This window comes from Mesorhizobium sp. M6A.T.Cr.TU.016.01.1.1 (assembly GCF_003952585.1).
Taxonomy (GTDB): domain Bacteria; phylum Pseudomonadota; class Alphaproteobacteria; order Rhizobiales; family Rhizobiaceae; genus Mesorhizobium; species Mesorhizobium mediterraneum.
Genome location: NZ_CP034452.1, coordinates 5,223,354 through 5,279,515, shown reverse-complemented (window position 1 = coordinate 5,279,515; position 56,162 = coordinate 5,223,354). Strand labels below are relative to the sequence as shown.

General features: G+C 61.7%; 54 protein-coding genes and 3 tRNA genes (2 of these 57 cut by a window edge). 21 read left to right on the top strand and 36 right to left on the bottom strand.

The genetic code is table 11. The features are described from left to right. The 4 genes from EJ075_RS25660 to EJ075_RS25645 form a co-directional block, all read left to right on the top strand. On the top strand, window positions 1–251 hold the 3' portion of the coding sequence (locus EJ075_RS25660) for a cytochrome c oxidase subunit 3 (protein ID WP_126106238.1). The gene continues 454 nt to the left of window position 1, outside the view; the window shows 251 of its 705 coding nt (coding positions 455–705); the start codon falls outside the window, past its left edge; the stop codon is at window positions 249–251. Between the two features lie 13 nt (window positions 252–264). Then, a complete protein-coding gene (locus tag EJ075_RS25655; RefSeq protein ID WP_126106237.1) occupies window positions 265–987 on the top strand; it encodes a heme-copper oxidase subunit III family protein in 723 nt (240 codons plus the stop codon). Window positions 988–1,018: 31 nt separating this feature from the next. Next, complete coding sequence (locus EJ075_RS25650; protein ID WP_126106236.1) at window positions 1,019–1,423, top strand: cytochrome C oxidase subunit IV family protein; 405 nt, start codon at window positions 1,019–1,021, stop codon at window positions 1,421–1,423. A 191-nt stretch (window positions 1,424–1,614) separates the two neighbouring features. Next, window positions 1,615–2,088: an aminoacyl-tRNA deacylase gene (locus tag EJ075_RS25645; protein WP_095485450.1), complete on the top strand. Its 474-nt coding sequence runs from the start codon at window positions 1,615–1,617 to the stop codon at window positions 2,086–2,088. Between the two features lie 44 nt (window positions 2,089–2,132). Here the strand turns inward: EJ075_RS25645 and EJ075_RS25640 are convergent, their stop codons facing one another. The 3 genes from EJ075_RS25640 to EJ075_RS25630 all read right to left on the bottom strand — a co-directional run bounded on the left by EJ075_RS25640 (window position 2,133) and on the right by EJ075_RS25630 (window position 4,774). Then, window positions 2,133–2,951: a DUF2189 domain-containing protein gene (locus EJ075_RS25640; RefSeq protein ID WP_095485451.1), complete on the bottom strand. Its 819-nt coding sequence runs from the start codon at window positions 2,949–2,951 to the stop codon at window positions 2,133–2,135. Window positions 2,952–3,358: 407 nt separating this feature from the next. After that, entirely contained in the window at window positions 3,359–4,306 is a 948-nt protein-coding gene (locus EJ075_RS25635) for a heme o synthase (RefSeq protein WP_126106235.1), read from the bottom strand. Window positions 4,307–4,393: 87 nt separating this feature from the next. After that, window positions 4,394–4,774 (bottom strand): cytochrome c family protein, encoded by a 381-nt coding sequence (locus EJ075_RS25630; protein WP_126106234.1) that lies wholly within the window; start codon window positions 4,772–4,774, stop codon window positions 4,394–4,396. Between the two features lie 284 nt (window positions 4,775–5,058). Between EJ075_RS25630 and EJ075_RS25625 the strand changes: the two genes are divergently transcribed. Next, window positions 5,059–5,973, top strand: a complete 915-nt coding sequence (locus tag EJ075_RS25625) for an alpha/beta hydrolase (RefSeq protein WP_126106233.1) — start codon at window positions 5,059–5,061, stop codon at window positions 5,971–5,973. Next, complete coding sequence (locus EJ075_RS25620) at window positions 5,970–6,296, top strand: hypothetical protein (protein WP_126106232.1); 327 nt, start codon at window positions 5,970–5,972, stop codon at window positions 6,294–6,296. The genes EJ075_RS25625 and EJ075_RS25620 overlap by 4 nt, the downstream gene beginning before the upstream one ends. Before the next feature lie 93 nt (window positions 6,297–6,389). Here EJ075_RS25620 and tig read toward each other — a convergent pair whose 3' ends face one another. Further along, complete coding sequence (gene tig / locus EJ075_RS25615; protein WP_126107459.1) at window positions 6,390–7,862, bottom strand: trigger factor; 1,473 nt, start codon at window positions 7,860–7,862, stop codon at window positions 6,390–6,392. 342 nt (window positions 7,863–8,204) lie between these two features. Between tig and EJ075_RS25610 the strand changes: the two genes are divergently transcribed. Then, window positions 8,205–8,289: transfer RNA gene (locus tag EJ075_RS25610), tRNA-Leu, on the top strand. A gap of 10 nt (window positions 8,290–8,299) precedes the next feature. Here the strand turns inward: EJ075_RS25610 and EJ075_RS25605 are convergent. The 3 genes from EJ075_RS25605 to EJ075_RS25595 are packed head-to-tail and all read right to left on the bottom strand — an operon-like array spanning window position 8,300 to window position 11,480. Further along, complete coding sequence (locus EJ075_RS25605; RefSeq protein ID WP_126106231.1) at window positions 8,300–9,748, bottom strand: aromatic amino acid lyase; 1,449 nt, start codon at window positions 9,746–9,748, stop codon at window positions 8,300–8,302. A 35-nt stretch (window positions 9,749–9,783) separates the two neighbouring features. Continuing rightward, window positions 9,784–10,368 carry a GDYXXLXY domain-containing protein gene (locus EJ075_RS25600; protein ID WP_126106230.1) on the bottom strand — a complete coding sequence of 195 codons (585 nt, stop codon included), beginning with the start codon at window positions 10,366–10,368 and terminating at the stop codon, window positions 9,784–9,786. Further along, window positions 10,365–11,480, bottom strand: a complete 1,116-nt coding sequence (locus tag EJ075_RS25595; protein WP_126106229.1) for a DUF2157 domain-containing protein — start codon at window positions 11,478–11,480, stop codon at window positions 10,365–10,367. The genes EJ075_RS25600 and EJ075_RS25595 overlap by 4 nt, the downstream gene beginning before the upstream one ends. Before the next feature lie 237 nt (window positions 11,481–11,717). Here EJ075_RS25595 and EJ075_RS25590 point away from each other — a divergent pair, with 237 nt between their 5' ends. Both EJ075_RS25590 and EJ075_RS25585 read left to right on the top strand, forming a co-directional pair. Next, complete coding sequence (locus EJ075_RS25590) at window positions 11,718–11,858, top strand: DUF1127 domain-containing protein (protein ID WP_006335194.1); 141 nt, start codon at window positions 11,718–11,720, stop codon at window positions 11,856–11,858. Between the two features lie 54 nt (window positions 11,859–11,912). Then, a complete protein-coding gene (locus EJ075_RS25585) occupies window positions 11,913–12,053 on the top strand; it encodes a DUF1127 domain-containing protein (protein ID WP_095485458.1) in 141 nt (46 codons plus the stop codon). Window positions 12,054–12,409: 356 nt separating this feature from the next. On the opposite strand, the gene EJ075_RS25580 is transcribed toward EJ075_RS25585, so the two are convergent. Next, window positions 12,410–12,988, bottom strand: coding sequence for a hypothetical protein (locus tag EJ075_RS25580; RefSeq protein WP_245458008.1), 579 nt, complete (start codon window positions 12,986–12,988; stop codon window positions 12,410–12,412). 123 nt (window positions 12,989–13,111) lie between these two features. Between EJ075_RS25580 and trmFO the strand changes: the two genes are divergently transcribed. From trmFO to EJ075_RS25565, 3 genes are all read left to right on the top strand, one after another. Beyond that, window positions 13,112–14,521: a methylenetetrahydrofolate--tRNA-(uracil(54)-C(5))-methyltransferase (FADH(2)-oxidizing) TrmFO gene (gene trmFO, locus EJ075_RS25575; protein ID WP_126106228.1), complete on the top strand. Its 1,410-nt coding sequence runs from the start codon at window positions 13,112–13,114 to the stop codon at window positions 14,519–14,521. A 77-nt stretch (window positions 14,522–14,598) separates the two neighbouring features. Then, the gene (locus tag EJ075_RS25570; RefSeq protein ID WP_126106227.1) at window positions 14,599–14,889 is read left to right on the top strand and encodes a type II toxin-antitoxin system ParD family antitoxin; all 291 of its coding nucleotides are present in this window, start codon (window positions 14,599–14,601) and stop codon (window positions 14,887–14,889) included. Continuing rightward, window positions 14,873–15,148: a type II toxin-antitoxin system RelE/ParE family toxin gene (locus EJ075_RS25565; RefSeq protein WP_348627338.1), complete on the top strand. Its 276-nt coding sequence runs from the start codon at window positions 14,873–14,875 to the stop codon at window positions 15,146–15,148. The genes EJ075_RS25570 and EJ075_RS25565 overlap by 17 nt, the downstream gene beginning before the upstream one ends. 92 nt (window positions 15,149–15,240) lie before the next feature. Here the strand turns inward: EJ075_RS25565 and EJ075_RS25560 are convergent, their stop codons facing one another. The 4 genes from EJ075_RS25560 to yajC form a co-directional block, all read right to left on the bottom strand. Next, window positions 15,241–16,092, bottom strand: a complete 852-nt coding sequence (locus EJ075_RS25560; protein ID WP_164547182.1) for a phytoene/squalene synthase family protein — start codon at window positions 16,090–16,092, stop codon at window positions 15,241–15,243. Window position 16,093: 1 nt separating this feature from the next. After that, complete coding sequence (locus EJ075_RS25555; protein ID WP_126106226.1) at window positions 16,094–16,483, bottom strand: Mth938-like domain-containing protein; 390 nt, start codon at window positions 16,481–16,483, stop codon at window positions 16,094–16,096. Between the two features lie 14 nt (window positions 16,484–16,497). Then, window positions 16,498–19,050 carry a protein translocase subunit SecDF gene (secDF, locus tag EJ075_RS25550; protein WP_126106225.1) on the bottom strand — a complete coding sequence of 851 codons (2,553 nt, stop codon included), beginning with the start codon at window positions 19,048–19,050 and terminating at the stop codon, window positions 16,498–16,500. Window positions 19,051–19,405: 355 nt separating this feature from the next. After that, window positions 19,406–19,744, bottom strand: a complete 339-nt coding sequence (yajC, locus tag EJ075_RS25545) for a preprotein translocase subunit YajC (protein ID WP_008876289.1) — start codon at window positions 19,742–19,744, stop codon at window positions 19,406–19,408. 281 nt (window positions 19,745–20,025) lie between these two features. On the opposite strand from yajC, the gene EJ075_RS25540 reads away from it, so the two are divergent. Next, window positions 20,026–20,901: an ATP-binding protein gene (locus tag EJ075_RS25540; protein ID WP_126106224.1), complete on the top strand. Its 876-nt coding sequence runs from the start codon at window positions 20,026–20,028 to the stop codon at window positions 20,899–20,901. Between the two features lie 403 nt (window positions 20,902–21,304). Here the strand turns inward: EJ075_RS25540 and EJ075_RS25535 are convergent, their stop codons facing one another. The 13 genes from EJ075_RS25535 to EJ075_RS25475 form a co-directional block, all read right to left on the bottom strand. Beyond that, window positions 21,305–22,804, bottom strand: coding sequence for a peptidoglycan DD-metalloendopeptidase family protein (locus EJ075_RS25535; protein ID WP_126106223.1), 1,500 nt, complete (start codon window positions 22,802–22,804; stop codon window positions 21,305–21,307). A gap of 269 nt (window positions 22,805–23,073) precedes the next feature. Further along, window positions 23,074–23,739: a protein-L-isoaspartate(D-aspartate) O-methyltransferase gene (locus EJ075_RS25530; protein WP_206437509.1), complete on the bottom strand. Its 666-nt coding sequence runs from the start codon at window positions 23,737–23,739 to the stop codon at window positions 23,074–23,076. Then, window positions 23,736–24,494, bottom strand: coding sequence for a 5'/3'-nucleotidase SurE (surE, locus tag EJ075_RS25525; RefSeq protein WP_126106222.1), 759 nt, complete (start codon window positions 24,492–24,494; stop codon window positions 23,736–23,738). The genes EJ075_RS25530 and surE overlap by 4 nt, the downstream gene beginning before the upstream one ends. After that, on the bottom strand, window positions 24,494–25,798 hold the full coding sequence (gene serS / locus EJ075_RS25520) for a serine--tRNA ligase (protein ID WP_126106221.1): 1,305 nt from the start codon (window positions 25,796–25,798) through the stop codon (window positions 24,494–24,496). The genes surE and serS overlap by 1 nt, the downstream gene beginning before the upstream one ends. A 287-nt stretch (window positions 25,799–26,085) precedes the next feature. Beyond that, window positions 26,086–26,895, bottom strand: a complete 810-nt coding sequence (gene tatC / locus EJ075_RS25515) for a twin-arginine translocase subunit TatC (RefSeq protein ID WP_126107455.1) — start codon at window positions 26,893–26,895, stop codon at window positions 26,086–26,088. A 44-nt stretch (window positions 26,896–26,939) separates the two neighbouring features. Beyond that, complete coding sequence (gene tatB / locus EJ075_RS25510; RefSeq protein WP_126106220.1) at window positions 26,940–27,629, bottom strand: Sec-independent protein translocase protein TatB; 690 nt, start codon at window positions 27,627–27,629, stop codon at window positions 26,940–26,942. Between the two features lie 29 nt (window positions 27,630–27,658). Next, window positions 27,659–27,880, bottom strand: coding sequence for a twin-arginine translocase TatA/TatE family subunit (locus tag EJ075_RS25505; protein WP_013895102.1), 222 nt, complete (start codon window positions 27,878–27,880; stop codon window positions 27,659–27,661). Between the two features lie 178 nt (window positions 27,881–28,058). After that, window positions 28,059–28,838, bottom strand: a complete 780-nt coding sequence (gene scpB, locus EJ075_RS25500) for an SMC-Scp complex subunit ScpB (RefSeq protein WP_126106219.1) — start codon at window positions 28,836–28,838, stop codon at window positions 28,059–28,061. Then, window positions 28,835–29,635 carry a ScpA family protein gene (locus EJ075_RS25495; RefSeq protein WP_126107454.1) on the bottom strand — a complete coding sequence of 267 codons (801 nt, stop codon included), beginning with the start codon at window positions 29,633–29,635 and terminating at the stop codon, window positions 28,835–28,837. Before EJ075_RS25495 ends, scpB begins: the two co-directional genes overlap by 4 nt. Before the next feature lie 127 nt (window positions 29,636–29,762). After that, a complete protein-coding gene (gene nagZ / locus EJ075_RS25490; RefSeq protein ID WP_126106218.1) occupies window positions 29,763–30,782 on the bottom strand; it encodes a beta-N-acetylhexosaminidase in 1,020 nt (339 codons plus the stop codon). A 181-nt stretch (window positions 30,783–30,963) separates the two neighbouring features. Continuing rightward, window positions 30,964–34,617 (bottom strand): SPOR domain-containing protein, encoded by a 3,654-nt coding sequence (locus EJ075_RS25485; protein WP_126106217.1) that lies wholly within the window; start codon window positions 34,615–34,617, stop codon window positions 30,964–30,966. Between the two features lie 103 nt (window positions 34,618–34,720). Then, a complete protein-coding gene (argS, locus tag EJ075_RS25480) occupies window positions 34,721–36,478 on the bottom strand; it encodes an arginine--tRNA ligase (RefSeq protein WP_126106216.1) in 1,758 nt (585 codons plus the stop codon). A gap of 61 nt (window positions 36,479–36,539) precedes the next feature. After that, on the bottom strand, window positions 36,540–37,754 hold the full coding sequence (locus EJ075_RS25475) for a deoxyguanosinetriphosphate triphosphohydrolase (RefSeq protein WP_126107453.1): 1,215 nt from the start codon (window positions 37,752–37,754) through the stop codon (window positions 36,540–36,542). Window positions 37,755–37,827: 73 nt separating this feature from the next. On the opposite strand from EJ075_RS25475, the gene erpA reads away from it, so the two are divergent. The 4 genes from erpA to EJ075_RS25455 all read left to right on the top strand — a co-directional run bounded on the left by erpA (window position 37,828) and on the right by EJ075_RS25455 (window position 39,765). Then, entirely contained in the window at window positions 37,828–38,175 is a 348-nt protein-coding gene (erpA, locus tag EJ075_RS25470) for an iron-sulfur cluster insertion protein ErpA (RefSeq protein WP_126106215.1), read from the top strand. A gap of 2 nt (window positions 38,176–38,177) precedes the next feature. Then, complete coding sequence (locus EJ075_RS25465; protein ID WP_126106214.1) at window positions 38,178–38,570, top strand: VOC family protein; 393 nt, start codon at window positions 38,178–38,180, stop codon at window positions 38,568–38,570. Window positions 38,571–38,577: 7 nt separating this feature from the next. Next, window positions 38,578–39,372: an exodeoxyribonuclease III gene (xth, locus tag EJ075_RS25460; protein WP_126106213.1), complete on the top strand. Its 795-nt coding sequence runs from the start codon at window positions 38,578–38,580 to the stop codon at window positions 39,370–39,372. A gap of 99 nt (window positions 39,373–39,471) precedes the next feature. After that, window positions 39,472–39,765, top strand: a complete 294-nt coding sequence (locus EJ075_RS25455; protein ID WP_126106212.1) for a hypothetical protein — start codon at window positions 39,472–39,474, stop codon at window positions 39,763–39,765. Window positions 39,766–40,018: 253 nt separating this feature from the next. Here the strand turns inward: EJ075_RS25455 and EJ075_RS25445 are convergent, their stop codons facing one another. From EJ075_RS25445 to EJ075_RS25430, 4 genes are all read right to left on the bottom strand, one after another. After that, entirely contained in the window at window positions 40,019–40,855 is an 837-nt protein-coding gene (locus EJ075_RS25445) for a tetratricopeptide repeat protein (protein ID WP_126106211.1), read from the bottom strand. Then, complete coding sequence (gene ilvD / locus EJ075_RS25440; RefSeq protein ID WP_126106210.1) at window positions 40,842–42,566, bottom strand: dihydroxy-acid dehydratase; 1,725 nt, start codon at window positions 42,564–42,566, stop codon at window positions 40,842–40,844. The genes EJ075_RS25445 and ilvD overlap by 14 nt, the downstream gene beginning before the upstream one ends. Window positions 42,567–42,846: 280 nt before the next feature. Continuing rightward, window positions 42,847–44,082 (bottom strand): outer membrane protein transport protein, encoded by a 1,236-nt coding sequence (locus tag EJ075_RS25435; protein WP_126106209.1) that lies wholly within the window; start codon window positions 44,080–44,082, stop codon window positions 42,847–42,849. Between the two features lie 435 nt (window positions 44,083–44,517). Further along, window positions 44,518–47,301 (bottom strand): valine--tRNA ligase, encoded by a 2,784-nt coding sequence (locus EJ075_RS25430; protein WP_126106208.1) that lies wholly within the window; start codon window positions 47,299–47,301, stop codon window positions 44,518–44,520. Window positions 47,302–47,578: 277 nt separating this feature from the next. Here EJ075_RS25430 and EJ075_RS25425 point away from each other — a divergent pair, with 277 nt between their 5' ends. Next, window positions 47,579–48,223: a VOC family protein gene (locus EJ075_RS25425; RefSeq protein WP_126106207.1), complete on the top strand. Its 645-nt coding sequence runs from the start codon at window positions 47,579–47,581 to the stop codon at window positions 48,221–48,223. 60 nt (window positions 48,224–48,283) lie between these two features. Here the strand turns inward: EJ075_RS25425 and EJ075_RS25420 are convergent, their stop codons facing one another. The 5 genes from EJ075_RS25420 to EJ075_RS25400 form a co-directional block, all read right to left on the bottom strand. Next, window positions 48,284–49,159, bottom strand: a complete 876-nt coding sequence (locus EJ075_RS25420) for a PopZ family protein (protein WP_126106206.1) — start codon at window positions 49,157–49,159, stop codon at window positions 48,284–48,286. Window positions 49,160–49,371: 212 nt separating this feature from the next. Beyond that, window positions 49,372–50,769, bottom strand: a complete 1,398-nt coding sequence (locus EJ075_RS25415) for a TolC family outer membrane protein (protein ID WP_126106205.1) — start codon at window positions 50,767–50,769, stop codon at window positions 49,372–49,374. A 184-nt stretch (window positions 50,770–50,953) separates the two neighbouring features. After that, entirely contained in the window at window positions 50,954–51,622 is a 669-nt protein-coding gene (locus tag EJ075_RS25410; RefSeq protein ID WP_126106204.1) for a protein-L-isoaspartate O-methyltransferase, read from the bottom strand. Window positions 51,623–51,730: 108 nt separating this feature from the next. Continuing rightward, window positions 51,731–51,804, bottom strand: a tRNA-Cys gene (locus tag EJ075_RS25405). A gap of 322 nt (window positions 51,805–52,126) precedes the next feature. Then, on the bottom strand, window positions 52,127–52,387 hold the full coding sequence (locus EJ075_RS25400; protein ID WP_029353198.1) for a hypothetical protein: 261 nt from the start codon (window positions 52,385–52,387) through the stop codon (window positions 52,127–52,129). A gap of 221 nt (window positions 52,388–52,608) precedes the next feature. Between EJ075_RS25400 and EJ075_RS25395 the strand changes: the two genes are divergently transcribed. Continuing rightward, a tRNA-Asn gene (locus EJ075_RS25395) sits at window positions 52,609–52,683 on the top strand. A gap of 137 nt (window positions 52,684–52,820) precedes the next feature. Here the strand turns inward: EJ075_RS25395 and EJ075_RS25390 are convergent. Continuing rightward, on the bottom strand, window positions 52,821–53,276 hold the full coding sequence (locus tag EJ075_RS25390) for a BA14K family protein (protein ID WP_126106203.1): 456 nt from the start codon (window positions 53,274–53,276) through the stop codon (window positions 52,821–52,823). A gap of 630 nt (window positions 53,277–53,906) precedes the next feature. Next, window positions 53,907–54,209, bottom strand: coding sequence for a DUF982 domain-containing protein (locus tag EJ075_RS25385; protein WP_126106202.1), 303 nt, complete (start codon window positions 54,207–54,209; stop codon window positions 53,907–53,909). A gap of 450 nt (window positions 54,210–54,659) precedes the next feature. Here EJ075_RS25385 and EJ075_RS25380 point away from each other — a divergent pair, with 450 nt between their 5' ends. Together EJ075_RS25380 and EJ075_RS25375 are read left to right on the top strand one after the other, a co-directional pair. Beyond that, window positions 54,660–55,379, top strand: coding sequence for a DUF1236 domain-containing protein (locus EJ075_RS25380; RefSeq protein WP_095485518.1), 720 nt, complete (start codon window positions 54,660–54,662; stop codon window positions 55,377–55,379). 673 nt (window positions 55,380–56,052) lie between these two features. Further along, window positions 56,053–56,162: the 5' end (the start) of a hypothetical protein gene (locus EJ075_RS25375; protein WP_126106201.1), read on the top strand. 460 nt of this gene lie beyond the right edge of the window; only the first 110 of its 570 coding nucleotides appear in the window; it begins with the start codon at window positions 56,053–56,055; the stop codon falls past the right edge of the window.

Sequence of the window (56,162 nt, the reverse complement as noted above, 5' to 3'; positions counted from 1 at the left end):
CCAATCCGGCCAACAGTTTTTTCTACCTGATAACCGGGATGCATGGCCTGCACATACTGGGAGGGCTGGTCGCCTTGAGCAGAACAACTGCCGGCGCCTGGAACGGAGCCCGGCCGGAGCGGCTTCGCCTCAGCGTCGAACTATGCGCCATGTACTGGCATTTCCTGCTTTTCGTCTGGCTCGCCATCTTCGCGCTTCTGGCCGGCTGGGCCGCGACCTTTATCGAGATTTGCCGACAGTTGCTGACCTAGGAGGGCCGGGCGGATGGCAGAGACGACAGTGACGCATATCGGCCAAACACAGCCGCGGCCGGCGGGCTTGCAAGGCGTCGCCGCCGACTGGTCGTCGGATCAGCGCGCGTTCAAGAACGTGTCCTGGGGCAAGGCCATGATGTGGATCTTCCTACTCAGCGACACCTTCGTCTTCGGCTGCTTCCTGCTCTCCTACATGACCGCGCGCATGTCTACCCGGGTGCCGTGGCCCAATCCGAGCGAGGTTTTTGCCCTTCATATTGGCGGCTCGAATGTTCCGCTGATCCTTATCGCCATCATGACCTTCGTGCTGATCTCGAGCAGCGGAACGATGGCGATGGCGGTGAATTTCGGCTATCGCCGCGACCGCCGCAAAACCGCGATCCTCATGCTTCTGACCGCAGCACTCGGCGCGACCTTCGTCGGCATGCAGGCTTTCGAATGGACCAAGCTGATCAGCGAAGGGGTACGGCCCTGGGGCAACCCGTGGGGGGCGGCGCAGTTCGGGTCATCCTTCTTCATGATCACCGGCTTCCACGGCACCCATGTGACGTTCGGGGTGATCTTCCTGATCATCGTGGCGCGAAAGGTCTGGCGCGGAGATTACGACACTGGACGGCCCGGGTTCTTCACCAGCCGCAGGGGCAGCTATGAGAACGTCGAGATCATGGGGCTCTACTGGCATTTCGTCGACCTGGTCTGGGTGTTCATTTTCGCATTCTTCTATCTTTGGTGAGAGGCAGACATGGCTTTGGTGAGAGGCAGATATGGCTGAAGCAACCGCAAACGGCCTGGGGCAACACACGCTGCACGGAGCTCAAGCGCATGATCCGGCAGCGACTGGCATCGCGCCGGCGGAGGTTCGCCAGGAGCACCCGATCAAGCTCTATCTGGTGGTCTGGGCATGGCTGTTCATCCTCAGCGCCTGCTCCTATCTGGTCGATTATGTCGGCCTCCAGGGCTATCTCAGATGGTCGCTGATCCTGATCTTCATGATGCTCAAGGCCGGGCTGATCGTCGCCGTCTTTATGCACATGGCCTGGGAACGGCTGGCGCTGACATATGCGATCATATTGCCGCCGATACTGGTGCTGGTGTTCGTGGCAATGATGGTCTTCGAATCGGATTACACGCTTCTCACCCGGATGGTGTTTTTTGGGGCCGAGCCCTGACGCGCAATCCGGGCACAGGGTTTGTCGACGGCGTCTCCCCTCAGGAGCTGGAAGCGCTATTTGCGGTCCGCTCCCCTTTGCCTTGAAACAATCGACAGCTGGCCCATTTTCGTTGGTACGGGAAACGACAGAAGCAGAATGATTGCGCTCGTTTCCACATGCGTCGCGAACTCCAGCAAGGGAGGCTCAGGATGACGATCGCAAACAGACTCAAGGACTTTATCGACGGGAAAGGAATTTCCTATGAAACCGTCGAGCACCACCGCACGTCGACAAGCAGGCAGTCGGCAATAGCGGCGCATGTGCCCGGCAGCATAATGGCCAAATCGGTGGTCGTTCACCACGACGGCGGCTATGCGCTGGCCGTGGTCCCCAGCACCCACAGGATCGAGCTCGGCACGTTGCAGGACGTCATGGACCAGCGTATCGGCCTGGCCTCCGAAGACGAGGTGGTTTCGCTCTTCGAGGATTGCGACACCGGCGCCGTCCCGCCGATCGGCGGGGCCTACGATGTGCCGGTGATTCTCGATGAAAGCCTCGGCAAGGCCGACGACATCTATTTCGAGGGCGGCGACCACAGGACGCTGGTGCATGTCAGCGGCAAGGATTTCCGCAACCTGACCAGCGACGCTCGCCAGGCCCGCTTTAGCTACCCGGCTTACTGAAAGCTCTGGCCTGCCGTGCCGGCCGGCACGGCAGGCCAGGATTTTCAGCTCGCCGGCTTGGTGGAAGCCGGCGATTCCACAACTTTGCGATAGACGTGCCAGGTGGCGTGACCGAGGATCGGCAGCACGACCGCCAGCCCGGCGAACACCGGCAGCGAGCCTATGATCAAGGCGACGGCGACAATCAGTCCCCAGACAGCCATTACGATCGGGTTCGCCAGGACCACGCGCACCGAAGTGTGAATGGCTTCATAGGCACCGACGTCGCGGTCGAGCAACAACGGGAACGCGACGACTGTGGTGCACAACACGACCGCGGCGAAGACGAAACCGATAGCGTGCCCAAGGATAACCAGCGTCCAGCCACGTCCGGTGGCGAATATTTCACTGATGAAGCCGGACAGCGATTCCGGCGGGGCCGGGCCGAAGAGGGTCTGGTAAAATGCCTGGGCGGTCAAAAGCCAGGCGATGAAGATCGCAAGCAGCATGATGCCGACCGCTGCGATGGCCGGCAGCGCCGGAGAATTCCTGACCTCGAAAGCGTGGCTCCAGGAGGCGTCCAGCCCGGCCTCGCGTCGCCGGCTGATCTCATAGAGGCCGAGCGCCGCGAATGGACCGATCAGCGCAAAACCTGACACCAGCGGAAACAACAGCGGCAGCGCATTGTTGCCCGATGTCCAGACAGCGAGCACGACGCCGACCAGCGGATAGATCAGGCAGAGGAAAACGATATGCGACGGTTTGACCATGAAATCGTCGACGCCACGCCTGAGCGCGTCGAAAAGGTCGGAAACGCCAATCTTTCGAATTCTGGTGTGTTCCAGCGTCTCGCTGGCGCCTGCAATCACATGAAAACTTGCCATGACCATTCCTCCAGACCAGGTCCGGTAAGGTCGCGGTTCACGGTGCCGTCGTTCAGCGTGACTGGCCACGCAAAACCGCGACCTGCACCATGATCAACATACTCTCTTGCATGGCGTTTGTCGCCCTTTGTCAGAACAGCGCGGCTCCAGTGATCAGGCTAGCTCTAACGGCCTTTCTCCGATATTCTCCAAAGTGGGTTGCAGGGTGAAGGTCATGGATGGAAAGACCGTTCTCATACTCGGCCTTGGCATAGTTATTCTGCTGTTGCTGGGATTCTGTGCAGTTCCAACGTGAGGTTCGAGCAGGTTCAGGCACACCTCGTTCGGCAATCGCCGACTCACTGTCTCAATCTGGCAAGCAATCCGAGAACATCAGGATTCACTTGAGCCACGAGACAGGCATACCGTCAATTTCCGGCTGATATGACGGCACGCAATACGATGGTGTCGGCAAGCAGCACGGCAAAGATCGCGAAAAGATAGAAAATCGAATAGGCAAACAGCGCCTTTGCGCGTTTCATCTCCCACCCTTCAACCCGCCTTTTGTCGACCAGCAGCTTCCACGCATGCCAGATGAAGCCTGCGCCCAATGCGGCCGAAACAATCCCGTAGAATCCGCTCGCGAATCCAAGAGCCCAAGGCAGCACGCCGATTGGTGCCAGGATCAGCGAATAGCCGAAGATCTGTTTTCTGGTCGAAGCCTGGCCGGCCACGTTCGGCATCATGGGGATGCCGGCCGCTGCATAGTCGCCGATCTTGAACAGCGCGAGCGCCCAGAAATGCGGCGGCGTCCAGAGGAAAATGATCAGAAACAGGATGAGGCTTTCAATCCCGACCGCGCCAGTGGCCGCCGCCCACCCGATGACAGGAGGAAGAGCACCCGCGGCGCCGCCTATGACGATATTCTGCGGCGTCGAGCGTTTCAGCCACATCGTATAGACGACGACGTAGAAGAAAATGGTGAAGGCCAGCAGCGCCGCGGCAAGCCATCCCACCAGCACGCCGAGCGTAATGACCGAAAGTACGGAAAGCACCAGACCGAAGCCGAGAGCTTCGCCTGGCGTGACCCGGCCTGATGGGATCGGCCGTTTTGACGTGCGCGACATCAACGCATCAATATCGGCATCGTACCACATGTTGAGAGCCCCGGCCGCTCCTGCCCCAACCGCAATTGCACCGATTGCAATGACGGCAATGACCGGATTCATCACCCCGGGCGCCACCATCAGACCAACGAAAGCGGTAAAAACAGCAAGCGCCATGACGCGTGGTTTCAGAAGCGCGAAGAAATCACTGACCGTCGCTTCAGAGATCTGGATACCGGTATCCTCGAGGCCGCTTTCCCGAGCCGACATTTCAGGCGACCACCGATGGAGGCAGGCAATCTGGCCGGCGCATCGGCCGGCGGAAGAGCCAGGTTACTTCCTGGCGGAAGAACCGGGTCATTTGGAGAATTGCTTCAGATAGGCGATGACGTTGGCAAGATCCTCGTCCTTCTTGAGGCCGGGAAACGCCATCTTCCCGCCTTTGATCATGGCTTTGGGATCGCGAAGATAATTCGTCAGCGTGGCTTCATCCCATTTGACGCCGGATTTGCCGGCCTCGGTCATGGCTTTGGAATATTTGAACCCCGGATGCGTGCCGGCCGTTCGGCCGATAACGCCGCTCAACGACGGACCGACCTTGTTCTGGTCCTTGTCCACGACGTGACAGACCTTGCACTTGGTGAAGACCTTCTCGCCCGCGGCGGCATCTTGTGCCTGGGATTGGCTCGTGATGAACGTCGCAGCGGACACGGCGGCGAAAAACGCGATTGCGCGCATGGCATTTCCTCCCCGATCGCCAAATCTGCCTTGGACGATCTGCGCGTGCCGACACGGCATGCGCCCCTTTGCACGACAGAGCGGAATATCCGCTTCTGGCGTATGGAATTGCGGCATCTACATACCACAGAATCTAGCTGGCAGATAGAAGAAGCCTACCGGCAAGATTGCCGCCGAAGCGATGAGGCAGCTCGATCGGCGCACAGCCGGAACGCATCCCGACCAAAGGCGTTAGACCAGCTACGGGTTCAACGTCAGCAAGATCAAAGATCAAAGAAGCGTCCATGAACGACAGCAGCGTTCTCGAGGTGCGCCACGTCACCCTCACGATCGATGGAGAGACGGTCTTCTACAGAGAGGCAGGCCCTGAAGCCGCGCCGGTGCTGCTGCTTCCGCATGGCTATCCCTGCTCATCCTTCCAATATCGCCGGCTGATGCCGGCGCTCGCCGATCGGTGGCGGACGGTCGCGCCGGACTTCCCCGGCTTTGGCTACAGTGGAACGCCCGATCCGGCGCGGTTCGGTTATGATTTTGACGCCTACGCGACTTTTCTGGAGCGGTTCACCGACGCGCTGGGGCTCGAAAGCTATGCGCTGTGGCTGCACGACTACGGCTCGCAGATCGGCCTGCGCCACGCAATAGCGCATCCATCCCGGATCAGGGCCCTCATCATCCAGAACGGCGACATCTACGCGGATGCGCTTGGCCCCAAATACGAAACGATCCGGCGCTTCTGGCGGGATCCTTCACCAGAGAACCGCGCGCCGCTGGAAGAAGCGGTGAGCGAGGACGGCTTTCGCGCCGAGTTCGTCGGCGAAGTCGATGACGACGTCGCCCGACGTGTGCCGCCCGATATGTGGAAATTGCATTGGCCGCTGATGGATACGCCGGTGCGCCGTGCGCTTTCGGTCGGACTGATGGAGAAGCTCAAGGCTAACCTCGACTGGTTCCCTCGTTACCAGGAATACCTGCGCGAACAGCGGCCGCCGGCAATGATCCTTTGGGGGCCGAAGGACGAATACATGCCCGAGCCGGCAGCGCGCGCCTATCTGCGCGATCTCCCCGAGGCCGAACTGCATTTGCTAAACGACGCCGGGCATTGGCTGCTGGAAACCCATTTCGAGGCCGCCCTGCCCTTGGCGCGACGGTTTCTCGGCAAGGTCCTGGATTATTCGCCCGCACAGAGGAGTACTTCATGACCGACAACGCCACAATTGCCCGGATCTGGCGGGGAAGGACGCGCCGCGATCTGGCAGACGCCTACGAGCCATATCTGCGCCGCGAAGGCATTCCGCCGCTTCAGGAGAAGGCGCTTGGCGTGCAGTTGTTTCGCGAAGATCGCGAAGAAGAAACGGAGTTCGTGACGATCTCATACTGGCCAGACGTCGACGCCATGGCGAGCTTCACCGGCGGCGACCCGCGCAAGATCCATCACCTGCCGCGCGACGAAGAGTTTCTCGTTGAGCTGCCCGAACGGGTGACGGTGATGCGGATCCTCCTCACTCAATTGCCTCGCGATTAGGGCGGTGGCGGTGACGGTTGCGGCCTTGCGGCATCGACAGCAACGAAAAAGGCCGCCTCGAGGGCGGCCTTTCACCATCCGCAGAACGCGGTGTTATTCGGCGTCCTTGGCAGCCTTTTTCTTCGGCGCGGCCTTTTTCTTCGGCTCTTCCGCATCGTCGGCCTGCTTGGCGTCAGCCTTCTTCGCGGCGGTTTTCTTCGCCGGCTTCGCCTTGGCCGTCTCGGTGTCCTCGTCGTCGGCCATCAGCTCTTCCTTGCTGACCTTGACGTCGGTGACGGAGATCTGGCCGAGCAGATGGTCGACCACCTTCTCCTCGAACAGCGGTGCGCGCAGCGTGTTCAGCGCTTCGGGATTGCTGCGGTAGAATTCGAAGGCTTCCTGCTGCTGGGCGGCCGGATAGCGGCGCACCTGCTCGAACAGGCCGCGCTGCAATTCGTCGTCCGACACGGTGACGCCGGCCTTCTCGCCGATTTCGGCGAGAACCAGGCCGAGACGCACACGGCGCTCGGCAAGCCGCATATATTCGGTGCGCGCCTCTTCTTCCGTGGTCTCCTCGTCGGCGAAGGTGCGGCCGGCGGTTTCCAGATCGCGGTTGACCTGGTTCCAGATGTTGTTGAACTCGGCCTCGACGAGCTTCGACGGCGCCTCGAACGAGTAGGCGGCATCGAGCTGGTCGAGCAGTTGGCGCTTGATCTTCTGGCGTGTCATCGAGCCGAACTGGTTCTCGATCTGGGTGCGCACCACTTCACGCAGGCGCTCCAGCGACTCCAGGCCGAGATTCTTGGCCGTTTCGTCGTTGATCTCCAACGCACCTGGCTGTGACACTTCCTTGACGGTGACGTCGAAGGTCGCTTCCTTGCCGGCGAGATGCGCCGCCTGGTAGTTTTCCGGGAACGTGACCGTGACCTGCGTCTCGTCGCCGGCCTTGCTGCCGATGAGCTGATCCTCGAAGCCGGGAATGAATTCCTTGGAGCCGAGCACCAGCGGCTGGTCCGTGCCGGCGCCGCCGCTGAAGGCTTCGCCGTCAATCTTGCCGACATAGTCGATCGTCACGCGGTCGCCTTCGGCGGCCTTGCCGGTCTTCGGCTCGTAGCTGCGCGCCGATTCGGCGACACGCTGGACCTGCTCGTCGATTTCGGTGTCAGGCACGTCGAACACCTGACGCGTCACCTTGATGTCGGAGAAATCCTTGATCTCGATCGGCGGAATGATCTCGTAATTCAGCCGGAACTCGAAGTCGGCGCCGCCGGCCAGGATCTTCTCGGCCTCTTTCTCGTCCTCGGTCATGATCACTTCGGGCTGCATGGCAGCCTTTTCGCCGCGCCCGGTTATGACCGAACGGGTCGAATCGTTGAGGATCTCGTTGACCACTTCGGCCATGAACGACTTGCCATAGACCTTTCGCAAGTGCTGCACCGGCACCTTGCCGGGACGGAAGCCGTTGATGCGGACCTTGTTCCTGGCGTCGGTAAGCCGCGCCATCAGCTTGGCTTCCATGTCACCGGCCGGCACGGTGATCTTGATCTCGCGCTTGAGACCGGAGTTGAGCGTTTCGGTGACCTGCATCATAGAACCTTTGTTTTCACCAATGAGGCCGCCAAACGGCTCCTGCCGTTTACAACCTGCCGGTATGATCTTGCCGAGAATGGCTTTTGGTGCGGGACTTCAGGATTTGTCCGCCCAAAGCGGCTCAAATCCTCCAGAAATACGCTCCAAATGTGAATAAGTCTTTGTTTTTCCTACTTCTTATCACATTCTGCAGAAGCGGATCGTCGCATCCCGTCACATTCGACACGCCTTTTGTCACAGGCGCGGCTAATTTTCAACCATCTTCGCGCACCGGCCAACGGCCCCTATTTTGACCGCGACATTGACAGAATGATGGCTACATGGGATTGGCCGGGCAATGCGGATGTGGCGGAATTGGTAGACGCCCTGGATTTAGGTTCCAGTGCCGAAAGGCGTGGGGGTTCGAGTCCCTTCATCCGCACCACTATGGGAGCCTACTCCTCAAAGACCTGGCGCGTGAACCATTCGGTCAAATTCGCAAGCTCGGGTCCCAGCACGCGATCCTCGCCGACTGGCGGCACGATGCTCCTGATATCCGCGACGAACGACTGAAGCGCCGGAGGCGCCACGCGCTCGGTGACATGCAGTGCCTGCGAGGCGATCACAGCCAGCATCGCCATCGCGGCATCGAGGCAGCGGCCGGCGCGTGCTTCCTTCGTCCATGCGAGGAAGACCGTCGTCGCGACATCGTCCTGGCCGGCGCCGGCCGATTCCGTTCCCGGGATGAAGGTGCGCTGGGCCGAAAGTTTCGCCTGCTCCAGATAACCCGTGATCGCCATCGGCACATAGCCGACATTGCCGTGACCGTCGCTGTCGCTCCAGTCCCGCCCCGTCAAAAGCAGATCGGGTAGGAGCGACACCTTGCCGTTAAGAAGCTTCGAGGCGTGTCGGTCGCACAAGAGGCAGATATCGGCCCATATCGCCGCCAGATCATCCAGGGCGGGTGTTGCCATGGCATTGTGATAGCCGCCCGTGCTGATGCAACGCCCGAACGGATGCCCGTCGTCAGGCGGGATGTAGACAGGGTTGTCCGAGATCGAAGCGAGTGACACGGTGGCCGCACGCTCTGCCGATGCCAGCGCGCGATGCGCGTGTCCGAGGATGCGAGGGACGATGCGGTAGCTGACCGGCGCCTGATAATTACGGCGCCCGGTGCCGGCGCCGGCAAGAAACGCCCTCAATCCCCGCAGCGCCACTGCTTCGTGTTCATCGCCCCAAAGCGCGTCGAGCGCCGGGTCGTAATGTTCGAGCGGCGCGCGAAACGCTTCGATCGAAAGCGCAAAGACTCTTTCGGCAAGGCGAATGCGGCGGCGAGCCGCCAAGGCCGCATCGGCCACAAGTGCGGCAGCGCAAGGCGAGCCGTTGATCAGGGAGCCCCGTTCCTTGACCTCCAGGTCGAAGCGCGTCGAAAGCTCAGCAAACAGCGGATAGAGCGCGAGGATTTCACCGGCGCCGCCCTGGCCGGATGATGGCACCATGGGCATCGGTCCGCCGTCCAGCATCGCGGCGACGGCGAGCGCCATGCGTGGTGTGGTCGCGGCGTTTCCTTCGAGGAAATTCGCCAGCCGGGCAAGCACAATCGCCCTCACCACGCGGCCCGGCAAAGGCTCGCCGAACGAAGTGGCGGCTGCGAACGCCTTGATGCGTGCATGGCGACCCCGCTCCCCTCGTTCGAGCTGCCGGCTCGCCAGTTCTCCCATGGCGGTGGTCACGCCATAGATGACCGGTACAGGGTCGGTTTCAATGAGACGCAGGAACGACGCGCGACACTCTGCGATGCGCTGCAAGGCCTTGCCGCTGATTTGCACCCTGTCTTTCTTCCAGGCGACGCGGAAAACAGAGCTGAGATTTATGTCTTGTCGTGTCGTCAGGATAATTGTCATGTTTGATGCTGTCCGAGCCGGCCACGCTTTCCGGTCTAATAAAGCGGTTCCTCGAACAGCGTCCTGTCGCCGTCCATCAGCGCCTTGATCTGCGCCGTGCCGTTGGCTGCGATTGCAATACGGACGCCGAACGGCCGCACCCGCATGTCGTTCTGGATCGCCATCCCCTCGCCTTCGGGCAGATAGAAGCGCTGGATGCCATAGTCCGGCATGATCGCTGTTGCTTCCGGGCTGAGATCCCAGCCTGCGGATACGTGTCCGACGATGTCGGCTTCATCCGATGCTGCCGGCGCCGGCGCTTGCCCGAACCAGGCCGAGGTCGCACCCCAATAGCCGTCGGCGCCCTGCTTCAGCCTGACCACGATCGGCGTATCGTCGCTCGTCAGCTTGCCGGCCGGGATGTTGGCGATCAGCTTCACCGGTATCCGCGAAATATCGTAGCTGAGCAAAATATAGTCGCCGCGCAGGAGATCGCGCGGATCGATCGGTTCGACCCTCAGCAGCACTTGCCTGCCGTCGCGCAGGATCGCAGCCCGGCCGGCGATGATCCAGCTCAGGAAACCGATCTGGACGAGCGCCAGCACCACCGCCGAAATGATCAGTTTTTTGCCGGTCATCATGCCGCCGCTCCTTCCACGCTTGGGGACCTCATGCGCTTTTCAATGCGGATGATGACAAGGGCAAGGATGCCGAGAAGCACTGCTGCCGCAAGAAAGAAGCCTGCCGTGTCGAGCATCGACTGCAACATCACAACATAGATGATGGCGAGTTCGAAGGCGAAACCGGCATAGGCGATCCAGCGCAGACCTCTGCTTTCGCGGCCGCCCAACATGATTGCAGCGACAATGCCGGCAAGCGCAATGGCCGAGGCGATGGCAAAGCCGCTGTTGTTGTTATCGTCGGCCAGCTCGAACTGAATCATCGCCAGGCCGGTGAGAAATCCAATCAGCGCGTGCAGGGGCAGCCGGCCGCTAAGTTGCACGATCCTGTCGACGGGCCCCGCGGCGAAGATCGCAGCCGCGAAAAGCAGCGCCGACACGACGACGAGCGGGACAGCGACCAGCAGCGTTTCGTATTCCATTACCATCAGCACGAGATAGAAGATGACCGACAGGATGATCAGGTGCCGCGCCGCCTGGCTGCGCGTCCAAAACGAAATGGCGAACAGCACGATCGCCATGACGATGAAGAAATGCGGGAACTCCGTGCGACTAAAATAATCGAAGCCCTTCAGAAACAGCCAGGCATCGGCGATGCCGACAGCAGCAACGGTCAGCGGGTTCGAGCGCAGCGCAACCGCCGCCAAGGCCGTGCCTGCGCCCCAGGTGATCAAGGCCGACGCCTCGTCGCCAGACAAATGATACATCTGACCGATCAGCGCGATCGATCCGCCGAATGCCGTCGCGGCGACGATCCAAAGCGCCTCGCCGATCGCAGCGTGGTCGCGTGTCTTCAGCACCGCGCCGCCGACATAGCCGGCGATGATGATCGCGAAGAGCGCCGCCACCCGCGCCAGCCGCGGGATGACTTCCCAATTGGCAGCGACGAAGATCAGGACGGCCGCGCCAAACAGCAGCGCCGCCATCATCGCCAGGATCGAACCGAAGCTCAGCGATCTCCGTTGATTGGCTTCGACGTCGCGCGTCAGCGCGTCGGCTGTCGGGGCATCGATCAGGCTGGCCTGCAGCCATCGTGCGATATCGGCCCTGACGCGTGACGAATAGCTCGCCATACCTTTCTCCCCCAGCTTGGTCTTTTTTTCAGCCGACCCGGCCAAATCGTTGACGCCACGACATTTTCCGATTCCGGCTTATCTATGTCGAACACGTGAGCGCCGCGTGATGGTGCATTGCACAATTTGCATTGCTGCCATGCACCAATAGCGCTTTTAAATCGATATGACCCCACCTATCTTCAGGGCGTACACAAAGACGGAATGATCCGAAAGAAAGACGAAACGAGAAATACCATGAACCTGATCCGCAACTACCGCAACTGGCGCCGCTACCGGGACACCGTTTCCGAGCTGAGCCGCCTGAGCAACCGCGAACTGACCGACCTCGGCATCAGCCGCAGCGATATCCACTACGTCGCTCGCAAGGCGGTCTAATCCTCTTCGGACCGCGAATGGTCCGAACCAGTTTGACTTGAAAAGAGAACGACAATGAACCTGATCCGCAACTATCGGAACTGGCGCGTTTATCGCTCGACGGTTACCGAGCTGGGTCGCCTTTCGAACCGCCAGCTGCATGATCTCGGTATCGTCCGCGACGAGATCAAGATCATCGCCCGCAAGGCGATCTAATCACGGAATTTCGCCAGGGTCGACCTCCTCCCCGACCCTGACGAATACGGTCAGCCTTCACCTCCTCCCGAGGGTTGACCACAAAAACGGCGCCCGCCGCACCTCCTCCCGCGGCGGGCGCTGTTTCCCAGGGCGAAACGAGTTTCGTCCCCAAGGGTTTCGCCCCCTTTCATCAGGCGAAACGAATTTCGTCAAAGCCGACCTCCTCCCCGGCGATGACGAATACGGTCGATCTTCACCTCCTCCCGAGGATCGGCCAGCAAAACGACACCCGCCGGACCTCCTCCCCCGGCGGGTGTTGTTGTTTTCAGGGTCGATTCACTCTGGGAGCCGTTTTGGCGGGACGTCCCCTGTCCTCAGTCCAGCGCACCGCTTTCCAGCACGCCCCGTTTCTTCCACTGGCTCAGCGGAAAAATGTCCGGCGCGCCGCCCATCGCCGCATACCAGGAATCCACCACCCATTCGGTGCCTCCGCGGTCGCTGATCACCGCCGTCCAATGGGGATAGCGCCCGTCGACAAACAGGCCTCGCGAGGCATTGTCCTCGACCTTGTGAAACCTGAGCAATTTTCGCTCGGCAAGGTAGACCAGCAGCGCATGCGTATTGGTCGATTCGTCGACACAATCCATCTGGCCCTTGATGCGCGATGCACCGAATTCCGACTGCGCCAGATCGCGAACGCCGGTAGCCCGGAAAATGCGCTGCTCGAAATAGCGGACAGCTTTCTTGACAGCGGAACGCTCGGCTTGGGGCGAACCCGCGCCCGCACGCAGGATGGAGCGGAAACGCGCGCCGTCACCGGGGCCAAGCGCCAACATCGTGCGATAGTTGCAACTATAGCCATGGCATATGGGGATCCGCTTGGAGGCCGTCGCGGCCAGTTCGCCGGCGGCCGCTGATCCGCCCATGGCGATCACGGCTACCAGAAAGATCACTTTGGCAAAGATCCCGAGACTCCCGTCCATTCTCCGACAGTAGACGATTGCAGCACTTGGCGCCAACAGCGCGGCTAACTCGGGCAATTGCAATCGCAGCTACAAGCGACTATTTCGGCGCTCATGAACAAGAATCCCATTCACGTCATCGGCGGCGGTCTCGCCGGCTCCGAAGCCGCTTGGCAGGCGGCCGAAGCCGGCGTTCCCGTTGTCTTGCATGAAATGCGCCCCGTCCGCGGCACCGATGCGCACAAGACGGATGGGCTGGCCGAACTGGTCTGTTCCAATTCCTTCCGTTCCGACGATGCGCAGACCAACGCCGTCGGCCTGCTGCATGCCGAAATGCGGCTGGCCGAATCGCTGATCATGAGCGCCGGCGATGCAAACCAGGTGCCGGCCGGTGGCGCGCTTGCCGTCGACCGCGACGGATTTTCCGAAGCGGTGACCAACAAGCTCGAAGCGCACCCGCTCATCACCATCCAGCGCGAGGAAGTGCCCGGTCTGCCGCCTGCGGACTGGGACCAGGCGATCATCGCCACCGGCCCGCTGACCGCACCTGGGCTCGCCCAATCGATCGCGGAAGTGACCGGCGCGGATGCGCTCGCCTTCTTCGATGCCATCGCGCCGATCGTCCATTTCGACACGATCGACATGGACATTTGCTGGTTCCAGTCACGCTACGACAAGGTCGGACCCGGCGGCACCGGCAAGGATTACATCAACTGTCCGATGGACAAGGAGCAATATCTCGCCTTCGTAGGGGCGCTTCTGGAGGGCCAAAAGACCGAATTCAAGCAATGGGAAGGCACGCCCTATTTCGACGGCTGCCTGCCGATCGAGATCATGGCCGAGCGCGGCGTCGAGACGCTGCGCCATGGGCCGATGAAGCCGATGGGGCTGACTAATGCGCACAATCCGTCGGTGAAGGCCTATGCCGTCGTGCAGCTTCGCCAGGACAATGCGCTGGGCACGCTCTACAACATGGTCGGCTTCCAGACCAAGCTGAAGCACGCCGAGCAGGTGCGCGTGTTCCGCACTATCCCGGGCCTGGAGAACGCCGAATTCGCCCGCCTCGGCGGCCTGCACCGCAACACCTATATCAATTCGCCGACGCTGCTTGACCATTCGCTGCAGCTGAAATCGCGGCCCGGCCTGCGCTTCGCCGGCCAGATCACCGGTTGCGAAGGCTATGTCGAAAGTGCGGCCATCGGCCTGCTTGCCGGTCGCTTTGCCGCCGCCGAACGGTTGGGCCACGCACCGGCGCTGCCACCGTTGACCACAGCCTTTGGCGCGCTGCTCAACCACATCACCGGCGGTCACATCGTCTCCGACGACGAGCCGGGAAAACGCTCCTTCCAGCCGATGAATGTCAATTTCGGCCTGTTCCCACCGGTGGAAGCACCGAAGTCAGAGGGAAAGCGCCTGCGCGGCAAGGACAAGACCGTCGCCAAGCGGCGTGCGGTGACATCGCGCGCGCTGGCCGACTGCCGCGAATGGCTGGGGCTGCCAGCGCGGGCGGAGGCGGCGGAATAGTCCGCCTGTCTGTTCTTGTCGATCGGGCGCCGGGAGAGTAGGATACTATCCTACTCTCCATCATAGGGAGCAATTCCATGGAGCCCGCCGAGAAGCTGTCAGTCACCATCACGCCTGCCATGGCGCGCATGATCCGGGAAAAAGTCGAGGACGGCTCCTTCGGATCGGCAAGCGAAGTCATCCGCGCAGCACTTCGCGCCTTCCAGCGCGAGGAGGAAGAGCATGCCGAGCGCATGGCCTCGATCAGGGCGCGCGTGAAGGCATCGATCGAGGATACGAGACCGGGCTATTCGGGAGAAGAGGTTCGCGCTCACCTTCGGGAATTCGTCGCCCGACATTCGAGCCGTGCTGATGATTCAGCGGCTTGAGGTCGAGTATCGAGAAACTGCCAGGAATGATCCGGCCGACATTTTCAGAAACATCGTAGAGGCTGGCGGGAATCCGGATGTCGCGCTGAAGTTCGTCTTGCGCATCGAAGACCGCTGTCAGAGCATCGGCAATGCGCCTCGCGGCGGCCGATCGCGCGACGACCGTTCGAGCACTCCGCGATCATTGCTTACGTTGTCAGCGACGATCTCGTTCGCATCGTCAACATCTTCTATGGTGGTCGCGACTACGAGATGCTGATGCGCGATGCCGGATCGAGCGATCCATCGTGACAGACCTCAACGGCTGCGGTGGTAGTTCCGGCTTTCTGGATTCCTCATACTTGGCAGCCTTCAGGCGTCCGGCCAGCCTCGCGTCGCGCAGCGCAACAGCAGCCAATGCCGGCGCCAGGCCGAAAGCCGTGTCGCGCCGCTCAGAAGCGAATGACGAGAACTTTCCATCTTGCTGAGATAGGCGCGCGAGAGAGCCAGCGGCAGAAATGCCGGGCGCAGCGAAACCGGCAAAGCCGACGCGCCGCCTTCGAATGCCGCAAGATGTTCCCGCGCCAGCGCGATCATCGCCGCCACAGCGCGTTCCGCCCCCAGCCCACCATCGCCCGCAACGAACTCCTCGGGCGACGACCCTGCCGCGGCCAGAATGTCGGCCGGGACAAAGCATTGCCCGCGCTTGCGGTGCTGCGGCAGCAGCAGCAACAGGCCGGTCATCGCCTGTGCGCAGCCTGCCCTGCCCGCAAGTTCGGAAAACCGCGGCGCTTGGGCGGGGTCAAGCACCATCGCCGCAAGCTGGATGAGCGCCGCTGCGGTCTCGCCGCAATAGCCTTCCAGATCGATGCGAGACGGCATAGGGTCGTCATAGAGATCGAAGATGCGGGCTTCGAGCATATTATCGAAGGCAAGTTTCGGCAGACGGTGGGCGGAAATCGTCGCCTTTAACGCGTCCGCGACTGGGTGACCGATACCTGCCCCGTCGTCCTCGGCTGCGATGACATCGCGCCACCATTGCAGCCGCACCTCGCCCGGCAGCGCCTCGCGGATACGGTCGCGGATGCCAGATATCTCGGCATTGAAGGCATAGAGCGAAAACAGCGCGTCACGCTTGTCCTCAGGCGCATAGAGCGCGGAAACATAGCGGTCATGGTCGGCGGCTCGCACCGTTTCCATGACGATTTTGGCGTTTTCGCTCACGTCACTCGACGGCGATCAGTGCGGCGGCCACCGCACGGTTTTCCGCCAGAAGAACATTATAGGTGCGCACGGCCGCCCCGGTCGACATCGGATCGGCCGCAATGCCCGCCGCCTTCAGCGCGGCACGCAGCGCTGCCGGCAACGGCCTGAGATCCTTGCCGGCGCCGACCAGCAGGATCTCGACCTTGTCAGCCTCGTTGAGCAGCTTGGCGAAATCCGCCGCCGTCAGCGCCAGGGGGTCGGCCGGCTCCCAACCGTAGATGCCCGACGGCAGGCACAGCAGCGAGCCGCGATGCGACATGTCGGCGAAACGGAACCCGCCATTGCCGTAGGCCTCGATCGGCGCACGGCCGGGGAAATGCGCTTCGCGGATGACGATGCCTTTTGCCACGGGCGCAGCAATCGTCAGGTTGCCACGGCTTTGCCGCCGCTCACCCGCTTCTCCTCGTCGGCCGCCGCGGCCTGTGGCCGCAGCTTGAACAGGATGAGCAACGGAGCGGCGATAAAGATCGACGAATAGGTTCCAAAGACGACGCCGAACAGCATCGCCAGCGTGAACGAGCGGATCACCTCGCCGCCGAACAGGACCAGCGCCAGAAGCGCCAGGATCGTCGTCACCGCGGTCAGCGTCGTTCTCGACAGCGTCTCGTTGATGGCGTTGTTCAACAATTCCGGCAGCGGCATCTTCTTGTATTTCCTGAGATCCTCGCGAACACGGTCATAGACGACGATCGTGTCGTTCAGCGAATAGCCGATGATGGTCAGGATCGCCGCCAGCGACGATTGGTTGAATTCGAGCCCAGTGATGACGAAGAAGCCGATGGTCATGACGATGTCGTGGACCGTGGCGATGATGGCGCCGACCGCGAACTGCCATTCGAAGCGGAACCACACATAGGCCAGGATGCCAAGCAGCGCGACCAGCATAGCGATCGTGCCTTGCTTGGCGAGCTCGCCAGAAACCGTCGGCCCCACCACTTCGACGCGGCGGAAATCATACTGGTCCTGCAGCTCGCCGCGCACCTTGTCGATGACGGTCTGCTCGGCATTCTCGCCGCCATCCTGTGTGCCGACGCGGATCAAAACGTCGTTCGGCTCGCCGAATTGCTGGACCTGCACTTCGCCGATATTGAGTTCCGTCAGCCTGCCGCGGATATCGGCAAGATCGGCGGTGCCATCCTTGGCCTGCACCTCGATCAGCGAACCGCCCTTGAAGTCGATGCCGTAATTGATGTCGACGGTCATGAACAGCACGACCGACAGCACCGATAGCAGGCTCGACAGAGCGAACGTCCAGCGGCGGATGCCCATGAACGGAATTCTCGTACCGGGCGGAATGAAGGTCACCGGCGCCCGCGGCAATTCCTTCGGCCGCGCCCGGCGAAGCCAGATCGACACCAGCAACCGGGTGAAGGTGAAGGCGGTGAAGACGGTAGTCAGAATGCCGATGGCGAAGGATATGGCAAAACCCTTCACCGGCCCCGTGCCGATCCAGAACAGCACCACGGTCGCGATCAGCGCTGTGACGTTGGAATCGACGATGGTCGCCAGAGCCTTGGTGAAACCGGTGTCGATCGCCTGGATGACCGAGCGGCCGGCTCTTCGCTCCTCGCGGATGCGCTCGTAGATGAGAACGTTGGAATCGACCGCCATGCCGATGGTCAGCACGATACCGGCAATGCCCGGCAAGGTCAGCGTCGCGCCCAGAAGCGACAGCAGCCCGATGATCATCGCCACATGCACCGCCAGCGCAAGGTTGGCGAGGAAGCCGAGGAAGCCGTAGGCGACGAACATGAAGGCGACGACGAGAATCGACCCGACCACGCCGGCGACCTTGCCGGCGTGAATGGAATCTTCGCCGAGCCCAGGACCAACTGTGCGCTCTTCGATCACCGTCAGCGTCGCCGGTAGCGCGCCGGCACGCAACAGCACGGCGAGGTCGTTGGCGCTCTCGGCGGTAAAATTGCCCGAGATTTGGCCGCTGCCGCCAAGGATCGGTTCGCGGATTTGCGGCGCCGAAATCACCTGATTGTCGAGGATAATGGCAAACAGCTTGCCGACATTCTGCGAGGTCGCCTGGCCGAAGCGCGCCGCTCCCTTGGAATCGAAGGTGAACGAAACCACCGGCTCGTTGGTCTGGGAATTATACGTCGCCTGCGCATCGGTGAGATTTTCGCCCGAAACGATGACCCGGTTCTCGATCAGATACGGAACCGGCGGATCATCCTGCGAATACAACACCGATGATCCCGCCGGCGGGCGCCCGTTGAGCGCGTCCTGCACCGGCATCGACTGGTCGACCATCTGGAAGGTCAGCTTGGCGGTTTGGCCAAGAATGTCCTTCAGCCGCTGCGGATCCTGCAGGCCCGGCACCTGCACCAGAATGCGGTCTTCGCCTTGGCGTTGCACGATCGGCTCGGTGGTGCCGAGTTCGTTGACGCGGCGCTCGACGACCTCGAGCGACTGCGCCAACGCCGTCGACGTGCGGTATTTGATGCCGGCATCGGTGACGGCGAACTTGAGCAGGCCGGGTTCGGAATCATCAAGCGACATCTCCTGGACGGAGCCGCCGCTGAACAGGCCGGCGGCCACCGGGTCGGTCAATGTCTTCAGCGCCGCCTTGGCGGCTTCGAGCTGACCGGGATCGGTGATGCGGACCTGCACGGCCCGGCCTGATCCGGAAAGGCCGGTGTAACCGATCTTGGCGTCGCGCAGCCGCGTCCTGATTTCGTCGCGCGTCGTCTCCAGCCGATCCTTGATCAGATCGTTCGGATCCATCCTGAGCAGGATATGCGAGCCGCCCTGCAGATCGAGGCCGAGCGTCATCTGGCGCTTCGGCACCCAGCTGGGAAGCTGGGCCAGCGTGCTGGCAGAGAACAGATTGGGCGCAGCGAGGATCACTGTGGCGGCCACGGCCAGCCAGATCAGGATCATCTTGAAGCGCGAGAAATAAAGCATATGGCGTCGTCCGTCAGGGCGTTCTGGCGGATCGTTCCGCCTGGAATGGGGTTATTTCTTGGCGTTCTGGTTTCGCCAAATGCTCGCCTCGAGCACAAGACAGTTCACTTTGGTGCTGCCATCGGGCTTTCTTCAACTATTGTCAATCTTGCTGGCAAGGCACCAGCGGGCAATAGCACGACGAGATCGTTGGCGCCCTGGACGGGGCGAGCGGGCTGGCGGCGAGAAGACTGGGCGCATCAGAGCCCCTGCGATGGCCACACCCACCGCAGATCAGAGTCATCTTCAAGCGCGAAAATACAGCAGTTGGCGCGGTCCGTCAGGGCGTTCTGGCGGATCGTTCCGCGACATCCGGTTATTTCTTGGCGTTCTGGTTCGCCACCGGCTCGCCCTTGACGCGCACGTCGGCGATCGTCGAGCGCAGCGCCGTTACCTTGGTTCCACCGCCGAGATCGATCTCGAGTTCATTGTCGTCGATCACCTTGGTCACCTTGCCGACGAAACCGCCGCCGGTGACGACTGTGTCGCCGCGGCGAACCGCCGCCAGCATCTCGCCGCGCTTCTTCAACTGAGTGCGCTGCGGCCGGATGATCAGAAAATACATGATCACGAAAATTAGGACAAACGGCAAAATGCTGATGAACATATCCGGGGAGGCGCCGACGCCTTGGGCGTATGCCGGTGTCACGAACATCTAGGTACTCCTGAATTTTGAAAGACAGCCGCCAAACCGTCCTGGGGAAATTTGGCGGCCCGTGAAATTTCGCCGGAATATAGTCGGTAAAGTTGCCAATGCAACTGCGGCCAAGCATTTCAGCTGCTTTTCCGGCTGGTTGAGCCGTGTTAGAGCATGATCCCAAAAAACGACGCCCGGTTTTCGGAAAAGATCATGTTCTAACAAAAGGTTGGAACTGGTTCCGAAACGCCGGAACCAAATTAGGTTCCGTGTCATCCCCTCCTGAGTGCAAAGATAAAATGAGCGACAGCACCATCGAAGCCCTGAACAAGAAGCTCGACCGCCTGATCGAGGCGGTCGCCCGCCTCGCTCCGCCGCCGGTGCCGGAAACCGATCTCGGCAAGGCCGATTGCTTCGTCTGGCAGGCTGATGCCGGCTATCTGGAGCCGGTGCTCAAGGTCAATCGCGTCGACATCGGCCTGATCCGCGGCGTCGACCGTGTCCGCGACATATTGGTCGACAATACCGAGCGTTTCGCCTCCGGTTACGCAGCCAACAACATCCTGTTGTGGGGCGCACGCGGCATGGGAAAATCCTCGCTGGTCAAGGCTGTGCATGCCACCGTCAATGCGTCGGCAAAGCTGGAGCTGCCGCTCAAGCTCATCGAGATCCACCGCGAGGACATCGACACGCTGCCGAAGCTGATGAATTTGCTGAAGGCAGCACCTTACCGCTTTATCCTGTTTTGCGACGACCTCTCCTTCGACCATGATGACACGTCCTACAAGTCGCTGAAGGCGGCGCTCGAGGGCGGCGTCGAGGGCCGGCCGGCCAATGTGATCTTCTACGCCACCTCGAACCGGCGACATCTGCTGCCGCGCGACATGATCGACAATGAGCGCTCGACCGCCATCAACCCGTCGGAGGCGGTCGAGGAAAAAGTTTCGCTGTCCGATCGTTTTGGCCTCTGGCTCGGCTTCCACAAATGCTCACAGGACGAGTATCTCGACATGATCGACGGCTATATCAGCCATCACGGCCTTGCCATCGACCCCGAGACGCTGCGCGCCGAGGCGCTGGAATGGGCGACGACGCGCGGTAGCCGTTCAGGCCGCGTCGCCTGGCAGTTCACCCAGGATCTGGCAGGCCGGCTCGGCAAATCGCTCAAGGATTAATTTAATTCCTCGGCGCAGAATTTTGACAGGTCGGACGCGCTTGCGTTGACGGACCGCATGCCTTGGCGATTAGCGGAAATGCCCATCGCTTCGTCATCCTGGGGTCTGCGCTGCGTCGCTTCGCTCCTTGCTACGCCCCAGGATGACGAAGTTGAGCAGCTTCGGCCGTTATGACAGCCCACCGAAACGACCGATAAAATCCTGGCCGCCAACAGGCATCCAACCCGTCAAATTCCCTGTGCCGCGCCACTAGCGTTCATCCAGAAAACTGAAAAAGCCCGCCCCTTGCGGAGCGGGCTGAGCCGGCGGGCCGGACTGGAGGTCAGGCGGCTCGCAATCGCTTTTCTTTTTCTATTCGAGATACGTCGAATTCTATTCGAGATAGGTCGAAGGATCGACTTCTTTATTCAAGATAGGTCGAAGGATCGACCGGTGCCGAGTTCTTGCGGACTTCGAAATGCAGTTTCGGCGAGTCGGTGGTGCCGCTCATGCCGGACTGCGCGATTTCCTGGCCGCGCTTGACCTTCTGGCCGCGCTGGACCTCGATCGAACGGGCGTGGCCATAGACCGTGACCAATCCGTTCTCGTGGCGCACCAGCACCGTATTGCCGAATTCCTTGAGACCATCGCCGGCATAGATGACGACGCCGTTCTCGGCCGCCTTGACCGGGGTTCCTTCCGGCACGGCGATGTCGACGCCGTCCTTGCCGCCGCCAAAGCCGGAGATCACGCGGCCGCGCACCGGCCACCGCATCTTGCCGATGCCGGTGGCGTTGGGCGCCACCGCGTCATCGTCCTCGGCCTGCTGGATGACCTTCGCATCCTTCTTCGGCGGCGTGTAGGCGGCGAGCGTCTCCGACGGCGTGGTCTTTGCCGCAGGCGGAGTGGTGGCTGTCGTTACCGGATCGACCTTTGCCGGCTTGGCGCTGGCAACCGTCGCGGTTCCGCCGGCCGGCACCTTCAGGGTCTGGCCAATCTTGAGCAGGCCGTCCTGCATGCCGTTCGCCTGCTTCAACGCAGCCACGCCGACGCCGGTTTTCCTGGCGATGGCCGACAGCGTATCGCCCTGCTGGACCGTGTAGGTGCCACCGGCACCAGCCGTCCTGGACGCGGGTTTTCCGTCCTTCGGCTGGCTCGCGGCCGCCGAGGCATCCACCTGCGCGGCGGACTTGCCCTCCTTGAGCTTCGGCTGCTGCGGCAGCACGGCTACCATCTCCGGCGCCTTGGCCGGCAAATCGTGCTTGGTGTCGTTCGCAGGCTTGGCGTCGGCAAGCTTCGGCGCCGGTTTCTTGCCCGAATAGGCATAGGCCGGGATGACGAGCTTCTGGCCGGTCTTCAGCCCGTTGGTCGCGCTCAGCCCATTGACTTTCATAAGGGCATCGGCGGGCACGCCGTAGCGCCGCGACAGGCCGGAAATGGTCTCGCCATCCCTAACGATGATCTCGGTGGCGCGCGGTTCGCCGCCTGCCGTCGCCATGCGCGGAGCGTCGGGCTGTGCGTCCTTGAACGGCTTTGCCACTGTCCCGGTTGCAGTCCGGTCGACCTGGGGGGCGGCTGGCGCCGAAGCGGTGCGGGCCGGCACCAACGCGGGGGCTGGCTGCGACTGGCTGACCGGCGGCAATTGCTGTGTCGTAACCGGTTCGAGGCTTGAGCGGCTGACCGACTGGGTATGGCTGCCGTCGAGCGGCGCGGCCGAGACCGGGACATCGCCGGGATAAGGCTGGGCGGCGTCCTGCTTGTCGATGATGGTGCGCTGGTTGTTGGTCGAGGAGATGAAGACGTCATCGACGCTGTTGAACCGCGAGACCTGGGAACTGCATCCCGCCGCGGTGCCCGCAACCATAAGGACGGCGAAACCGCGCGCCAGGTTGCGTCCGTTTGCCTTCAAAATACTGAATTGCATCGCATTTACCCGCAGATACCCGGTACAGACTGACCGTGATTAAAGCGCGTTAATGTTACTGGTCGGTTAAACCTCTAGAATCAGACGCAAATTTTCTTAAAATATTTAAGGCTGAACGTAGGGGATCGAGATTCAGGCCGAGCCGGAGACGAAGAATTGGCCGAAGGCCCTCAGCTTCGTCATCCTAGGGCGAAGCAGGAGCGAAGCTCCGTCGCGGGGACCCTAGGATGACAAAACACCCGCCCCCAAGCGCGCGATGCTTCGGATAATCAGATGACCGCGGCTACGCTGCGCAGGATCGGCTGCAGGCGGACGAGGCCGATGTCCTCACGTTCGAATCGGCTGCCGACCTTGGTCAGTTTGGCCAGCACCTGCTCGCCCTCCTCGGGTCCGATCGGTGCGATGACGATGCCGCCGCTCGACAATTGATCGAGCAGGAAGCGCGGCAGGCTGTCGAAGGCCACCCATGCGACGATGCGGTCGAACGGCGCTTCATTGGCCAATCCGTTGGAGCCGTCCGCCTGGCGCACGATGACATTGCCGATGCCGAGCGCCTCGAAGCGCTGTTTGGCCTGCTCGGCCAGCGTCTTGTAGCGGTCGATGGTGACGACGCGCGCGGCAAGCCGCGACATCACCGCCGCCGTGTAGCCCGACCCGGTGCCGATCTCGAGCACGCGGTTGCCCGGCTCGATGGCAAGCGCTGCGATCACCGCGGCTTGCAGATCGGCGCCCTCGATCGCCTCGCCGCATTCGATCGGCAGCATCCGGTCCGACCAGGCGATCGGATGGAACTGCGCGGAAAGGAAGCCGCGCCGCGGCGTCGCCTCGAAGGCGGCAATCAGCGCCTTCGGCACGACGCCCTTGCCACGCAAGCGGAGCAGGAACGCGGCGAAGCCTTCCCGGTCGTCGACCGTCGGACCGTGGTTCAGGTTCATGCGAGCGCCTTGGTCAGTTGATCTCGGATTTCATGAGCGGTGAGATCGAGCTGCAGCGGCGTCACCGACACCAGCCGGTTGCGCAAGGCATAGAGGTCGGTGCCTTGCTTGCCCTCGACCGGCTCGCGCCCGAAGCGCAGCCAATAATAGGGAAGCCCGCGGCCGTCGCGGCGCTCGTCGACCCACAGGCTGTGGACGAGCTTGCCTTGCGAGGTGACCACCGTGCCGGCGACCTCTTCTGGCGCGCAATTGGGAAAATTGACGTTGAGCAGCACGCCGTCCGGCAGGGGCATGGCGACAAGCTTTTTGAGTAGCGCCGGTGCCAGCGCCTCGGTGGTCTCGTAGGGAACGACGCGATCCTCACCCACATAGGAATAGGCCTGGCTGAGCGCGATCGAGCGCACGCCGAGTAGCGCGCCTTCCATGGCGCCGGCGACGGTGCCCGAATAGGTGACGTCGTCGGCGATGTTGGCGCCGGAATTGACACCGGACAGGATAAGGTCGGGTGCTGCGGGCAGGATCTTCTTCACGCCCATGATGACGCAATCGGTCGGCGTGCCACGCACGGCAAAGTGTTTTTCGCCGATCTTCCTCAGGCGCAGCGGCTCCGAGATCGAAAGCGAATGCGCATAGCCGGACTGGTCCTGCTCCGGCGCCACCACCCAGACATCGTCCGACAGCGTCCGGGCGACGCGTTCAAGCGATGCAAGGCCTTCGGCATGGATGCCGTCATCATTGGTCAGGAGGATGCGCATTATTTCGATTCGATCTTTTCCAGACCGCCCATGTAAGGCCGAAGCGCTTCAGGAATGGTTACGCTGCCATCCTCATTCTGATAGTTTTCGATGACGGCAATAAGAGCGCGGCCGAGGGCGGTGCCGGAGCCGTTCAGCGTGTGGACGAAGCGGTTGCCCTTGCCGTCTTTGTCCTTGTAGCGGGCGTCCATGCGCCGCGCCTGGAAATCGCCGCACACCGAGCATGACGAAATCTCGCGATAGGCGTTCTGGCCCGGCAGCCAGACCTCGATGTCGTAGGTCTTGCGCGCGCCAAAGCCCATGTCGCCGGTGCACAGCGTCATGGTGCGGAACGGCAGGCCGAGCCGCTTCAGCACTTCCTCGGCGCATTCGGTCATCCGCTCATGCTCGGCAAGCGAGGAGTCCTGGTCGGTGATCGACACCAGCTCGACCTTATAGAACTGGTGCTGGCGCAGCATGCCGCGCGTGTCGCGCCCGGCCGAGCCCGCTTCCGAACGGAAGCACGGCGTCAGCGCCGTATAGCGCAGCGGCAGTTTTTCATGCGGCGTGATTTCCTCGCGCACGAGATTTGTGAGTGGCACTTCAGCGGTGGGGATGAGCCCAAGCCTGCCGTCTCCACGCGGGGCGAAGAACAGATCCTCCTCGAACTTCGGCAGTTGCCCCGTACCGAAAAGAACCTCGTCTTTCACCATCAGCGGCGGCTGGATCTCCTCATAGCCATGCTCGGTCGTGTGCAGATCCAGCATGAATTGGCCGAGCGCGCGTTCCATTCGCGCCAGCCCACCCTTCAGCACCGTGAAGCGCGAGCCGGACAGCTTCGCCGCCCGCTCGAAATCCATCATGCCGAGCGCTTCGCCGATCTCGAAATGCTCCTTCACCCAGTTCGGACGCGTTGGCACCTTGCCGACGATGCGCTTGACGACATTGTCGTCCTCGTTCTTGCCGACCGGCACGTCGTCGAGCGGCACATTGGGCAGCTCGGCCAATGCGTCATTCAGCGCCTTGTCGAGCTCGCGTTCGCGCGCCTCGCCGTTCTGGATGAAAGCCTTGATCTCGCCGACTTCGGCTTTGAGTTTTTCGGCAAGGGCGGCGTCGCCCGAACGCATGGCATTGCCGATCTCCTTCGAGGCGGCGTTGCGGCGCTCCTGCCTGGTCTGCAGCTCAGTGAGATGCTCGCGCCGCGCCTCGTCCCTGGCGATCAGATCATCGACCGTGGACTGCGCGTCATCGCTGGACCACGAGCGCTTCTTGAGCGCCTCGACGAGGACCTTCGGGTTGTCGCGAATCCATTTGATGTCAAGCATGGTCTTGAACGCTCCTGAGCTAGGTCAGAGGGCGTAAACCGCATCCTTGACCGATGCAAGACGTCAAAGTCGAGTTCCTTCGCGCCCCCTCTGTCCTGCCGGACATCTCCCCCGCGGGTGGGGAGATCGGCCGTCACTGCGGCTTTCGCCAACCTCCAGCGCTAAAGAAATGAGCCGTCGCCGAAGCTGCCAATCTCCCTCCGTGTGGGGGAGATGCCAAGTGGCGGCAAGAGGGCAGGACAGAGGGGGCGCTGTCCCGCAAACCTTGATTAAGGCCTCCGGCCAGCCTACGTCGAAGGCGCGTCCACGGGCTTTTCGGCCACCTCTTCTGCGGCCTCCCGCTTCTCGCGCGCCAGACGTTCCCGTTCCTTGCTACGCTCGATCAGCCGGGCCGACCAGATTGAGACCTCGTAGAGAATGATCGTTGGGATGGCGAGGCCGATCTGGCTTATCGGGTCGGGCGGTGTCAGCACAGCCGCGACGACGAAGGCGATGACGATCGCCCATTTGCGCTTTTCGACCAGCGCCTGCGACGACAGCATGCCGACCCGCGCCATGAGGCTGGTCACCACCGGCAACTGGAACACCAGGCCGAAGGAAAAGATCAGCGTCATGATCAGGCTGAGATATTCCGACACTTTCGGCAGCAACGAAATCTGCACTTGGTCGTCAGTGCCGGCCTGCTGCATGGCGAGGAAGAACCACATCACCATCGGCGTGAAGAAGAAATAGACCAGCGACGCGCCCATCAGGAACAGGATCGGCGAAGCGATCAGGAACGGCAGGAAAGCGTTGCGTTCGTTCTTGTAGAGGCCGGGCGCGATGAATTTGTAGATCTGCGTGGCGATCAGCGGAAAGGCGATCACCATGCCGCCGAACATTGCCAGCTTCACCTGGGTGAAGAAGAATTCCTGCGGCGCCGTGTAGATCAGCTCAACCTTGTGCGGGTCGAGCCCTGCCCATTGGGTCGCCCATTTGAACGGCACGACCAACAGGTTGAACAGTTGCTTGGCGAAAAAGAAGCAGAACAGGAAGGCGACGAAGAACCCGCCGATCGACCACATCAGTCGCCGGCGCAATTCGATCAGATGCTCCATCAGCGGAGCCGCCGATTTATCGATCTCGTCCTTTTCCGAAACGCTCACTTGCTGGCTCCCGCCGTCTTTTTGGCGGCTGCAGTCGGCTTCTTCACCGCTGCCGGTGCAGGCTTCGGCTCGGCCTTTTTAGCTGCGGTCTTTGTCACGGCAGGTCTTGCTGCTGCCGCTGGCTTGGCTGCGGCCTTGGGGGCCGGCATCGCTTTCGCTGGCGCAGGCTTCTTCTTCGCTGCCGAGGCCTTTTGCGGTGCAGCCGGCGTTGCCGTCCCGACAGGCGACGGCACCACCGACTCATCGGTCATCGCCGGAAAGATCGGCGCCGCCGGCGCCGCTTCCGGAGCACTGACGCCCGGCAGCACCGTCGCGCCATTCTTCAGCTCGGTCTCCTGCGGTGGCGAAGCAGCTGGCGTGACCGGGTCGATGGCCGGCTTCGGCTTCATCACCGCATCGACACCTGAACGGACATCGGCTGCCGCCTGCTCGAACGGATTGAGCTGTTTCCTGATCTCGGCGGCCGGGTTGAGGCTCCTGAGTGAATCGACCGACTTCTTGACGTCGTCAAGCTCGGCCTCCTTCAGCGCATCGTTGAACTGTTTCTGGAAGTCGGCTGCCATGCCGCGCAGCTTTGTCGTCGTGCGCCCGAAGGTGCGCAGCATGTTGGGCAAATCCTTGGGCCCGACGACCACGATCATGACGATCGCGATCACCAGCATCTCGGTCCAGCCGATGTCGAACATGGCGATACGTTCCGACTAAAGTTTTGGGCTCAGCTCTTGCTGGCCTTTTCCTTCACTGCCGAAACGGTTTCGTCGGCACGATGTTCGACGGTGCGCTTGTCCTCGGCAACATCGTCGTCGGCCATGCCCTTCTTGAAGCTCTTGATGCCCTTGGCCATGTCACCCATCAGCTCAGGTATCTTGCCGCGGCCGAACACCAGCAGCACGATCACCAGCACGATCATCCAGTGCCAAATCGAAAATGAACCCATAACAATCTCTCTCGAATGTTTTCTCTGACGATGATCTATGCGCTTTCGCGTCGGGATTCAAACACAACCGCGACAGAGTTTATAAATGAGTGGCCGAAGTCACGCACTTTCGGCGCCGTAGCCCGCTACCAATCGGCGCAGCCCCGAAAACCAACGGCTTTCGGCGCGTCGTTTGCGGTCAATCATCCTCGACACGCGGCGTCAACAGGCCGAGTTCCTCGAGGTCGATGTCGGTCAGCGGATCCTCGTCGTCGGTCAGCGCATCCGGATCGGCCGGCGGCAGCGGAATGGAGAAATTCGACGGCATGCGGCCCGAAAGCAGCCCGGCGCCCTTCAATTCCTCCATGCCGGGAAGATCGCGGATCTCCTCCAATGCGAAATGGTCGAGGAAAATGTCGGTGGTACCGTAGGTGACGGGACGGCCGGGCGTGCGGCGCCGACCGCGCATCTTCACCCATTCGGTCTCCATCAGCGTGTCCAGCGTGCCCTTCGAGGTCTCGACGCCTCTGATGTCCTCGATCTCGGCTCGCGTCACCGGCTGGTGATAGGCGATGATCGCCAGCACTTCGAGCGCCGCGCGGGAAAGCTTCCTCTGCTGCACTGTGTCGCGGCTCATCAGGAAAGCGAGGTCGCCGGCGGTGCGGAACGCCCAGGCATCGGAGACGCGCACCAGATTGACGCCGCGCCGCGCATAAATCTGCTGCAGTTCGGCCATCGCCGCGGCAATGTTGATGCCATCGGGCAGGCGCGCGGCAAGCTGCTTTTCGCTGACCGGCTCGGCGCTGGCGAAAACGATCGCCTCGGCCATGCGCACGGCTTCCGCCATATGCAGCCGCTCGCCAGGATTCTGGGAAAAGTTCTGCGCCTGATTTTCTACCGGAGTCTCGCCGAGCATGCCGTCTTCGGTCTCGTCGTCGACCTTGAACGGAATGACCGAAGCGTTGGCGCGTTCACTCATGATGCCACCTCGACTGCCCTGATGCCTTGCGCACGGCCGCGCAGATAAAGCGGCGCGAACACCTCGTCTTGCCGCATTTCCATTTTGCCTTCGCGCACCAGTTCCAGCGTGGCCGCAAACGAGCTGGCAATCGCGGTACGCCGCTCATCCGGGCCGGTCAGATATTCGACCAGGAAACTGTCCAGCGCCGTCCAGTCGGCAAACGTGCCGATCAGCCTGTTCAGGATATCGCGCGCGTCCTTGAGCGACCACACACCGCGCCTGGCGATGGTCACATTGGTGATCGTCTGTTTCTGGCGTTGCTGCGCATAAGCGGTCAGCAGATCGTAGAGCGAGGCCGAATAGGCGTTGCGTTTCTCGACGATGACCATTTCCGGCATGCCGCGGGCGAACACATCGCGTCCGAGCCGGTTGCGGTTAACCAGGCGTGCCGCCGCGTCGCGCATCGCTTCCAGCCGCTTCAACCGGAATTGCAGCACCGCCGCCAGCTCCTCGCCGCTTTCGCCGTCGTCGCCGGGTTGCTTGGGGATCAAAAGCTTCGACTTGAGAAACGCCAGCCACGCCGCCATCACCAGATAGTCGGCGGCGAGCTCCAGCCTGAGCGCCCTCACCTTCTCGACGAAGGCCAGATATTGCTCGGCCAGCGCCAGGATCGAGATGCGCGACAGATCGACCTTCTGGTTACGCGCAAGATGCAGCAGAAGATCGAGCGGGCCTTCAAACCCGTCGACGTCAACGACCAACGCAGGATCGCCGGTCAGCCGCGAATCGTCGTTCTCGGCCCACAGACGGTCCATCGGTGCGGCCTTGCCGGCCTTACTGTCCAATGTTTCCGCCACCTACTGTCGCTTTCTTTTGCTTCTATCTTCTTGTTTGACCATGATCTGTTCCGAAAAACCGGCTCCCACTTTTCGGGATCATGGTCTAGGCCACCGCATCGAAATAGGTGGCGAATTCGGCGCGTATCTCGGTCTCATCAGCCCGATCGCGGTTCTTGATATAGGTCAGCGCCCATTGCGCGCGGCGCAGCGACGTGCCTTCAAGCCCTGTTGTGCGCGACGCAATGCCGGCCATCTCCTCGAAAACGCCGTTGCAGTGAAGGACCAGATCGCAGCCCGCCGCAAGGATCGCGGCCGCCTTTGTCGGGAAATCCCCAGAAAGTGCCTTCATCGAGGTGTCGTCGCTCATCAACAGCCCGTCGAAGCCGATTTCGCCGCGGATGATCTCATCGATGACCTTGCCGGACGTCGTGGCCGGGTTCTTCGGGTCGATCGCGCTGTAGACGACATGCGCCGTCATCGCCATCGGCAAATGATTGAGCTCCCTGAACGGGGCGAAATCATGCCGCTGCAAGTCGCTCATCGAGGCATCGACGGTCGGCAGTTCGAAATGCGTGTCGGCAAAGGCCCGTCCATGCCCCGGAATATGCTTCATGACCGGCAGCACGCCGCCCGACATCAACCCTTCAGCCGCGGCGCGACCCAGTTCGATGACGGCACGAGGCTCCTTGCCATAGGCGCGCGCGCCGATGACGTCGCTGGCGCCCTCGATCGGCACGTCGAGCACCGGCAGGCAATCGGCTGTGATGCCATAGCGCGAGAGATCGAAGGCATGCAGCCGCGCCATCAGCCAGGCGGCGCGGTTGCCGGCGTCGTGGTCGTTGCGCCACAAGGCGCCGAGCGCACCACCGGCGGGATAGTTCGGCGCCAGCGGCGGTCGCAGGCGCTGCACCCGGCCGCCTTCCTGATCGATGAACACCAGGGCATCCGGGCGCTCGATACAGTCGCGCATTGCGGCGACCAGATCGCGGATCTGCTCGGTCTCGCCGATGTTGCGCGCAAACAAGATGAATCCCCACGGGCATTCATTGCGATAGAATTTGATTTCGTCGCGTGTGAGCGATTTCCCGGCGCAGCCGAGGATCATGGATTTTGATTCGGTCATGGACAGGAGTTTAGAGCTTCACGCGAACAAAGGGAATCGCATCGAGCCACATGCGGTTGAGCCAGAATCCCTTCCCCACAAAGATCTCCCTTCCACATAAAAAAACCGGCCACATAAAAAAACCGGCGCGGTCTGTGACCGCGCCGGTTTTTTCCGCCCAAGGGCGGGAGATTTGAAACGGCTAGCGCGACACGAAGCAGTTGCCGCCGGCAGCCTTGTAGCTGGTGCACAGGTTGATCGCATCGTTGCGCGACTGCGCCGGCACACGGACGCGATAGAACGTTCCCTTGCCGGCGATCTCGGCCTTGACGATGTTGGCGGTGCGACCGGCCAGCACGCTGCCGTAGCGGCGCTGCAGGTCCGCATAGCTGGACTGGGCGCTTTCGACAGTCGGCTGCGAGGCGATCTGCATCGACCACGAGCCACCGCCGGTCGAGGCCGCCGCCGGATTGATGGACGCAACCTGGTCCGGCTTGACCTCGCCGACGACGTCGACAGGCTGGTCGGACGGACGTTGCGGCGCCACCGGAACCGTGGCCGGCGTATTGGCAGGCTGGCTGGTTTGGGCATCGGCCTCAGACTTGGGCGCGGCTGCCGGCTCGGCTGTTTCCGGCCTGGCGGTTTCGGTCTGGTCGCCACCCAGTAAGTTACCACTTGCCTGGTCGACAACAGGCGGGACCGTGCCGGTCTGCTCCGCTTCGCCGGCCTGACCCGCCGGGGCCACATGCTGCGGCGCCGGATCGACAGGGTCGACGGCAGCCACCTGCGCTACCGCAGGCGCCGGATCCTCCCGCGCAACCAGTGAGCCATCTGATTTGACGACCATGGTTCTCACCTTGCGCGGCGCGATGGCGACGACATCGGGGTCTATGCCTTTGTCAGCCTCTTGCAGAACCTGGGCAATACGATCCTCGGACTTGGGCGTCGGCGCGGCGGCGACGTCGGCATTTCCGGCCGCTTGCGTGCTGCCGGCCGCATCGACGCCTTCAGCCGCGTCGAAGTCGTCGGGCGAAAGATCGACCACACGGCTCTGCGGCGGCTCCTTGGCCGTCACGTCCACGGGCTCTTCGGCGTTGGTGACCAGTTTTTCCTGGACCGGTTCGGCAGGCTTCGCGCCACCCTTGGCCACAGCGTCATAAACCTTGTTTTCCTGGTTCGGCACGACGGTGCCGCCCGGATTTTCAGGCCTGATCTTGATCGGTGCGTTGTCCGCCTTGACGATGACCGGCGCGTCGTTGCCGCCGTTGCCACCGAAAGACAGCGCGAAGGCGCCGAGACCGCCGGCGATCGCCACGGCGCCTACAACCGCGGCGACCAGCAGGCCGCGGCGCCGGGGCCTCGCGGTATCCTGCTCCAGGCCTGGAACCGACATGGCCTCATCCAGCTCGGGATCGTAGTCGAGTTCGTCTAAGCCAAAGTCGTCGGCCTGCGGAGCCGGCCGGCCGGAGGGCAAGTCGCCCAGATCGAAGCCGCTGGCGGCATCGGCATAAGCCGCACTGACGGGCGCTTCTGCGGGTCTCGCCGCATAGGTCCGCGTTTCAACGCGGTCGGGCTCATAGCCTGACTGGAACCCTGCCCCCGACTGAAACCCAGCCCCTGACTGGAATCCGGCATTGTAGGATTCGTCGTCATACGCCGCGCTGCGCGCCGGGGCGGCAGCGACGTCCATGGCATTCATTTCCGTGAGAAGGCTGGCGAACTCGGTGTCGAGATCGTCATAAGCAGGCGCCGCCGGTTCGTCTTCATTGAAGTCGAGGTCCGGAATATCGAGGTCGTCCGCCAGCGCCACGACGCGCTCGGGCACATCGACCGTCTCGACATCGGGCATCTCGTCATACGCCGAAGACTGTTCGCTTTGCGCTGGCGCAGATGCCGCATTGGCGGTATCGTCTTCGGCCGGCTCATCCTGATAGGCCAGGTCGTCCTGATAGGAGGGGGCCGCAGCCATTGGCGGTGTCGTTTCCGTGGTCTTCACCGAGGCCACTTCCGTGGTCCTCGCCGAGGCCGTCGGCTGGGCTGCAAAGGCAGGCTGCGACTGTGCGACCGGCGTTACGCGGCTCCACGAACGGGCCGGCGCCGGCGCAGCGGAGCGTGCCGCCATCCAGTTGAGCGAATCATCCGGATCTTCCTGGTGAGCGGCGGCCGCAACGTTATCGTCGTCGCCATGATCCAGACCGATGTCCTTGGCGAAGGCAGCATGCAATGTATCCTCGTCGAAATCGACATCGGCCGGCCCGGCGGCATCTTCAGCGCCGAAATCCTGGCCCTCGAGCTCATCGAAGAGAACGGTGTCGAGATCGGCATCGGCGGCTTGAACCGCGCCATCCTCCGGCTGCTCCGAAAGGTCTTGCTCGTCAAGGCTCCAGTCCAGTTCGTCGACAGTATCCGTTGGTTTGCCGGCGACCTTTTCAGCTGCGGCCACAGGCTGCTGAACCACGGGTGGCTCGTTGGCCGCGGACGCCGCCACGGGGGCAGTCCGTGTGCTCATGGTGCCCAACAGCGCGTTCAACTCGTCTTCGAGGCTCCGCTCATCAGCGATAGCGGTTGGCGCCGTCGGCTGGGCTGCAACGCCGGAGGCCGGCGCAACCGGCTCTTCGGCTTTCTCGGCAAGCGCGTCCTCGAAACTCAAATCGAAATCGGCGTCGAACGCGTCTTCCAGGGTCGTGGCGGACGGCTCGTCCTTGGCGGCGATAGCCTCCGGTTCGTCAATTTCGGGCGCGTCAATTTCGACTGGTTCATCCGTGCGAACGTCGAAATCCATATCGACATCGGCCATGGCGTCGTCGAAATGGCCGGCAAAGTCCTCCTCGGACTCTTCCGAAACGGCTCGAACAGGCGCAGCAGGAGTTTCAACAGCGGCCTGCTCTAACGGCATATGTTCGTCGAGCATCAACTCGTCTTCGAGCGAGCTTGCGACGGCATTGTCGAATTCGTCGTCGAAGGCGGGCTCGGCGGCCGGCGCGGAGATTTCGGCGGCTTCGGCAGCGGCGGCGTGCTCCGTCGGAACATATTCGTCGAGCGTCAGCTCGTCTTCGAGCGAGCTTGCGACGGCATTGTCGAACTCATCGTCGAAGGCGGGTTCGGCGGCCGGTGTGGAGACTTCGGCAACGGCCGCCTGCTCCATCGGCACGTGCTCGTCCAGCATCAGCTCGTCTTCGAGCGAGCTTGCGACAGCGTTGTCGAATTCTTCATCGAAGGCGGGTTCGACCGGCGCGGAAACGGCGGCAGTATTCTGTTCAGCCTCGTCCGTTGCATCGTCGTCGAGCAGGAAATCCGGTTCGAGCGAGGCGGTAAGCTCGTCGTCCCCGAGCTCGACGTCCCCAATCTTGTCGTCCATCGCCAAATCGTCTTCGAATGGCGACACATCTTCGAGCGAGCTGGCGAGTGCATCGTCGAAATCGTCATCGAAAGCAGCTTCAACAGCCGGCGCGGATGCTTCGGCAACACCAGAACGCATGTCGTCGGCAGCAACGGCATGGGCAGCCTCATCCGCCGCTTCGTCGTCCAGCAGGAAATCCTGTTCGAGCGCCGCGGCAAGCTCGTCGTCCCCAAGCTCGTCGTCCCCAAGCTCGTCGTCCACCGCGTCAGTGGCATCGAAAACCGGCTCGCGAACCTCGGCGGCGCTGTCATTATCGTCGGCGCCGAATTCGCCCATCAACTCCTTCTCGAGGTCGATGTCGAAATCGCCGTCGTCCACCGGCTGGGTGACGGGAGCCGCCTTCGGCTTGACCGGCTGGCGCGGGTCGAACCCCATGATCCTGGTCAGTTCCGCGAACGGATCATCGTCGGCGATATCGTTTTGGGCGGCTGCTCTCAGCTGGGTTCTGTCTGCCATTATTGTTCCCGAACTCGCACTCATTCGGACGCCATGGACGTCGCGTAGGGTTGGCCCTTACCAGCGCAATGTGGGCAAAAGGTGACAGGTTTTTTAGTCAAACCTAACGCATTTCGGTGGGCGCATCGGCTCCGATCAGCGTCAGGCCGGACGTCAAAACGTCCGAAACAGCCTGCACCAGCCCTAGTCTGGCATGCGTCAATTGTCGGTCGTTAACCTTAACAAAACGTAAGTCGGGATTCTCGGTGCCGCGGTTCCAATGTCCGTGGAAGCTGGAGGCGAGATCATAGAGGTAGAATGCCAGCCGGTGCGGCTCCAGCGCAAGGGCCGCGGATTCGATCAGCCGCGGATATTCCGCAAGCTTCCTGATCAGGCCGATCTCGCCTTCGTCGGTCAGCAAGGCGGTGGCGGCGGCCAGCCGACTGCGGTCGAAATTGGCCTCGCCCAACTGCTCGCTCGCTTGCCGGAACACCGAATGGCAGCGCGCCGAGGCGTACTGCACGTAGAACACCGGATTGTCCTTCGACTGCTCGGTCACCTTGGCGAAGTCGAAATCGAGCGGCGCATCGTTCTTGCGGTAGAGCATCATGAAGCGGATCGGATCGCGGCCGACTTCCTCCACCACTTCGCGCAGCGTCACGAATTCGCCCGACCGCTTCGACATGCGCACCGGCTCGCCTTCGCGAAAAAGCCTCACCAGCTGGCAAAGCAGCACGGTAAGTTTCACCTCGTCGCCGGCGATCGCCCGGGCGAGCGCTTCCAGGCGCTTCACATAGCCGCCATGATCTGCGCCGAGCACATAGATCAACTCGACGAAACCGCGATCGACCTTGTCCTTCAAATAGGCGACGTCCGCGGCGAAATAGGTGAAGGTGCCGTCAGACTTGACGAGCGCCCGGTCCATGTCGTCGCCGACCGCTGTCGAGCGGAACAGCGTCTGCTCGCGATCCTCCCAATCGTCCGGCTTCTCGCCCTTGGGTGGCGGCAGCTTGCCTTTGTAGATGTGGCCCTTGAGCGTCAGGTCGTTGATCGCAGAGCGGATTTTCCGGGCGTTGTCCGCATGCAGCGTGCGCTCCGAGAAAAAGACGTCGTGATGCACGTTGAGCAGCGCCAGATCCTCACGGATCATCGCCATCATCGCATCGATCGTCCTGTCCTTGACGATGGCAAGCGCTTCCTCGTCCGGCATCTGCAACAAGGAGCGGCCAAATTCGCCGGCCAATGCCTGGCCAACCGGGATCAGATAATCGCCCGGATAAAGCCCGGCAGGAATCTCGCCGATCTCGTCGCCAAGCGCCTCGCGGTAGCGCAGCATGACCGAGCGGCCAAGCACGTCGATCTGCGAACCAGCGTCGTTGATGACATATTCCTTGGTCACGTCATAGCCGGCGAAAGCCATCAGATTGGCGAGCGCATCACCAACCACGGCGCCGCGGCAATGGCCGACATGCATCGGTCCGGTCGGGTTGGCCGAGACATATTCGACATTGGCCTTCCTGCCGCCGCCAACCGTCGAGCGGCCGTAGTTGCGGCCTTCGCCGAGCAGCGCGGTCAGATGCACCTGCCAGAACGCATCCTTCAGCCTGAGGTTGACGAAGCCCGGACCGGCAATTTCGGTGGCGGCAATGTCGGTGTCGGCGCGCAGCGCCTGCGCCAACCTTTCAGCCAGAGCACGTGGCGACTGGCCGGTCGGCTTGGCCAGCACCATTGCCGCATTGGTCGCCAAGTCGCCATGGCTGGCGTCGCGCGGCGGCTCGACGGCGATGCGCGATAGGTCCAGCGTACCGCCGTCCTTGTCTTTCAAATCAAGCGCTTCGACAGCTCTGGTGATTCGCGCGTTGAAATCGGCGAAGATGTTCATTGGTGTGGCTCTGGCGGCTTTGCAGGGATCCGGCTCATTGGCCGGCAAAATCGAGCCCGCCCTAGCTCAATTCAGGCGTATGGTCAAACAAACGGCGGTGTTCTTTCAAAGCGTAGGTATCCGTCATGCCCGCCAGGAAATCGGCAACGCTGCGCGCCTTGATGCGATCGTCGGCCCGGTCGAGCCCTTCGCGCCAGCCATCGGGCATGGCGCGCGGATCGGCGAAATAGACCTCGAACAGGTCCTTGACGATCTGCTCGGCCTCGGTGCGCACGCGCATGACCTCACTGTGCCGGTAGAGATGCTTGTAGAGAAAGGCCTTCAATTCCTTTTCCGACGCGGCCATTTCGGCGGAAAAGGTCACCATCGACTCGCCTGCCGCCCTCACCGCGTCGGCGCTCTCCGGCTTGATGCGCGCAAGGTTCGCGGTTGTCGACACGATGACATCCTCGACCATCATCGTGATCTGCCGTCGCATCAGTTCGTGCCCTGTCCTCACATCGTCCAGCGCCGGATAGCGCTGGCGCACGCCTTCGAGGATCGATCCCGGCAAAGAGATCTTTTCCAGCATGTCCAGTGTCAGGAGGCCTGATCTCAGGCCGTCGTCGATGTCATGGGTGTTGTAGGCGATATCGTCGGCGATCGCCGCGCATTGCGCCTCGATGCCGGCGAAGCGGTCGAGTTCGAGGTCGTGCAACTCCGAATAGTCGCGGATCGCTTGCGGCACCGGCCCCTTCAAGCCCTTTCCCGTGGCGTCGGTCAGCGGTCCGTTGTGCTTGACCAGCCCCTCCAGCGTTTCCCAGGTGAGGTTCAGCCCGTCGAACTCGGCATAGCGGCTCTCCAGCCGCGTCACCACGCGCAGCGATTGTGCATTGTGGTCGAAGCCGCCCCATCCGGCCATCTTCTCGTTCAGCGCGTCCTCGCCGGTGTGGCCGAAGGGCGTGTGGCCGAAATCGTGCACCAGCGCCACCGCCTCGGCCAGATCCTCATCGCCGCGCAGCGCCCGCGCCAAGGCGCGCGCAATCTGCGCGACCTCGATCGAATGGGTCAGCCGGGTGCGGTAATGGTCACCCTCATGCGCGACGAACACCTGCGTCTTGTGCTTTAGCCGGCGGAACGCCGTCGAATGGATGATGCGGTCGCGGTCGCGCTGGAACGGCGTGCGGGTCGGGCTCTCCACCTCGTCGAACAGGCGCCCGCGCGACTTCGCCGGATCGCAGGCATAGGCTGCGCGCGGCCGATAGCCGAACCCGATGTCGCCCAACTCGTTGGTCATCGCCGATACCGCAGTTGACTTGCCCACTCGCGCTTCATACCTATCATGTGAAACCGAAAGCAAGGTGACGCCCATGGGCGCTGATGCCAAGACTGCCATGAAAGTCGAGATGACCGACGCCGCCGCCAGGCGGATCGCCAAGATTGTATCTGGCGAAGCCGGCAAGAAGGCGCTGCGCGTTTCGGTCGAGGGCGGCGGCTGCTCCGGCTTTTCCTACAAGTTCGATCTGGTCGATACGCGCAACGATGACGACGTCGCGATTGAGAAAGACGGCGCCACCGTGCTGATCGACGACCTCTCGCTGGTCTATATGGGCGGCTCGGTGATCGATTTCGTCGACGATCTGATGGGTCAGTCGTTCCAGATCAGGAACCCGAATGCGGTCGCCTCGTGCGGCTGCGGCACCAGCTTCAGTATTTAGAAATGCCTGCCATCGGCGCGGTCCGTCAGGTCGCGCTTTCAGCCGGACGCGATCTCGATGCAACGCTGGCGTTCTGGCACGACGTGCTCGGCATGGCGGTCCACGTGCGCTTCGATCCGCCCGGCATCGCCTTCATCATGGCCGGCGACGTGCGGCTGCTGTTCACCGATGGCCTGCCGGCCGGCACCGTCTATCTCGATATATCAGACCTCGACGATTTCCACGCCTCGGCAAAAGCCGCCGGTGTCCCCTTCACTGCGCCGCCGATGCTCGTCCATCGCGATACCGAAGGCCTGTTCGGGCCGGCGGGGGAAAGCGAATGGATGGCCTTCCTAAAGGACCCGGCAGGCAATACGATCGGCCTCGTCGAACGTCATCCGCCGGAACAGCAATGAGGCCGCCATGAAAATCGTCACCTGGAACATCAACGGCGTTCGGGCCCGCATCGGCAATCTGACCCATTGGCTGACGGAGAGCGCGCCTGATATCGCCTGCCTGCAGGAGATCAAGACGGTCGACGAGCAGTTTCCGCGCGCCGAGATCGAGGCGCTTGGCTACAACGTCGAAACCCATGGCCAAAAGGGCTTTAACGGCGTCGCCATCCTGTCGAAGCTGCGCTTCGACGAGGTTATCAGAGGCCTGCCTGGCGACGATGCCGACGAGCAGGCGCGTTTCATCGAGGGCGTGTTCTCAACCGACAAGGGCGCGTTGCGCGTTGCCTCGCTCTATTTGCCGAACGGCAACCCAATCGATGACGAGAAGAAGTTCTCCTACAAACTGTCCTGGATGGCGCGGCTGGAGCGCTGGGCCGAGGAGCGGCTCTCGCTCGAAGAGGCGCTGGTGCTGGCCGGGGACTACAATGTCATCCCCGAATTCATCGACGCGAAATTCCCGGAGAACTGGCTGGGCGATGCGCTGTTCCAGCCGCAGACGAGGCACGCGTTCCGGCGGCTGAAGAATCTCGGCTTCACCGAAGCCGTGCGCGCGGTCACCGACGCGCCGGACACCTACACATTCTGGGACTATCAGGCCGGCGCGTGGCAGAAGAACAACGGCATCCGGATCGATCACTTGCTGCTTTCGCCCGAAGCCGCCAACCGCTTTTCCTCAGCCTCGATCGAAAAGCACGTGCGCGCCTGGGAAAAACCCTCCGACCACGTGCCGGTGGCCGTTGAGCTGGCTTTTGCGCCAATCTGATCATTTCGAGGTTCGGATCGCCCGGATTCCCGGCCGATAGACCGTCATATCGCCACAATCCGGGGTTCCGCTGCAATTCGGGTTCGGCTGGGATTCAGGATGACGATCAGGTTTGCGCTTTGCCCATGTGCTGCGGCGCTCGCCCTCGCGGCGAACCCGGCTTTTGCCGACGCGGAATGCCTGGCCAACGGAAAATCATTCCAGATCGGCCAGGTCGCCTGCCTGACGCTTTCCGGCCAGAGCCACCTCGCCCGTTGCGACATGGTTCTCAACAACACGTCGTGGACAAAGATTCGGGACGATTGTCCGGAAAATACGACGCCGCGTCCGCACGCCACGCCAATCTCGACACCGGCGCCAAGCCCGGTGCCGGCGGAGCCCATCGAGAACTGATTTTTTGCGCGGCCGGCGCCGCCCCTCATTGCCCTGCCGGGCATTTCTCCCCGTACAGCGACGGGGAGAAAGAGGCTGTCATCACGGATTTCGCTAATCACCAGCGTTGCCGAAAGTGCGCCAAGGCTGCAGCAAGCGCCCTTCTCCCCGTCACTATACGGGGAGAAGGTGCCGGCAGGCGGATGAGGGGCGGCGCAAAGCTTCGAAAACTGAATTCAAAGAGTTCCAGTTCAGTCCTCAGCGAGCGCCAATCCTATTGGTCGCTGCCGCCCTTGGTGAGGATGTCATCGGCCAGCGAAATCGCAGTACGGCGGTCGGCCTCGCCCGCCGCAGCGAACGCCTCTTCCTGCATGCCGCGTATCCATGGCTGGTCGGAAGGTGAGGCCCGTTCAAGTGCCGCGGTCATCATTGCCAGTCCCCGAACGATCTTGCCGCTCTGGAAGAGCAGGTTGCCGAGCGTCGCCTGCGCACCGGCATGGCCCTTTTCCGCAGCGAGCTGGAACCAGCGTCCGGCCTGCTTGATGCTGGCCTTGACGCCGCCCTTGCCGTTCAAAAAGATCTGGCCCATCTCGAACTGCGCATTCGGGTTGCGGTAGTTGGCGGCGGCACGCATGTAATATTCCTGGGCCGCCACCTCGTTCTCTGTGATGGGGCTGCCGGGGATGCCCTTCCTCAAATAATCGCCGAGCGCCACGAGCGCATCCGATACATAGCTCTCTTCCGGCGAGCCGGGCTCTACGTCCTGGTCGACGATCTCTGAGAAGAACTTGAATGCCGCGTAATCGTCGCGCTCCACGCCGTCTCCCTCGGCATACATGCGCGCAAGCTTCCAGGTGGCGCCGATCTGGCCGTTTTCGGCCGCGTATTTGTAGGCCTCCGCGGCCTGCTCTTTGCGGCCGTTCTTGTAGGCGGAGAAGCCGAACTGGAACACCGCCCACGGGCTCGACTGCGGCTTCACGCCGGTCTTGTCGTCGAACACCTTATCATCGAAGGCCACGGCCTGGCCCGCGGCGCCCAAGGTCGCGCCAAAAGTGGCGATCGCGACCAGTGCCGAAAAGACAGACGACCTCAGCAACTCAGATATCCGCATAACAATGTGTTTCTTTCGCACCACCGGGATGGGTGACCGCGCCGTCGCGGGCTGGCCCAACCGTTTGTGCATATTTCCAGATCGCGCCCGACTGATAGTCGGTCGCGCGCGCCTTCCATGCCTTTGCCCTTGCCGCCAATTCGGTATCGGACAGATCAACCTCGATCGTGCCGTTCACCGCGTCGATCGAGATCAAATCGCCATCCTTGAGCAGCCCGATCGGACCACCCACGGCAGCTTCCGGCCCGACATGGCCGATGCAGAAACCGCGTGTCGCGCCCGAAAAGCGTCCATCGGTGATGAGAGCCACCTTGCCGCCCATGCCCTGGCCATAGAGAGCAGCCGTCGTCGATAGCATTTCCCGCATGCCCGGACCGCCGCGCGGCCCCTCGTAGCGGATGACGAGAACCTCGCCCTCGCTGTAGCTGCGATCCGTAACCGCCTGGAAACATTCCTCTTCCGAATCGAAGCAGCGCGCCGGACCAGAGAATTTCAGCTCCGACATGCCCGCGACCTTCACGATCGCGCCTTCGGGGGCAAGGTTTCCCTTCAAGCCCACGACACCACCCGTTTGGGTGATTGGTCGGTTGGCGGGACGGACCACATCCTGGCTATCATTCCAGGCTACATGCTCCATATTTTCGGCTAAAGTGCGGCCGGTCACTGTCAGGCAGTCGCCATGCAGATAGCCGTGGTCGAGCAACGTCTTCATCAAGAGCGGAATGCCGCCGGCCTCGAACATGTCCTTGGCTACATATTTGCCACCCGGCTTCAGGTCGGCGATGTAGGGCGTCTTCTCGAAGATCCTGGCCACGTCGAAGAGGTCGAACTTAATCCCCGCCTCATGCGCGATCGCCGGCAAATGCAGCGCTGCGTTGGTCGAGCCGCCGGTGGCCGAAACCACAGTTGCCGCATTCTCCAGCGCCTTCAGCGTGACGATATCGCGCGGGCGGATATTCTTTGCGATCAGCTCCATGATCTTTTCGCCGGAGGCGAAATTGAAGCGGTCGCGCATCTCGTAAGGCGCCGGCGCCCCGCAGGAATAGGGCAGCGCCAGGCCGATGGCCTCGGCGACGGTGGCCATGGTGTTGGCGGTGAACTGGGCGCCGCAAGAGCCGGCCGACGGACAAGCGGCCTGTTCGATTTCGAGGAGTTCGGCGTCATCGATGGTGCCGACCGAGTGCTGGCCGACGGCCTCGAACACGTCCTGGATAGTGATTTGCCGGCCCTTGTAGGAACCGGGCAGGATCGAGCCGCCATAGATGAAGATCGACGGCACGTTGAGCCGCACCATGGCCATCATCATGCCGGGCAGCGACTTGTCGCAGCCGGCAAGGCCGACCAGCGCGTCGTAGCAGTGGCCGCGCATAGTGAGTTCGACGGAATCGGCGATGACCTCGCGCGATACCAGCGACGATTTCATGCCCTGGTGGCCCATGGCGATGCCGTCGGTGACGGTGATGGTGCAGAATTCGCGCGGCGTGCCGTTAGCCGCGGCGACGCCCTTCTTGACCACCTGCGCCTGTCGCATCAGCGAGATGTTGCAGGGTGCCGCCTCATTCCAGCAGCTCGCGACGCCGATCAGCGGCTGCGCGATCTCGGCCGCCGACAATCCCATCGCATAGAGATAGGAGCGGTGCGGCGCACGCGCCGGACCGACGGTCACATGGCGGCTGGGCAGCTTGGCCTTGGAGATGACTCTGTCGTCCATACTCTTCCTTGCCGCGGGCGATGCGGCCCTGCCCCATTGCCGAGCCTGTTGGCACGTGTCCCGAGACAAATCCGAGGTGCGCCGGGTTTATGGCGGGAAATAGGCAATGTCCCCGGGCGCCCTTGCGGCGCGAGGGTTGCCCAGAAACTGTTGCCAAAACGTCACAATCGCAGGAGGCATAGGGACGCGGCGTATTTGCGACGCCGCTTGGATGTTCGGGAAGGCCACTCGAACAAAAAAGCCGGGCATTGCCCGGCTTTTTTCTATTGAAAACCTACACTTAGAACTTAATCTTAACCGAAGCTGAGCCAGCAAGGAGCAGATCGTCGCCGTAGGTGTAGGTAATGGCGTTTGCCGTGTCGCCAACACCGGTGAAGGTCGACGACCCACCGGTCAGCACACCGATCGAGCCACCAAGTCTGACCTCGATCTTGTCGTTCGGCGAGTAAGAAATGCCGCTGGCCACGGACCAGGTGTCCGACTGATAGCCGGAAGTCGTCGAGGTTCCACGATCCCAGGTCAGCGAAACCGCGCCAGACAATTGGTCGGTGAACTTGTGAGCTATGCCGCCCGTGACCGTCCAACCGTCGCGATACAGCAGGTCGAAGGAAACATCGGAGTCCGGCGAGCCAGGTATGCCGCCGGTTACAGGGCTGCGAACACCTTTAATCGGAATGATGCCAAGCCTGCTCCATTCTTGCCAGCGGATAGAGCCAAAGGCCAGCCAGCCAGGAGCTATGCCGCTCTGCAGCTTGAGTTCCACAGCTTGGGGTATCTCGGCCGAGGCGGAGACAGGAAAGACCCCGGTAGAGCCCGGAATCAGATCGGCTGGAAAGGCGCCCCTAAAACCGGTTGAGTCGACGGTGCCCGACAGTCCATCATATTTGTAGCTCGAAGAGTATATCAGGCTTGCGCGCAAGGCGATTTCGGGAATTTCATAGGCGGTGCCCACGCGCCAACCCCATGCCTCATCGGAAAGCTTGAATTTTCCGAGGCCGGTATTGCCGAAGGCCAGCAGTGTCTGGCGGGACAGAAACGCATCGACCTCCTGGTAGGAGACGCCGCCGATGAACCGGATGGCGCCCTTGCCGAGATTTACCTTGTAGGAGCAGGTAAGGCCGAAATCATTTGTTTTGACGTAGTATTTGACCGCCGTTGGCGAATAGGCGTTGTTCATTCCGAAGTCTGCCTCCGCACCGTACGGTTCCGTATACGTCGCAAGACAATCCACTGGTTCGAAGATGTTGGCCTTGAAGCCGACGCGCGGCACCGCGTAGTCGCCACCAACGTCTATTTCCGACGTCGACATTCCCGAGCCATCCAGGCGCTGCACATTCTTCAGTGTGCGCTGCGGCGAAACATAGGTGATGCCGGCATCGAACGAATACGGTGCGGCATCAAATAACTGGTCGATATTGACACCGCCGCGGTCGAAGCCGCCGGCATTCGCAACGCCCGAAATCAATAGCGAAAAGCACCCCGCCCCCAGCAGCGCTTTCAGACGCAAATTGTTCATGAATCTCCTCCCCGAACATTAGTGGGGTCAAGCTAGAACCAATTCAGGTTAACGGCGCAACAACGAATTCTCGATGTGTACACGTACACCTGCGACGACCGCATTTTAGACAAAGTGACAGCTTCACCGCAGAGCCGGAAAACGGCCTATTGGGTTGCAAATCGACGAAAAAATTGAGAAAAATCGCATGAAACGACGCAAAAACAGCCCGTTTTGCAAAAATAAGCCCCATTGTTACATTACGGCAACAATAGGGCCAAAACATTCCGTTTACGTCAGGATTTACGCTGCGGAATGCCTATTTTCGTGGCAGGAAGCCCATCCGAAAAGCGGGTTCGGAGACTCGGGAATCCAGAGCATCGGACCCAAAAACGGAACGCCGGTTTTGGAACGATTCGATGCCCGACAGTCCGATGCTCAAACACCAAAGATAGGTTAACCGGCCTCGCGCACCCGCGTCAGCGCCACCGAAAGCTTTTCTTGCGCCTCGCGATACTCGGCGAGTTTTTCGCGCTCGGCTTCCACGACATCTTCCGGCGCGTTGGCGACGAATTTCTCGTTGGACAGCTTCTTGTGCAGGCGGGCGATCTCCTCGGTCACCTTGACCAGTTCCTTCTGCAGCCGCGCCGCCTCGGCGGTAAGGTCGATCAGGCTGCCGAGCGGCAGGCAGATGGTCGCCTCGTTGAGCACGATCTGGGCGGAGCCCCTGGGCGCCGTATCGACCAGCGAGATGTCGCCGACCCGCGCCAGCCGCTTGATGGCCGATGCCTGGCGCTCAAGCCTTTCGCGGGTCGTGGCATTGGCGCCGATCACCATCAGCGGCGCGATCGCGGCCGGCGGCACGTTCATCTCCGAGCGCACGGAGCGGATACCTGAGACGAGATCGACCAGCCAGTTGATGTCGGCGGCCGCTGCCTCATCCTCGAAGTCGGGCGACGGCCAGGCGGCATGGCAAAGCAGCGACGGCCGTTCCTTGCCCTCGCCTGATGTCTCAGCCCACAGTTCTTCGGTCATGAACGGCATCATCGGATGCAGCAGCTTATAGATCTCATCGAGCACGAAGGCGACGCAGGCCCGGCTCTCGGCCTTGGCAGCCTCGTCAGTGCCCATGAACACCGGCTTCAGCAGTTCCAGATACCAGTCGCAGAACAGGTTCCAGACGAAGCGATAGGCCGCACCCGCCGCCTCGTTGAAGCGGTATGAGGTGATGCCATCGGTGATTTCGCGCGCGGCGCGCGTCAGTTCGGTCAGGATCCAGCGGTTGACCGCCAGCTTGGCGTCGTTCAGCCAGAAATCGTCGTTCCTTGCGACGTCATTCATCTCGGCAAAACGCGTCGCGTTCCACAGCTTGGTGCCGAAGTTGCGGTAGCCGGCGATGCGAGCCGGATCGAGCTTCACGTCGCGTCCTTGCGCCGCCATCACCGTCAGCGTGAAGCGCAGGGCGTCAGCGCCGTATTCGTCGATGAGATCGAGCGGGTCGATGACGTTGCCTTTCGACTTCGACATCTTCTGCCCGTTCTTGTCGCGCACTAGCGCGTGCATATAGACGGTATGGAACGGCTCCTCGTCCATGAAATGCAGGCCCATCATCATCATGCGAGCGACCCAGAAGAAGATCAGGTCGAAACCGGTCACCAGCACGTCGGTCTGATAGTAGCTCTTCAGTTCCGGCGTCTTTTCCGGCCAGCCAAGCGTCGAGAACGGCCACAGCGCCGAAGAGAACCATGTGTCGAGCACGTCCTCGTCGCGGCTCAAGATCTCGCCCGGCTTGAAATTCTCGAGCTTGTCCTCGACCCAGGCCTTCCATGGCCCTTCCAGCGCCAGATAATATTCGACGGCGGCTGCGAGCGCCTCCTCTTCGGTCTTCTCGACGAAGACGCGTCCGTCCGGACCGTACCAGGCCGGGATCTGGTGACCCCACCAGAGCTGGCGCGAGATGCACCAGGGTTCAATGTTTTCCATCCACTGGAAGTAAGTCTTCTCCCAGCTACTGGGTATGATCTTGGTGCGGCCTTCGCGCACGGACGCGATCGCCGGCTTGGCGAGTTCGGCCGCATTGACATACCACTGGTCGGTCAGGAGCGGCTCGATCGGCACGCCGCCGCGATCGCCATGCGGCACCGCATGGCGGTGCGGCTCGACCTTTTCGAGGAAGCCGCCCGTCTCCATCAGCGCGACGATCTTGTTGCGCGCGGCGAAACGATCGAGGCCGTTGAGCTCATCCCAGACGGCCTGGCGCTCGGGCGTCACCTCCAGCCCGGCGAGAAAATCTTCATTGTCCCCGAGGGTCACCGCCGCCTCGACGGTGAGAATGTTGATCGCCGGCAGCCTGTGGCGCTTGCCGACCTCGAAGTCGTTGAAATCATGCGCTGGCGTGATCTTGACCGCGCCGCTGCCTTTTTCCGGATCGGAATAGCCGTCCGCCACCACCGGGATCCTGCGGCCGACGATCGGCAGGACAAGGTTCTTGCCAACCAGATGCCGGAAACGCTCGTCGTCCGGATGCACCGCCACCGCCGTATCGCCGAGCATCGTTTCGGGGCGCGTCGTCGCCACGGTGATGAAGGTTTTCGGATTTTCCGGATCGAAGACCGCGCCCTCGACGGGATAGCGGAAATGCCAGAGATTGCCGTTGACCTCCTGCTGCTCGACCTCCAGGTCGGAAATGGCCGTGAGCAGCTTCGGGTCCCAGTTCACAAGGCGCTTGTCCTTGTAGATCAGCCCTTCCTTGTAGAGCGTGACGAACACCTCGAGCACCGCCTGCGACAGGCCCTCGTCCATGGTGAAGCGCTCTCGGCTCCAGTCGGCCGAGGCACCAAGCCGCTTCAGCTGGTTTAAGATCGCGCCGCCGGATTCGGCCTTCCACTCCCAGACTTTCTCGATGAACTCATCGCGCGTCAGGTCGCGGCGGTGGATCTGCTTCTCCATAAGCTGGCGTTCGACCACCATCTGCGTGGCGATGCCGGCATGGTCCATGCCGGGCTGCCACAGCACGTTCTTGCCGCGCATGCGCTCGAAGCGCACCAGAATGTCCTGCAGCGTGTTGTTGAGCGCATGGCCCATATGCAGCGAGCCGGTGACGTTCGGCGGCGGGATGACGATGGTGAAGGCTTCGGCCCCCTCCTCGGCGCCTGCGCCGGCACGAAACGCGTCGGCCTCTTCCCAGATTTTGGCGATCTTCGGCTCGACGGTTTTGGCGTCGTAGGTTTTTTCGAGCATGGAAAGGCGTCCGAGCTGTCGGGATTGTTGGGTTTGGTGTAAATCGGAAGGCAGTTGGCAAGTCAACCGGCCGCAGATGGCATGGCCAATAGATAGGGGCCTCATAGTTCGAGGCAATTCGCATAAGCGATCCTCCATGCAGCCAAGCCTCTTGACCGGCGATCGCGAACCGCAATACCTTGCCAACGCTGCTGTAGGGCGCATCGGCTACCCGCCGGAGGGGCATTGCCCGCCTACGACACTTTAACCCTCACCGCGCCCTAGCCGAATTTCGAACATGTCGAATTTCGAAAACTTCAGGAAACAGGCCAAACTCCACCTGCGCTGGCATCGCGAGCGGTACTATCCCGTCGCGGCTGCGATCGGGTCGATACTGCCACGTTTCCGCCATCTGACCGATCGCGAGATCCTGGATCACAGCTTCAAGCTTGCCGACGCCCAGGAGCTGGTTGCCAAGAAGGCTGGTTTCGAAAGCTGGCAGGCGCTGAAGAAAGGCCTTCAAACCATGACCGACAGCACGACATCCGATGCCGAAAAACCCTTCCTTGCCTTGGCCGAGCCGCAGCTTTTTGTCTGCGACATCGCTGCCGCCCGGGCGTTCTATGAACAGAAGCTCGGCTTCACGACGCGCTTCACCTATGGCGAACCGCCCTTCTATGCCCAGGTCTTTCGCGACGGCGCGCGGTTGAATCTGCGCCATGTCGACAAGCCTCTGTTCGACAACGGCTTAAGAGCAAGAGACGACTTGCTGTCGGCAACCATCGCGGTCGACGCCATCAAGCCGCTGTTCCTGGAGTACCAGGCGGCTGGGGCCAGCTTTCATCAGACGTTGCGGACCGAACCGTGGGGCGCCCGCACCTTCATCGTGGCAGATCCCGACGGAAACCTGATCGCCTTTGCCACATCGGTTGAGAGCGGTTGAGCTCCCAGGCCAACGAAACCGCCGCCGCAGTGGTGGTGGTTTCATCCGCTGTCGGAATTGTTACTGCGCGCCGCGCGCCACGCGTTCGATTTCCTCGCGCACCAGCCGCTCGACCAGCGTCGGCAGATTGTTGTCCAGCCAGTCTTGCAGCATGGGCCTGAGCATCTCTTCGGCCATCTCGTCGAAGGTTTTCTTGCTGCGGCTGGCGAACGCATCGGAAAGCTCGCCGAAGGCGGCGGCGACCTGCCGGCCCGTATGTTCGGAAAGGATCGCCGGACGAGCCGACGATGCCTCGTTTGTCGCCGGGCGCGCCAATCCGCTTTGCGGCGGAGCCGGCTCGAAAGCAGGTTCGGCCGCGTCCTCGAAAACCTCGGCCTTTGGTTCGGCATCCGGCGCCAGTCGCACTTCAGCCCTGTCCGGCTTGGCCGCGGTCATCGCTTCGCCGACTGCGGCGATCTCACGCCGCCAGTCGGCAACGATGCTGTCGGTCGTTTCCGCAACCGTTGCCGTCGCATCCGGCTTGGCGGTCGGGGCCGGCTCGCCAGCGACCCCGGCAAGCGTCACGGGAGCTTTGAGCGGAGCCGGATCGGAACGCACCGACGGCTCCATGCGCGCGACGACGGGCTCGGCGGCCGATGGAGGCCTCTGCACCTCAGCCAGCGTGGCCGGCCTTCTGGCGTCAAATCCCGGACGCAATTCGGCGCGAAACGCATCCACCTCCGGCGGCGTCCCGCCTGCCCCCGACGGCGCCCTGCCTGCCTCCGGCGGCGCCCCGGCCGCCGGCGGCGGCACAGTCACCGACGCCAAATCCTGCAGCAGGTCGTCCGCTTCGTCCGGCTGCTTGCGACCGGTATCATTGTCCTCGATGATCCTCCTGATGGAAGCCAGTATCTCTTCCATGGAAGGTTCGCGTTGCACGCTGCTTGCCGTCGCCATCGTCACATCCGCCGCCCTTGTGACTCGTTGCAGATTTCCAGTCCGGCCAAGCCGGATTCGAATCATGGCAACAGCGTAACCGACGGATCGCCTTACGAGAATCCCCAATCTGAGGGTGTGTTGGATTTCAACAGATTAGAGCCCGCGCATTCTTTTGAACGCACGGGCTCTAATAGTTTGAAATTGGACGAGATTTGAACCTGGTGGAACGATTAGCGACCGTCTGGGGTGCGCAGACCGATCCACTTGTCCTTGACCGCATTGTAATGCTCTTCAGGTCTGTATTTCGTCACCTGAAGAGCGAGACGATCGACCGAAAGGCGACCGACCGCCGAGAGAATGGCATAGCTCGCCACCACCAAATCGCGTTCGGAACTGGCCTGGTTGATCTTGGCAGTGATCAGGGTGGCTTGGGCATTGAGAACGTCGAGCGTGGTGCGCTGGCCGACATTGCGCTCCTCGATGACGCCGCTCAAGGCAAGTTGCGCGGCGGCGATCACCTGCCTGTTGGCCACCACGGTTTGCTGGGCGGCAGTATATTGCGTCCACGCCGAGGTCACGGCTTGCCGCACGGTGTCGCGGCTGACATCGACCTCGATCCGCGCCTGGCTGAGTGATTCCTTATTCTGGCGCACCGTCGCCGAGTTCCGGCCGCCCGAATAGATCGGTATAGTCAGTGTGGCACCGATGCTGGCCGAATTGGTTGTGCCATCCTGCGCCGAATCGGGAACGCCCAGACCCGCCCTCGTGTCGCGATAGGTGCTGGAAACGCCGGCGGAAGCCGAGACCTGCGGCAGCAGCGCGCCTTCGGACGATTTCACCGAAAATGCCGCCGCGTCGACCAGATGCTGGGTGGCGAGGATGGCGGGGTGCTCAATGGATGCAATCGCGATTGCCGCGTCGAGGTTTGAAGGCAACAGCTTCGACAGCGGCGAAGCGGCCCTGAGTCTGCCCGGCTCGTCGCCGACGATCTGGCGATAAGTCGCAGCGCTCGCCAGCGCCTGCGCGCGGGCCGCGGCCAGTTCCGCCACGGCGGAGGAGCGCTCGGCGTCGGCCTGCGCCACGTCGGTGCGGGTGCCTTCGCCGACCTCGAAGCGCGAGCGCGCCGCGCGCGCCTGCTCGGTCAGGAATTGCAGGTTCTGCTCGGTCAGCACCGCCACTTGCCGATCGCGAATCACGTCCATGTAGGCGCTTGCCGCGTTGAACAAGATATTCTCTTCGGTGTTGCGCAGGCTCTCGACCGAGGCGCGGACTCGCGATTCAGCGGCGGCGACGTTGTTCTTGGTCTGAAAGCCGTCGAACAGGGTCTGGTCGATCTGGACGCCAAAGTTACCCGTGGTCAAGTTGACGCTTTGGTTCAAGCGAGTGTTGCGGCTGCTGGAGTAGTCGATGCTCGCGGAACCGGTGACGGTCGGGCGCCAGCCGGACTTGGCGATGGCGACACCCTCATCGGTGACGCGGACGCCGGCACGAGCCGAATTGAGCGAGGAATTGTTCTGGTAGGCTTTTGAAAGTGCACCAAGGATGGTTTCCGCCGAGGCGGCCACTGGAGAAAGCGCGGTCGCGGAAACAAGGACAGCGGCAAAAAGATTCTTGCGTAAAGACGGCACGTTATTCCCTCATTCGTTTTGCATGGGAACCGCACCGCGCCGGCTTCTCTCATTCGAGCAGCCGGCGCGGTGTGTTTCAGGTTCCCTGCTGTCAGCCCCCAAGAGTACCCCAGTCATGCGGATCAGCAACGATTGTTCAAGCGCAAGCGAACATGACGACGCCTCTGCTGCAAGCCAAAATCATTCAGAACTCAAACGCACGGATACGTTCAAATCCCGGTAGTGGCTTAATTGCCGCATTAAATGCGCCTCTTCCGGTTACAACCCCCCCTGTCTTAAGAAACAATCGGGCCACACCCGAATTCCCCTGCCCTTCGACGGCGACGAGACGGCCGCCCTCCGCAAGCTGGTCGAGCAGCGATGCCGGCACTTTCTCCACGCTGCCGCCGATGAAAATAACATCGTAGGGCGCCTCCGCGGCATGGCCTTCCGGCAGCGATCCCTTGACCACGCTGACGTTGTCGCAGCCCAGCGCCGAAAGCGTCGACATGGCGGTCTCGGCCAATGCCGGATCGCTTTCCAGCGCGACGACCGACTTTGCCAGCCGCGACAGGATCGCCGCCGCATAGCCGGTGCCGCAGCCGACATCGAGCGCCGAATCGCCAGGGCCGATCTCGGCCAATTGCACCAGCTTGGCCAGCGGCGAAGGCTCCATGAGATAGCGTGGGCCATCCGCTCCATTGGCAATGCGGATGTCCTCGTCGATATAGGCTAGATCGCGCTGGCCGGGGGCGACAAAGGCCTCGCGCGGCACGACGAGCATCGCGTCGAGCAACGGCGCGCTGGTCACGTCGGTGGTGCGGATCTGGCCATCGACCATTTTCACCCGGCGTTCGGCAAAATCAGCGCTCATATCCCAACCAATCTGCCCAAAAACCAATCTGCTCGCCGCGCCGGGGCCGCGGCTCATTTCGACCGAAACTCGAGCCCCCTGGCGCTGGTGCGCGGGAGCTTGGGCAATTGGAGGCCTCGCCCGGAATCGAACCGGGGTGCAAGGATTTGCAGTCCTCTGCGTAACCACTCCGCCACGAGGCCTCATTGCTCCCGGCGTTCCACCCGGTTCCAATAGGTTGCGGCGAAAATGCCGTCAAGCGGCCATGGTGCATTCCGGACGGTTTCCTCTGGGCCATGATGCCACGTGTCGAATCGTCGACACGCATGCTGCAATTAATACATTAGTTAACCGTTAAGTATCGAATATGGCAAAGAGAAGCCCCGGGCCTGGACCTTACGTGGGGTAAGCAGAAGGCTCCGCCATTCTGAAGGAGAATTGCGAGGGCCGGGAAAGCGCTCCGGGCATTAGCCGGGGCTGAGTCGGGCTGGAAAGACGCCCCCCTCACAGAGGCTTGCCACGTCGTCAGTTCGGCCGCCGCCGCCGCTCCCACCACACGACGAGCCGGCGCCGATGGCGGCGCACCAAGGCAAACTCGTAGGAGAGCACCAGCAATCCGATCGGAATCATCCAGAAGCCCAGGATCGGCAGGAAGCCGAGAATGCCGCCGAAGATCAGCACGACGCCGATCGCAATCCTGAGGCCGCGCGAGCGCGGCATGGTGAATTGACGGCCGAAGACCGATATTTTCCGTGCCGGTGGATGGTTGTGGCTTGCTGCGCTCATGTCTGGTTGGTGGTCCGTTCGGGCAAAGTAAAAGCACCAGCTGACGAATGCCGCAACCACCTTTTCGGTTCCGCGCAGCCCGTCAGACGGCTCATATGAGGACGCGCGCACATGATTGCGAGAAGTCGTCGCGCGAAAAAGCGCCGAAAAATACGAAATGCTTCTTTGCAAAGCCGAAACGGGTTTGCTATAGGCTGCGCCACTCACATGAGAGCGTCTGTTCCCCGGTAGCTCAGTGGTAGAGCAACCGGCTGTTAACCGGTTGGTCGCTGGTTCGAATCCGGCCCGGGGAGCCAATTTCCACGCATACCCATTGAAGCTATCAGGAAATGGCAGCCTCCCCGCCGAAGCGGGGTGCGGTGATGCGGTCAGTCGGCATAAAAAGCCCGCGCCGTCGCCGGCACGGGCTCTGTCAACATCTCAGCTCGCCGAATCAGTAGGGCGAATTGCACTGCTGTCGAGGTCCGTAGTTGGGCTGGAACGTATTGTCGGACGCGCGGTAACTGCGGTACCGGTCGTAACACCACTCGACATGGGCGTCGCCACGATTAACACGGTTCTGGTTGTTGTTGATGATCGCACTGCCGATCACCGCGCCGGTGGCGAATGCAGCCAGCGGGAACCAGTAGTCGCCATGACGGCGATGGCCGCGACGGTACTCACGATAACCGCGATGGCCGTTCCAGTGGGAGCCATCGTGGCGCGAAAATTTGCGGTTTTTGCGGTTGTGGCGCTTCCCCCACGGATTATGGTCAACCGTCTGCACATCAGTCGAAACGGACGGCGCTTGCGGCAGGAATACCTGAGCTGCGTCAGCAGGCACTGCTATGGTGGTCGCGAACGATACCGATAACGCGGCCGCCAGCAAACCCGACATGATCTTGTTCATGATCTCTCCTTAAACGAAAGTTGAGGCTCAGTTCCCTAAAGCGAATATTACAGGCCACCTTACTATTTCGCCGCCGTTTATCAAAGACAAAAACCGTGAAACCGGGCTAGTCTTGATAAAGTGGCGAAGTATGGTCAACCGCCATTTAATCCAGTTTAATATAGCCGTCGTAAAACACGAGTCTCGTCCGGCATTACAGCCGAGTGGCCAAGATCGTTAGCAGATCGTTAGCAGCCGATATGTCTGAGACCGGCCACGACTCACCGGACAGTCACCGCAAGTATGGCGGCGTAGCCTGCCACGAGCGAGCGGATCCTATAGCTTTGGAAAGAAAAATCTCATGACCAAAGTCATGATCGCATATTGGAGCAGCACGGGCGTTCTGCGCCTGTTGTACGCAGCCGGACCCTGATGTATCTCGCCGAGTTCGGGACAGGATCGGAAGCATCGAGGTGCGCCTGCTATGGCTAGACCCGGCGAACTTCCGCGATCACGCCATAATCAATCCGGCGAATTTTGCCACTCTTTCTTCGTGGTGAACCCCAACGCCGCTTGGCCGGCGCCAACCTAGGCAACCCCACCTTCTCCGCCCCTGCGGCGCCGGCCATCTTTCGCCAGGCACTACATCGGTTAGGCCGTCACGCCACCACGGCCGGTTTTCGGTGCCGTCATCCAGGGCACAGCTGCAGAGGCGTCCGCTAGGATTTTGGCCGATCTGGCGAAGCCGGCAAAAGCTTCGCGAGCAACTGAAATGGCAACTTGGCTATCATAAGCGCGCTGGCAAGCTCGGAACGCCGTGTCAAAGATTGGCCCTCTGCGATTCTTCGGCCATTCCTCCAGGAACTCGAAAGCATCAGCCAAGCATCCGATTTCCTCCACCATAAACGCCCCTTTCTTGACGAAAACAGGCCGGTCGAAAGTCCTGTCGTTCATTAGAACCTCCATTCAACTGAACGAGTGTTTGAGCTTCCACGAGAGCCGTGAGCGACGGCTGCGGGAAAATATGTGAACAGCACTTTTTGCTGTCAAGGAAGGACATCAATTTGGGGATTGAAGCAAACTCATCGTAAGATTGGACTGCATGCGGATCTACAGCAGGCTCTCACAACAGCAGAAAGCCCGCGCCCTCGGGGAGAGGACGCGGGCTGATCGGGGCCACCGATCTCGCAGCATTTGTATGAGGGGACAATACGATGCTGCTGGCGTTTAAACTTTCGTGGCGGGACAGTGTTCCATTCTCAAAGGAAAAACCGCAGGCTCATGTTCGGAGATTGGTCGCTGTGGAACGCGTACAGTGCTCCGCCCGGTCAATTCGCCTGGAACAAAATTTCTTGGAGGTGGTTCCCCCCCTGAAGGGACAGACTTTTCGAAGGAGATTATCTCATGAAAAAAGTTCTGATCACCAGTATGCTGGCCATCGGCGTTGGCTGCGGAGCAGCACTTGCTCAGGAACAGCAGCCGGCCGAAATCCAACCGGGCGCCGGCACCGGTTGCGCACCCGGCTCGGCCGATTGTCCGAAGGGCTCGAAGATGGGCGAACAGACCCAGGGCGAGACCGGTACCGCCACCGAGGAGCAGGCTCAAGGCAAAGCGAAGGTGCGGACCGATGAGCAGGCTCAGGGCAAGGCCGGCGCAACCACCGAGCAACAGGCGCAGGACAAGGGGAAGGTCCAGACCGAGCAGCAGACCCAGGGCGAGGCTGGCACCACAACCGAGCAACAGGCGCAGGACAAGGCCAAGGTCCAGACCGAGCAGCAGTCCCAGGGCGAGGCCGGTACCACCACCGAGCAGCAAACCCAGGGCAAGACCTCCACTCAGCAGGATGAGACATCGACCGGCTCGATCGAGAATGTGACCGTTGAACAGAAAACGGAAATCACCCAGGTCCTGAAGGAGGAGAAGGTCGAACCGGTTTCCGACGTCGATTTTGACATCTCCGTGGGCATCGAGGTCCCGCGGCAGAAGGTCAGACTGCATCGTCTGCCACCGCGAATTGTCAAGATCGTCCCGGCTTACGAATCCTACGAGTATTTCGTGTTGGCTGATGGCCGAATCGTCATCGTCGACCCGGATACGCTCAAGATCGTCCTTATTCTGACCTAACGCCCTTGTCGGGCGTGAAGGGGGCTCGCCGCACCCGCGGCGGACCCCTCACCATTCATCGTTTGAAGGTGGAGGGCCACTCATCGGACGGCGACAGCCATTTACGTCGCCAATACACCCCGCTGTTCAAGCTGGCGGGCATTTTGCGTGTCGAGGACCCTTCCGGCCGAACCCTCATCGATCATCCCTCGACGGTGCCTTCATCAACCCCGGGCAGGACTTCAGTCTACCGGCTGGCAGACCATGGGCTGGCACAGGCAGTGCTTTGGTCCGGGGCTGCTATCGCAAAAGCCCCCAATAGGGGAGTTTCAGGAACCGGGCTCCGGCAGGCGTCGTTGCGATGCCGACCCCCCTGACAGGAGGCTGCAATGGACCACAGCATTCAGCAGGCACGTTGGCTGCTTTTCCCGGTATTTGGCTTGGTGTTCGGGGTTGCGGCCGTTGGGCTTATTATCGGCTGATGGGACCCGATCGATGAAGGCAACACGCTTGCGCAGCAATGAGTCCCTTCCTGCGCTAGCGAGACCCACCGGTTTCTCCCCTGAGACCGGTGGGCCTTGACATCGCCTTGTGATGGCGGAAGCGTGACAAGTCGGTGCAGCGCACAGAGGATTGGCTCGGAAACAATAGGCATAATGCAGCGCAGACCGTAACGGTTAGAGGATATTCTAACGTGACATTGGCAAATCTATTGATGACGCCTGTCGTGCGGCGACGAAGGCTTCGCGTCGCCATCTGCCTCACTGCATCGACCTTGATTCTCGTCGTGAGCCCCTACCGTGT

Excerpts from the sequence above, each read along its gene's own strand:
- EJ075_RS25535 (WP_126106223.1), bottom strand. The coding sequence starts at position 22,804 with ATGCAATTCAGTATTTTGAAGGCAAACGGACGCAACCTGGCGCGCGGT.
- EJ075_RS25390 (WP_126106203.1), bottom strand. The coding sequence starts at position 53,276 with ATGAACAAGATCATGTCGGGTTTGCTGGCGGCCGCGTTATCGGTATCG.
- EJ075_RS25495 (WP_126107454.1), bottom strand. The coding sequence starts at position 29,635 with ATGGACCGTCTGTGGGCCGAGAACGACGATTCGCGGCTGACCGGCGAT.
- EJ075_RS25625 (WP_126106233.1), top strand. The coding sequence starts at position 5,059 with ATGAACGACAGCAGCGTTCTCGAGGTGCGCCACGTCACCCTCACGATC.
- EJ075_RS25445 (WP_126106211.1), bottom strand. The coding sequence starts at position 40,855 with ATGCGGATATCTGAGTTGCTGAGGTCGTCTGTCTTTTCGGCACTGGTC.
- EJ075_RS25630 (WP_126106234.1), bottom strand. The coding sequence starts at position 4,774 with ATGCGCGCAATCGCGTTTTTCGCCGCCGTGTCCGCTGCGACGTTCATC.
- tatC (WP_126107455.1), bottom strand. The coding sequence starts at position 26,895 with ATGGAGCATCTGATCGAATTGCGCCGGCGACTGATGTGGTCGATCGGC.
- EJ075_RS25385 (WP_126106202.1), bottom strand. The coding sequence starts at position 54,209 with ATGAACGACAGGACTTTCGACCGGCCTGTTTTCGTCAAGAAAGGGGCG.
- EJ075_RS25410 (WP_126106204.1), bottom strand. The coding sequence starts at position 51,622 with ATGAGCGCTGATTTTGCCGAACGCCGGGTGAAAATGGTCGATGGCCAG.
- EJ075_RS25595 (WP_126106229.1), bottom strand. The coding sequence starts at position 11,480 with ATGGCGAGCTATTCGTCACGCGTCAGGGCCGATATCGCACGATGGCTG.
- EJ075_RS25650 (WP_126106236.1), top strand. The coding sequence starts at position 1,019 with ATGGCTGAAGCAACCGCAAACGGCCTGGGGCAACACACGCTGCACGGA.
- ilvD (WP_126106210.1), bottom strand. The coding sequence starts at position 42,566 with ATGGACGACAGAGTCATCTCCAAGGCCAAGCTGCCCAGCCGCCATGTG.
- EJ075_RS25635 (WP_126106235.1), bottom strand. The coding sequence starts at position 4,306 with ATGTCGGCTCGGGAAAGCGGCCTCGAGGATACCGGTATCCAGATCTCT.
- secDF (WP_126106225.1), bottom strand. The coding sequence starts at position 19,050 with ATGCTTTATTTCTCGCGCTTCAAGATGATCCTGATCTGGCTGGCCGTG.
- argS (WP_126106216.1), bottom strand. The coding sequence starts at position 36,478 with ATGAACATCTTCGCCGATTTCAACGCGCGAATCACCAGAGCTGTCGAA.
- yajC (WP_008876289.1), bottom strand. The coding sequence starts at position 19,744 with ATGTTCGTGACACCGGCATACGCCCAAGGCGTCGGCGCCTCCCCGGAT.
- EJ075_RS25565 (WP_348627338.1), top strand. The coding sequence starts at position 14,873 with ATGATTCAGCGGCTTGAGGTCGAGTATCGAGAAACTGCCAGGAATGAT.
- EJ075_RS25475 (WP_126107453.1), bottom strand. The coding sequence starts at position 37,754 with ATGACCAACGAGTTGGGCGACATCGGGTTCGGCTATCGGCCGCGCGCA.
- EJ075_RS25420 (WP_126106206.1), bottom strand. The coding sequence starts at position 49,159 with ATGGCGACGGCAAGCAGCGTGCAACGCGAACCTTCCATGGAAGAGATA.
- nagZ (WP_126106218.1), bottom strand. The coding sequence starts at position 30,782 with ATGACCGAATCAAAATCCATGATCCTCGGCTGCGCCGGGAAATCGCTC.
- EJ075_RS25655 (WP_126106237.1), top strand. The coding sequence starts at position 265 with ATGGCAGAGACGACAGTGACGCATATCGGCCAAACACAGCCGCGGCCG.
- EJ075_RS25530 (WP_206437509.1), bottom strand. The coding sequence starts at position 23,739 with ATGAACCTGAACCACGGTCCGACGGTCGACGACCGGGAAGGCTTCGCC.
- EJ075_RS25640 (WP_095485451.1), bottom strand. The coding sequence starts at position 2,951 with ATGGCAAGTTTTCATGTGATTGCAGGCGCCAGCGAGACGCTGGAACAC.
- EJ075_RS25590 (WP_006335194.1), top strand. The coding sequence starts at position 11,718 with ATGAACCTGATCCGCAACTACCGCAACTGGCGCCGCTACCGGGACACC.
- tig (WP_126107459.1), bottom strand. The coding sequence starts at position 7,862 with ATGCAGGTCACCGAAACGCTCAACTCCGGTCTCAAGCGCGAGATCAAG.
- EJ075_RS25435 (WP_126106209.1), bottom strand. The coding sequence starts at position 44,082 with ATGAACAATTTGCGTCTGAAAGCGCTGCTGGGGGCGGGGTGCTTTTCG.
- trmFO (WP_126106228.1), top strand. The coding sequence starts at position 13,112 with ATGAACAAGAATCCCATTCACGTCATCGGCGGCGGTCTCGCCGGCTCC.
- erpA (WP_126106215.1), top strand. The coding sequence starts at position 37,828 with ATGGGCGCTGATGCCAAGACTGCCATGAAAGTCGAGATGACCGACGCC.
- EJ075_RS25505 (WP_013895102.1), bottom strand. The coding sequence starts at position 27,880 with ATGGGTTCATTTTCGATTTGGCACTGGATGATCGTGCTGGTGATCGTG.
- EJ075_RS25570 (WP_126106227.1), top strand. The coding sequence starts at position 14,599 with ATGGAGCCCGCCGAGAAGCTGTCAGTCACCATCACGCCTGCCATGGCG.
- EJ075_RS25380 (WP_095485518.1), top strand. The coding sequence starts at position 54,660 with ATGAAAAAAGTTCTGATCACCAGTATGCTGGCCATCGGCGTTGGCTGC.
- EJ075_RS25645 (WP_095485450.1), top strand. The coding sequence starts at position 1,615 with ATGACGATCGCAAACAGACTCAAGGACTTTATCGACGGGAAAGGAATT.
- EJ075_RS25605 (WP_126106231.1), bottom strand. The coding sequence starts at position 9,748 with ATGACAATTATCCTGACGACACGACAAGACATAAATCTCAGCTCTGTT.
- EJ075_RS25400 (WP_029353198.1), bottom strand. The coding sequence starts at position 52,387 with ATGAGCGCAGCAAGCCACAACCATCCACCGGCACGGAAAATATCGGTC.
- EJ075_RS25600 (WP_126106230.1), bottom strand. The coding sequence starts at position 10,368 with ATGATGACCGGCAAAAAACTGATCATTTCGGCGGTGGTGCTGGCGCTC.
- EJ075_RS25620 (WP_126106232.1), top strand. The coding sequence starts at position 5,970 with ATGACCGACAACGCCACAATTGCCCGGATCTGGCGGGGAAGGACGCGC.
- EJ075_RS25430 (WP_126106208.1), bottom strand. The coding sequence starts at position 47,301 with ATGCTCGAAAAAACCTACGACGCCAAAACCGTCGAGCCGAAGATCGCC.
- EJ075_RS25455 (WP_126106212.1), top strand. The coding sequence starts at position 39,472 with ATGACGATCAGGTTTGCGCTTTGCCCATGTGCTGCGGCGCTCGCCCTC.
- EJ075_RS25585 (WP_095485458.1), top strand. The coding sequence starts at position 11,913 with ATGAACCTGATCCGCAACTATCGGAACTGGCGCGTTTATCGCTCGACG.
- serS (WP_126106221.1), bottom strand. The coding sequence starts at position 25,798 with ATGCTTGACATCAAATGGATTCGCGACAACCCGAAGGTCCTCGTCGAG.
- xth (WP_126106213.1), top strand. The coding sequence starts at position 38,578 with ATGAAAATCGTCACCTGGAACATCAACGGCGTTCGGGCCCGCATCGGC.
- EJ075_RS25485 (WP_126106217.1), bottom strand. The coding sequence starts at position 34,617 with ATGGCAGACAGAACCCAGCTGAGAGCAGCCGCCCAAAACGATATCGCC.
- EJ075_RS25425 (WP_126106207.1), top strand. The coding sequence starts at position 47,579 with ATGTCGAATTTCGAAAACTTCAGGAAACAGGCCAAACTCCACCTGCGC.
- EJ075_RS25540 (WP_126106224.1), top strand. The coding sequence starts at position 20,026 with ATGAGCGACAGCACCATCGAAGCCCTGAACAAGAAGCTCGACCGCCTG.
- tatB (WP_126106220.1), bottom strand. The coding sequence starts at position 27,629 with ATGTTCGACATCGGCTGGACCGAGATGCTGGTGATCGCGATCGTCATG.
- surE (WP_126106222.1), bottom strand. The coding sequence starts at position 24,494 with ATGCGCATCCTCCTGACCAATGATGACGGCATCCATGCCGAAGGCCTT.
- scpB (WP_126106219.1), bottom strand. The coding sequence starts at position 28,838 with ATGAGTGAACGCGCCAACGCTTCGGTCATTCCGTTCAAGGTCGACGAC.
- EJ075_RS25465 (WP_126106214.1), top strand. The coding sequence starts at position 38,178 with ATGCCTGCCATCGGCGCGGTCCGTCAGGTCGCGCTTTCAGCCGGACGC.